This window comes from Microbispora sp. H10836 (genome assembly GCF_012999525.1).
Taxonomy (GTDB): Bacteria; Actinomycetota; Actinomycetes; order Streptosporangiales; family Streptosporangiaceae; genus Microbispora.
The window spans coordinates 113263-169957 of sequence record NZ_JABBWU010000017.1; the positions used below are offsets into that span (position 1 = coordinate 113263).

Annotated in this window: 54 protein-coding genes (1 of these 54 cut by a window edge); 32 read left to right on the top strand and 22 right to left on the bottom strand. The window is 71.8% G+C overall.

Features of this window, described 5'->3' with window-relative positions; all coding sequences use genetic code 11:
- The first annotated feature begins 222 nt into the window (after positions 1-222).
- The 4 genes from HHX30_RS28260 to HHX30_RS28275 all read left to right on the top strand — a co-directional run bounded on the left by HHX30_RS28260 (position 223) and on the right by HHX30_RS28275 (position 4207).
- Positions 223-1548, top strand: a complete 1326-nt coding sequence (locus HHX30_RS28260) for an ABC transporter substrate-binding protein (RefSeq protein WP_169985291.1) — start codon at positions 223-225, stop codon at positions 1546-1548.
- Positions 1549-1574: 26 nt separating this feature from the next.
- Positions 1575-2453 (top strand): carbohydrate ABC transporter permease, encoded by an 879-nt coding sequence (locus HHX30_RS28265; RefSeq protein ID WP_169985293.1) that lies wholly within the window; start codon positions 1575-1577, stop codon positions 2451-2453.
- Complete coding sequence (locus HHX30_RS28270) at positions 2450-3283, top strand: carbohydrate ABC transporter permease (protein ID WP_311922895.1); 834 nt, start codon at positions 2450-2452, stop codon at positions 3281-3283. The genes HHX30_RS28265 and HHX30_RS28270 overlap by 4 nt, the downstream gene beginning before the upstream one ends.
- An 84-nt stretch (positions 3284-3367) precedes the next feature.
- On the top strand, positions 3368-4207 hold the full coding sequence (locus tag HHX30_RS28275) for a sugar phosphate isomerase/epimerase (protein WP_169985297.1): 840 nt from the start codon (positions 3368-3370) through the stop codon (positions 4205-4207).
- Between the two features lie 36 nt (positions 4208-4243).
- On the opposite strand, the gene HHX30_RS28280 is transcribed toward HHX30_RS28275, so the two are convergent.
- From HHX30_RS28280 to HHX30_RS28300, 5 genes are all read right to left on the bottom strand, one after another.
- Complete coding sequence (locus HHX30_RS28280) at positions 4244-6877, bottom strand: FtsX-like permease family protein (RefSeq protein ID WP_169985299.1); 2634 nt, start codon at positions 6875-6877, stop codon at positions 4244-4246.
- Entirely contained in the window at positions 6874-7650 is a 777-nt protein-coding gene (locus tag HHX30_RS28285; protein WP_169985301.1) for an ABC transporter ATP-binding protein, read from the bottom strand. Before HHX30_RS28285 ends, HHX30_RS28280 begins: the two co-directional genes overlap by 4 nt.
- Complete coding sequence (locus tag HHX30_RS28290; protein ID WP_169985303.1) at positions 7647-8183, bottom strand: PadR family transcriptional regulator; 537 nt, start codon at positions 8181-8183, stop codon at positions 7647-7649. The genes HHX30_RS28285 and HHX30_RS28290 overlap by 4 nt, the downstream gene beginning before the upstream one ends.
- 108 nt (positions 8184-8291) lie before the next feature.
- Positions 8292-8498 (bottom strand): hypothetical protein, encoded by a 207-nt coding sequence (locus tag HHX30_RS28295; protein WP_169985145.1) that lies wholly within the window; start codon positions 8496-8498, stop codon positions 8292-8294.
- Positions 8488-10395, bottom strand: coding sequence for a PspC domain-containing protein (locus HHX30_RS28300; RefSeq protein ID WP_169985305.1), 1908 nt, complete (start codon positions 10393-10395; stop codon positions 8488-8490). The genes HHX30_RS28295 and HHX30_RS28300 overlap by 11 nt, the downstream gene beginning before the upstream one ends.
- Before the next feature lie 143 nt (positions 10396-10538).
- Here HHX30_RS28300 and HHX30_RS28305 point away from each other — a divergent pair, with 143 nt between their 5' ends.
- The 6 genes from HHX30_RS28305 to HHX30_RS28330 all read left to right on the top strand — a co-directional run bounded on the left by HHX30_RS28305 (position 10539) and on the right by HHX30_RS28330 (position 15724).
- Complete coding sequence (locus HHX30_RS28305) at positions 10539-11714, top strand: PspC domain-containing protein (RefSeq protein ID WP_396705638.1); 1176 nt, start codon at positions 10539-10541, stop codon at positions 11712-11714.
- Positions 11711-12349 carry a response regulator transcription factor gene (locus tag HHX30_RS28310; RefSeq protein WP_169985309.1) on the top strand — a complete coding sequence of 213 codons (639 nt, stop codon included), beginning with the start codon at positions 11711-11713 and terminating at the stop codon, positions 12347-12349. The genes HHX30_RS28305 and HHX30_RS28310 overlap by 4 nt, the downstream gene beginning before the upstream one ends.
- A 43-nt stretch (positions 12350-12392) precedes the next feature.
- Complete coding sequence (locus HHX30_RS28315) at positions 12393-13853, top strand: glutamate-cysteine ligase family protein (RefSeq protein WP_169985311.1); 1461 nt, start codon at positions 12393-12395, stop codon at positions 13851-13853.
- Positions 13854-13924: 71 nt separating this feature from the next.
- On the top strand, positions 13925-14614 hold the full coding sequence (locus HHX30_RS28320) for a neutral zinc metallopeptidase (protein ID WP_169985313.1): 690 nt from the start codon (positions 13925-13927) through the stop codon (positions 14612-14614).
- Positions 14615-14711: 97 nt separating this feature from the next.
- Positions 14712-15464 carry a type II CAAX prenyl endopeptidase Rce1 family protein gene (locus HHX30_RS28325; RefSeq protein ID WP_169985315.1) on the top strand — a complete coding sequence of 251 codons (753 nt, stop codon included), beginning with the start codon at positions 14712-14714 and terminating at the stop codon, positions 15462-15464.
- A 71-nt stretch (positions 15465-15535) separates the two neighbouring features.
- Positions 15536-15724, top strand: a complete 189-nt coding sequence (locus tag HHX30_RS28330; protein ID WP_169985318.1) for a hypothetical protein — start codon at positions 15536-15538, stop codon at positions 15722-15724.
- Between the two features lie 177 nt (positions 15725-15901).
- On the opposite strand, the gene HHX30_RS28335 is transcribed toward HHX30_RS28330, so the two are convergent.
- The 4 genes from HHX30_RS28335 to HHX30_RS28350 form a co-directional block, all read right to left on the bottom strand.
- Positions 15902-16723 carry a response regulator transcription factor gene (locus tag HHX30_RS28335; RefSeq protein WP_169985320.1) on the bottom strand — a complete coding sequence of 274 codons (822 nt, stop codon included), beginning with the start codon at positions 16721-16723 and terminating at the stop codon, positions 15902-15904.
- Positions 16720-17910, bottom strand: a complete 1191-nt coding sequence (locus tag HHX30_RS43455) for a sensor histidine kinase (RefSeq protein ID WP_169985322.1) — start codon at positions 17908-17910, stop codon at positions 16720-16722. Before HHX30_RS43455 ends, HHX30_RS28335 begins: the two co-directional genes overlap by 4 nt.
- A gap of 9 nt (positions 17911-17919) precedes the next feature.
- On the bottom strand, positions 17920-18414 hold the full coding sequence (locus tag HHX30_RS28345; RefSeq protein ID WP_169985323.1) for a DUF1453 domain-containing protein: 495 nt from the start codon (positions 18412-18414) through the stop codon (positions 17920-17922).
- Positions 18415-18681: 267 nt separating this feature from the next.
- The gene (locus HHX30_RS28350; protein WP_169985325.1) at positions 18682-19416 is read right to left on the bottom strand and encodes a PIG-L deacetylase family protein; all 735 of its coding nucleotides are present in this window, start codon (positions 19414-19416) and stop codon (positions 18682-18684) included.
- 49 nt (positions 19417-19465) lie between these two features.
- Between HHX30_RS28350 and pcrA the strand changes: the two genes are divergently transcribed.
- Positions 19466-21739 carry a DNA helicase PcrA gene (pcrA, locus tag HHX30_RS28355; RefSeq protein WP_169985327.1) on the top strand — a complete coding sequence of 758 codons (2274 nt, stop codon included), beginning with the start codon at positions 19466-19468 and terminating at the stop codon, positions 21737-21739.
- 232 nt (positions 21740-21971) lie between these two features.
- Here pcrA and HHX30_RS28360 read toward each other — a convergent pair whose 3' ends face one another.
- On the bottom strand, positions 21972-22877 hold the full coding sequence (locus tag HHX30_RS28360; protein ID WP_169985329.1) for a hypothetical protein: 906 nt from the start codon (positions 22875-22877) through the stop codon (positions 21972-21974).
- Positions 22878-23051: 174 nt separating this feature from the next.
- On the opposite strand from HHX30_RS28360, the gene HHX30_RS28365 reads away from it, so the two are divergent.
- The 5 genes from HHX30_RS28365 (at position 23052) to HHX30_RS28385 (ending at position 28167) form a co-directional block, all read left to right on the top strand.
- Positions 23052-23501, top strand: a complete 450-nt coding sequence (locus HHX30_RS28365) for a MarR family winged helix-turn-helix transcriptional regulator (protein WP_169985331.1) — start codon at positions 23052-23054, stop codon at positions 23499-23501.
- Positions 23502-23577: 76 nt separating this feature from the next.
- Positions 23578-23979 carry a cobalamin B12-binding domain-containing protein gene (locus HHX30_RS28370; RefSeq protein WP_169985333.1) on the top strand — a complete coding sequence of 134 codons (402 nt, stop codon included), beginning with the start codon at positions 23578-23580 and terminating at the stop codon, positions 23977-23979.
- Positions 23980-24136: 157 nt separating this feature from the next.
- Entirely contained in the window at positions 24137-25318 is a 1182-nt protein-coding gene (sucC, locus tag HHX30_RS28375) for an ADP-forming succinate--CoA ligase subunit beta (protein ID WP_169985335.1), read from the top strand.
- The gene (gene sucD / locus HHX30_RS28380; protein ID WP_169985337.1) at positions 25318-26190 is read left to right on the top strand and encodes a succinate--CoA ligase subunit alpha; all 873 of its coding nucleotides are present in this window, start codon (positions 25318-25320) and stop codon (positions 26188-26190) included. The genes sucC and sucD overlap by 1 nt, the downstream gene beginning before the upstream one ends.
- A 312-nt stretch (positions 26191-26502) precedes the next feature.
- Positions 26503-28167, top strand: coding sequence for a DUF6350 family protein (locus HHX30_RS28385; RefSeq protein WP_169985339.1), 1665 nt, complete (start codon positions 26503-26505; stop codon positions 28165-28167).
- Here the strand turns inward: HHX30_RS28385 and HHX30_RS28390 are convergent.
- The 4 genes from HHX30_RS28390 to HHX30_RS28405 all read right to left on the bottom strand — a co-directional run bounded on the left by HHX30_RS28390 (position 28146) and on the right by HHX30_RS28405 (position 32331).
- Positions 28146-28541, bottom strand: coding sequence for a MerR family transcriptional regulator (locus HHX30_RS28390; RefSeq protein ID WP_169985341.1), 396 nt, complete (start codon positions 28539-28541; stop codon positions 28146-28148). The two genes, HHX30_RS28385 and HHX30_RS28390, sit on opposite strands and share 22 nt — an antisense overlap.
- An 11-nt stretch (positions 28542-28552) precedes the next feature.
- Complete coding sequence (locus HHX30_RS28395) at positions 28553-29575, bottom strand: NADP-dependent oxidoreductase (protein WP_169985343.1); 1023 nt, start codon at positions 29573-29575, stop codon at positions 28553-28555.
- Positions 29576-29678: 103 nt separating this feature from the next.
- The gene (locus HHX30_RS28400) at positions 29679-31112 is read right to left on the bottom strand and encodes an APC family permease (RefSeq protein ID WP_211592642.1); all 1434 of its coding nucleotides are present in this window, start codon (positions 31110-31112) and stop codon (positions 29679-29681) included.
- Between the two features lie 121 nt (positions 31113-31233).
- On the bottom strand, positions 31234-32331 hold the full coding sequence (locus HHX30_RS28405) for an alcohol dehydrogenase catalytic domain-containing protein (RefSeq protein ID WP_169985345.1): 1098 nt from the start codon (positions 32329-32331) through the stop codon (positions 31234-31236).
- 229 nt (positions 32332-32560) lie between these two features.
- Here HHX30_RS28405 and HHX30_RS28410 point away from each other — a divergent pair, with 229 nt between their 5' ends.
- Entirely contained in the window at positions 32561-34039 is a 1479-nt protein-coding gene (locus HHX30_RS28410; RefSeq protein WP_169985347.1) for a PucR family transcriptional regulator, read from the top strand.
- Positions 34040-34097: 58 nt separating this feature from the next.
- Here HHX30_RS28410 and HHX30_RS28415 read toward each other — a convergent pair whose 3' ends face one another.
- Positions 34098-34502: a hypothetical protein gene (locus tag HHX30_RS28415; RefSeq protein ID WP_169985349.1), complete on the bottom strand. Its 405-nt coding sequence runs from the start codon at positions 34500-34502 to the stop codon at positions 34098-34100.
- 167 nt (positions 34503-34669) lie between these two features.
- Between HHX30_RS28415 and purN the strand changes: the two genes are divergently transcribed.
- The 4 genes from purN (at position 34670) to HHX30_RS28435 (ending at position 38027) form a co-directional block, all read left to right on the top strand.
- Entirely contained in the window at positions 34670-35326 is a 657-nt protein-coding gene (purN, locus tag HHX30_RS28420) for a phosphoribosylglycinamide formyltransferase (protein ID WP_169985461.1), read from the top strand.
- Entirely contained in the window at positions 35323-36864 is a 1542-nt protein-coding gene (purH, locus tag HHX30_RS28425; RefSeq protein ID WP_169985351.1) for a bifunctional phosphoribosylaminoimidazolecarboxamide formyltransferase/IMP cyclohydrolase, read from the top strand. Before purN ends, purH begins: the two co-directional genes overlap by 4 nt.
- Positions 36865-37005: 141 nt before the next feature.
- On the top strand, positions 37006-37155 hold the full coding sequence (locus HHX30_RS28430; protein ID WP_182908366.1) for a hypothetical protein: 150 nt from the start codon (positions 37006-37008) through the stop codon (positions 37153-37155).
- Between the two features lie 26 nt (positions 37156-37181).
- Complete coding sequence (locus tag HHX30_RS28435) at positions 37182-38027, top strand: bifunctional methylenetetrahydrofolate dehydrogenase/methenyltetrahydrofolate cyclohydrolase (protein WP_169985355.1); 846 nt, start codon at positions 37182-37184, stop codon at positions 38025-38027.
- Positions 38028-38125: 98 nt separating this feature from the next.
- Here HHX30_RS28435 and HHX30_RS28440 read toward each other — a convergent pair whose 3' ends face one another.
- Positions 38126-38368 (bottom strand): hypothetical protein, encoded by a 243-nt coding sequence (locus HHX30_RS28440; protein WP_169985357.1) that lies wholly within the window; start codon positions 38366-38368, stop codon positions 38126-38128.
- 258 nt (positions 38369-38626) lie between these two features.
- On the opposite strand from HHX30_RS28440, the gene HHX30_RS28445 reads away from it, so the two are divergent.
- On the top strand, positions 38627-40465 hold the full coding sequence (locus HHX30_RS28445; RefSeq protein WP_211592643.1) for a phosphatidylglycerol lysyltransferase domain-containing protein: 1839 nt from the start codon (positions 38627-38629) through the stop codon (positions 40463-40465).
- Positions 40466-40520: 55 nt separating this feature from the next.
- On the opposite strand, the gene HHX30_RS28450 is transcribed toward HHX30_RS28445, so the two are convergent.
- Positions 40521-41195 carry a hypothetical protein gene (locus tag HHX30_RS28450; RefSeq protein WP_169985361.1) on the bottom strand — a complete coding sequence of 225 codons (675 nt, stop codon included), beginning with the start codon at positions 41193-41195 and terminating at the stop codon, positions 40521-40523.
- A 213-nt stretch (positions 41196-41408) separates the two neighbouring features.
- The gene (locus tag HHX30_RS28455) at positions 41409-42071 is read right to left on the bottom strand and encodes an FHA domain-containing protein (RefSeq protein ID WP_169985363.1); all 663 of its coding nucleotides are present in this window, start codon (positions 42069-42071) and stop codon (positions 41409-41411) included.
- A gap of 181 nt (positions 42072-42252) precedes the next feature.
- Here HHX30_RS28455 and HHX30_RS28460 point away from each other — a divergent pair, with 181 nt between their 5' ends.
- From HHX30_RS28460 to HHX30_RS28475, 4 genes are all read left to right on the top strand, one after another.
- Entirely contained in the window at positions 42253-43374 is a 1122-nt protein-coding gene (locus tag HHX30_RS28460) for a citrate/2-methylcitrate synthase (RefSeq protein WP_169985365.1), read from the top strand.
- A 42-nt stretch (positions 43375-43416) separates the two neighbouring features.
- A complete protein-coding gene (locus HHX30_RS28465; RefSeq protein WP_169985367.1) occupies positions 43417-43701 on the top strand; it encodes a DUF3017 domain-containing protein in 285 nt (94 codons plus the stop codon).
- Positions 43702-43808: 107 nt separating this feature from the next.
- Positions 43809-45026, top strand: coding sequence for an NADP-dependent isocitrate dehydrogenase (locus HHX30_RS28470; protein ID WP_169985369.1), 1218 nt, complete (start codon positions 43809-43811; stop codon positions 45024-45026).
- A 189-nt stretch (positions 45027-45215) separates the two neighbouring features.
- Entirely contained in the window at positions 45216-47378 is a 2163-nt protein-coding gene (locus tag HHX30_RS28475) for a protein kinase domain-containing protein (RefSeq protein ID WP_169985371.1), read from the top strand.
- A 21-nt stretch (positions 47379-47399) separates the two neighbouring features.
- Here HHX30_RS28475 and HHX30_RS28480 read toward each other — a convergent pair whose 3' ends face one another.
- Positions 47400-47936, bottom strand: a complete 537-nt coding sequence (locus HHX30_RS28480; RefSeq protein WP_169985373.1) for a PadR family transcriptional regulator — start codon at positions 47934-47936, stop codon at positions 47400-47402.
- A gap of 55 nt (positions 47937-47991) precedes the next feature.
- On the opposite strand from HHX30_RS28480, the gene HHX30_RS28485 reads away from it, so the two are divergent.
- Complete coding sequence (locus tag HHX30_RS28485) at positions 47992-49419, top strand: MDR family MFS transporter (protein WP_249350531.1); 1428 nt, start codon at positions 47992-47994, stop codon at positions 49417-49419.
- A gap of 130 nt (positions 49420-49549) precedes the next feature.
- A complete protein-coding gene (locus HHX30_RS28490; protein ID WP_169985377.1) occupies positions 49550-50425 on the top strand; it encodes a CARDB domain-containing protein in 876 nt (291 codons plus the stop codon).
- A gap of 29 nt (positions 50426-50454) precedes the next feature.
- Here HHX30_RS28490 and galE read toward each other — a convergent pair whose 3' ends face one another.
- Positions 50455-51408: a UDP-glucose 4-epimerase GalE gene (gene galE, locus HHX30_RS28495; protein WP_169985379.1), complete on the bottom strand. Its 954-nt coding sequence runs from the start codon at positions 51406-51408 to the stop codon at positions 50455-50457.
- A gap of 157 nt (positions 51409-51565) precedes the next feature.
- On the opposite strand from galE, the gene HHX30_RS28500 reads away from it, so the two are divergent.
- From HHX30_RS28500 to HHX30_RS28510, 3 genes are all read left to right on the top strand, one after another.
- The gene (locus HHX30_RS28500) at positions 51566-52879 is read left to right on the top strand and encodes a hemolysin family protein (protein WP_249350532.1); all 1314 of its coding nucleotides are present in this window, start codon (positions 51566-51568) and stop codon (positions 52877-52879) included.
- Between the two features lie 53 nt (positions 52880-52932).
- Positions 52933-53946 carry a tryptophan--tRNA ligase gene (gene trpS / locus HHX30_RS28505; RefSeq protein ID WP_169985380.1) on the top strand — a complete coding sequence of 338 codons (1014 nt, stop codon included), beginning with the start codon at positions 52933-52935 and terminating at the stop codon, positions 53944-53946.
- A 101-nt stretch (positions 53947-54047) separates the two neighbouring features.
- Positions 54048-55010, top strand: a complete 963-nt coding sequence (locus HHX30_RS28510; protein ID WP_249350533.1) for a YihY/virulence factor BrkB family protein — start codon at positions 54048-54050, stop codon at positions 55008-55010.
- A gap of 85 nt (positions 55011-55095) precedes the next feature.
- On the opposite strand, the gene HHX30_RS28515 is transcribed toward HHX30_RS28510, so the two are convergent.
- Positions 55096-55701 (bottom strand): TetR/AcrR family transcriptional regulator, encoded by a 606-nt coding sequence (locus HHX30_RS28515; RefSeq protein ID WP_169985382.1) that lies wholly within the window; start codon positions 55699-55701, stop codon positions 55096-55098.
- Positions 55702-55824: 123 nt separating this feature from the next.
- On the opposite strand from HHX30_RS28515, the gene HHX30_RS28520 reads away from it, so the two are divergent.
- A complete protein-coding gene (locus tag HHX30_RS28520) occupies positions 55825-56688 on the top strand; it encodes an SDR family oxidoreductase (protein WP_169985384.1) in 864 nt (287 codons plus the stop codon).
- On the opposite strand, the gene HHX30_RS28525 is transcribed toward HHX30_RS28520, so the two are convergent.
- Positions 56685-56695: the end of a D-alanyl-D-alanine carboxypeptidase gene (locus HHX30_RS28525; RefSeq protein WP_169985386.1), read on the bottom strand. Its footprint extends 1261 nt past the window's final position; only the last 11 of its 1272 coding nucleotides appear in the window; the start codon falls outside the window, past its right edge — the gene reads right to left on this strand; the stop codon is at positions 56685-56687. The two genes, HHX30_RS28520 and HHX30_RS28525, sit on opposite strands and share 4 nt — an antisense overlap.

The window sequence follows — 56695 nt, forward strand, 5'->3', positions numbered from 1 at the left end:
GATTCCGGTCATCGATACGCCTGTGACATGCTGTTTTGTCGAGACAGGCGGTCTCGGGGAGCCGCTGGAGGAAAAATTCTTGTGAACAGGTCTGGTACCGGTATCACATGCTCTGTACAGTCACCCGTCATCAAGTGGGTCGTGCCGGCGGCGCGTCCCGGCGGATCCGAGGTGCTCTCGCACCGGCGGTCCCTCCTCCCCCCTGAGAGAGAAAGGAAGCCCATGCGCCCTCGCGCACTGACGACGTTCGCGGCACTCGCCGGAACGTCGGTGCTCGCCCTGGCCGGATGCACCGGCGGCGGCCAGGCGGACAAGGCTCCCGCGGCAGACGTCGCCGCCAGCCCCGACTACTCGGGCACGTTGAGCATCCTCACGAAGTTCGCCGGTGACCCCCTCGAGCCGTACTTCGAGGACCTGGCCGCGGAGTACGAGAAGCTCCATCCCGGGGTGAAGATCGAGCTCATCCAGGAGACCGACCAGAGCATCAAGGACAAGACCAAGACGCTGACGGCGTCGAACGCCCTGCCGGACGTCTACTTCACGTGGACCGGCACCTGGGCGGAGAACTTCGTCCGCGGCGGCCGCGCGGCGGACCTGACCCAGGTGATCGGTCCCGGCACGGAGTGGGGCAAGACCTTCAGCGAGGGGGCGCTGTCGGCCTTCGCCTACGACGGCAAGTACTACGGGATCCCGCTGTACGGCAACGGCAAGTTCATGGGCTACAACAAGGCCGCGTTCGCCAAGGCCGGGGTCGAGGTGCCGAAGACGCTCGAGGAGCTGATCGACAGCTGCACGGCGCTGCGCAAGGCCGGGTACGAGCCGATCTCCTTCGGCAACAAGGACGGCTGGCCGGCCCTCCACTACATGCAGCAGCTCTTCGCGTACGACGTGCCGACGGCCACCTTCGAGGCGGACCTCAAGCCCGCGACGGCCAAGCTCGACGACCCCGGCTACGTGAAGGCCCTCACGCGCTTCAAGACCCTCGTCGACACCTGCACCGACACCAAGACCGGCACCAACGGCGTGCTGTACTCCTCGGCGCAGGAGGCGTTCGCCGACGGCAAGTCCGCGATGTACTACCAGGAGATCCTGGAGTTCGACAACGAGACCGCCGAGGGCAAGCTCCCCGTCGACGACTTCGGCATCTTCCAGCTTCCGGCGCCGCAGGGCGCGGCCGGCGACGCGACGATCGTCGAGGGGTCTCCCGAGGGATATCTCATCAACGCCGCGTCCCCGCGTGTCCCGCTCGCCGTCGACTTCATGAAGTTCGTCACGAGCACCAAGAACGCCCAGACGCTTTCGGCGCCGCCGTACGGCCAGCCCAGCACGGTCATCGGCGCCGTCACCCCCGAGACCTCCAGCAAGGCGGTCTACGAGGGCATCGAGCTGGTCAACAAGGCGCCGAAGCTGGCCGCGTGGCTCGACACGGTCACCGTCCCCGAGGTCGCCGACGCGTGGCTGTCCGGCGGCGAGGCGCTGATCACCGGCAGCAAGACCCCCGAGCAGGTGCTCGAGAGCGTGCGCCAGGCCTCGGCTGCGGCGAAGTAGCCGGGGAGGGCAGGCCGGTGCGCGCCATGAGCAGACGGGCCGCCGGGCTCGCGTGGGTGGTCCCCGCCCTCGCGCTGGTCGGGGTGTTCGTGTACTTCCCGCTGGTGGAGAACTTCGGGTTCAGCACGCTCAAGTGGGACATCTTCAGCGGGAGCCAGGAGTACGTCGGGCTGGACAACTACGCCAAGCTCGTCGACGACCCGGTCTTCTGGACCTCGCTCGGCAACAACGTGCTGTTCGCGGTGGTGTCGATCGTCTTCCAGGTGTTCGGCTCGCTCGTGCTGGCCGCGCTCATCGAGGGCGTGCGCAGTGAGCGGTGGCAGCGCGCCCTGCGGGCGATCTACTTCATCCCCTGCGCGATCTCGCTGACCGTCGCCGGCCTGCTCTTCTACTTCATCTACGAGCCCAACCTCGGGCTGCTGAACCACCTGTTGCAGGCGGTGGGCCTCGACGGGCTCCGGCACGCGTGGCTGGGCGAGGAGGGCACGGCCATGCCGGCGGTCATGGTGATGAGCCAGTGGCAGGGCTTCGGCTACTCGACCCTGCTGTTCGCCGTCGCCATCCAGCGCATCCCCCGCGAGATCTACCAGGCGGCGGCGCTCGACGGCACCGGGCCGATCCGCCGCTTCTTCCACGTGACCGTCCCCCTGGTCCGCGAGATGACCGGCGTGATCATCATGCTCACGATCTCGGGGGCGTTCCAGGTGTTCAACGAGGTCATGGTGATGACCAGCGGCGGGCCGAACAACTCCACCCAGGTGCTGGGCACCTGGCTGTACCGCAGCGGCTTCGTCCGCAACGACTTCGGCTACGCGGCCGCGATCGCGACGGTCATCTTCGTGGTCACGCTCGCCATCGCCGTCGCGCAACTGTGGGTCGCGCGCAGGAGAAGGGTGGAGTGGTGACGCGTCTCGGCTTCCTCGGGGTGATCGCCCGGCTGCTCCTGTGGGCGTTCCTGCTCTGCCTCGCGGTGGTGGTGATCTACCCGCTGCTGTGGATGCTGCTCAACGGCTTCAAGACCAACGCGGAGATCTTCGGGAACCCCTTCGCGTTGCCCTCCCACTGGGGCTTCGACAGCTACCAGAAGGCATGGAACCGCGGGGTGAGCAACTACCTCACCACCAGTGTCCTGGTCACCGTGACGTCGACCGTCGCGACCGTGTTCGTCAGCGCGTGGGCCGCGTACGGCCTCGCCCGGGTGGACATCCCGTTCGGCAAGGTGGTCACCGGGGTGATCCTCGGCGGGCTGATGCTCGCCCCGAGCGTGGCGCTGGTGCCGCTGGTGAAGATGTTCCAGGCCATGGGGTTGTACAACAGCTTCTGGGCGCTGCTCATCCTCTACACGGCCTTCCGGGTGCCCTTCACGACGTTCCTCATCCGGGCGTACATGCTGGACCTGCCGCGCGAGGTGGACGAGGCGGCCGAGATGGACGGCTGCGGGCGCTGGACCGCGTTCTGGCGGATCACGCTCCCGATGTGCAAGCCGATCATCATCTCGACGGTCCTGCTGCACATCCTGTTCGCCTGGAACGAGTACCTGTTCGCCATGGTGTTCACGAGCGGCGCCGGCGTGCAGACTCTTCCCGTCGGCCTGATGAGCCTGATGAGCAAGCACGGCACCGAGTTCCCCGTCGTGTTCGCCGGCATGACGATCGCCGCCGTCCCGGTGGTGCTGCTGTTCTTCTTCGGCCAGCGGTACATCGTCAGGGGCCTCGCCGACGGAGTCGGGAAGTGAGCCCTGCCGACGGAGTCGGCGGATGAGCGCGGCCGACGACGTCGGCAAATGACAGCAGAGCCCTCGCGTACGACTGGAGCGCCGATGTCCTTCCCCCGGATCACCGGATCGAACTTCTCCTACCAGCACCTGCCGTTCGACCGGTTCCTGGACGACGCGGCCGGCCTCGGCCGCGAGGAAGTGGAGCTGTGGGGCGTCGCCCCCCACTTCCACGTGCCGCAGGTGAGCGACGCCGAGGCCCGCGCCGTACGCCGCCGGGTCGCCTCACGCGGCCTGCGGGTGCGCTGCCTCACCCCGGAGCAGGTGATGTACCCGGTCAACATCGCCTCGCCCGACAGCCGGCTGCGCGCCTCCAGCATCGCGATGTTCCGTCGTGCGGCCGAACTGTGCGCGGAGCTCGGGGCCGAGCTCCTGCTGCTGACGCCGGGCCGGGGCTACGAGAACGAGCCGCCGGAGGCGGGGTGGCGCCGCTCCGCCGACGCGCTCGGCGAGATCGCCGCGCACGCCGCGGCCCTCGGGGTGACGTGCGTGCTCGAACCCCTGCAGCGGGTGGAGTCGAACGTGCTCAACGACTCGCGGGCGCTCGCGCGGATGCTGGACGAGGTCGCCGCGCCGAACCTCGCCGCCGTGCTCGACACGGTCGGCATGGCGGTCGCGGGCGAGAGCGTGGACGACTACTTCGACGTGCTCGGCGACCGCGTCCGCCACGTGCACCTGATCGACGGCCGCCCGGCCGGGCACCTGGCGTGGGGCGACGGAGAGCTGCCGCTCGCCGAGTATCTCGCCGCCTTCTCCCGGCGCGGATACGACGGGTTCATGACCTTCGAGCTGTTCGGCGACGGCACCTACGCCTTCGCTCCCCGGCCCGTCGTGGAGCGCTGCCTGTCCGCCGTACGGGCCGCCTCCGGCCGGGCCGGCGGGTGAGCCCGGGGCACACGGCGGGCCGGTCCCGGCGCGGGGTCACGTCACCCTGCGCCGGGGGAGCGGCAGGCGCGACCCGGTGAACAGCGCGCCGCCGAGAGCGGCCAGCAGGGGGAGCGCCACGAGGAGCAGGCCGACGAGCGGCCACGGGACCACGAGCGTGGGCGTCTCCCCGGGCCGCACCAGAATAGGCACTCCGTCGGGCCGCACCAGCATCCAGGCCTCCCTCCGCGAGGGGACCAGAGCCGCGGCGATGCCGGGCGGCAGGCCGGCCAGCACGCCGGCGGTGGTGCCGAGCAGCGCGATCACCAGGGCCTGGCCCGCGACGACGGCCCGCCTCACCCGCGGGTCCGCTCCCACCGCGGCCATGGTCTCCAGGTCGGGCCGGGCCTCGACGGCGGCCAGCGCGGTCGCGACGAACGTCATCCCGAGGACGAGCACGGCGGCCGCCACGGCGAGCACGAGCAGAACCACCAGGTCGTCGGCGGGCCCGCGCCGCGACTCGAGCCGCACCGTCGCGTGGGACGTGACGGCCTCCACCGCCGCGGCGATCCGGTCCGCCGTAGCCCGCGGCGTCCGATAGTCCGCCGGGTTCACCGCGAGCACGGAGGTGACGGTGCCGTATCCCTCCTTCTCGATCACCTCCGGCGCGACCACCGCACGCGCCCAGCCCTGACCGGTGGGCGGCACTCCGACGGCCGGCAGGGAGAGGGAGACGATCCCGCTCAGGGCCGTCGCGTCCCGGCTTACCAGCTGTACCTCGATTCGGTCCCCGTGGACGGCCGCGGGATTGAGCACGACGGCCTTCCCGGCGCGCAGCGCCGCCACCGCCCGCGGATCCTCGCGTCCCAGCACGTAGCGCAGCAGGCTCTCGTCCCCGGCCAGCAGTCCTCCGCTCTCCCCGTCCAGCGTGCGGAACGGCAGATCCCCTCGGGTGAGCGGCGTCGGAAGGTTGACGCCGAGCGGCAGGCCGGCCTTCGTCGCGAGGGCCCGCCCTTCCACGAGTGGCACGTCCGCCGGCAGTTCCCGCCGTACGGCGGCGCGGACGCGGTCCCACAGCTCCGGTGTCAGATCGGATCCGGTGACCCGCAACGCGCCTGTCGGGCCCTGCGGCAGGTCACGATCGTTCATCGGCCTCTGCGCGAGCGCGGTCTGCGAGGTGATGCCCGCCGCGGTGAGCACCACGACCGTGGTCATCACCGCGGCGACGGCGGGCACCGTACGGCCCCTGTTGCGTACGGCGTCCCTTGCGGCGAAGCGGAGCGGCAGGGGGAACCGGACGGCGACCCGGCCGACCACCGCGACGAGGGCAGGCACCAGGGCCACCAGCCCCAGCTGGGTGAGCAGCGCCGAGGCGGCGACCCAGTGGACGCCGTACCGGGCGCTCACCGCCGTGGCCGCGACGCCCGCGACGACGAGCACCGCCCCCAGCAGCGGCCGGCCCGCGCGGTCCCGGCGCCGCTCGCGCCTGCCGGACAGCACCGCCACCGCGTCCGTACGGCCCGCGCCGATGGCCGGGGCGAGGGCGGCCAGCAGCCCGGCGACGACGCCGAGCACCGCGATCAGCGCCACCGGAGTCCACAGGACGGTGACCGGGCCCGCCAGCCTCTGCGTCCACAGTTCGAGACCGGGCATCGCGAGCGGCACCGCCGCGATGCCGATCGCGGCCCCGGCCACGGAGCCGGCGACGCCGAAGAACAGACCGTCGGCCAGCGCGATCATGCGGAGCTGCGCGGGGGAGCCGCCCTGCGCGGCGACGAGCGCGAACTCGCGGGCCCGGCGCCGCCGGCCGACGGCGAAGGCGGGCCCGGCCGCGAGGACGACCTGTAACAGCGCGATCCCGGTCCACGGGAGCACGGGCAGGGTGGAGGAGTCGAATCTCAGGTCGTAGCGCGGCTCGGCCGCCGAAGCGCGCTCGACCTCCGCCCGGCTGACGACCAGGAGGCCGCGCGCGTTGAGCCGCCGGACGTCGGCCCACGACAGCGGGCGCGGTGCGTCCACGAGCCAGCTGTGCGTCATCTGACCCGGATCGGCGAGTTCGAAGGCGGATTCGGGCAGGCTGCCGGGAAAGGCGACGACGTCGGGCCACATCCCCGTCGTCGCGAACAGGGCGACGCCGACGATCCGCAGCGGCCGCCGGTCCTCCCCGGCGAGGAGCGTCGCGCCCGGCCTCACCTGCGCGTCGAGCTTCGGGGCGGAGATGACGGCCTCGCCGGGAGCGGCGGGAAGCCTGCCCTCGACGAGCCGGAAGGTGCCCAGGGACATCGGGTCGCGCAGATCCACCTGCCGGATGGTGCCCGTCTCGTAGCCTCCGGGGGCGAGATAACGGACGAACTGCTGTGACACCGGAATCAGACGGCTGCCGGGGAGGAGCCCGGCGACTTCCGCCCGCGTGTACGGCGTGACGTCCGTGCGACGCGCCCCGTGGATCTCCCCTCCCCACACGTCCTGGCTGATCCCCTCCAGCCCGTGGGCGCCCTGCACCAGCGCGTCGGCCCGGCCGAGTGGGTAGTGCCCGTGCTGCTCGGCGAACATGGTGGCCAGGGCGGTCAGCGCGAAGGTGGCCACGGCGACGGGTAGCGCGAGCATCGCGAGGATCAGCGCGCTGCGTCCCTTGGAGCGCCAGGCGGTGCGGCGGGAGATTCGCAGCGCCGCGCGCAGGCCCCTCATCATGCGCTCACCGCGCCCAAGCCGCCCGTGCCCTCCGTGTCGTCCGTGTCGTCCGCGCCGGACGAGTCGGTGATCCGTCCGTCCCTGAGGAAGACGACGCGGTCGGCCCAGGCCGCGTAGCGGGGTTCGTGCGTGACCAGCAGCACGGCGGCCCCCGCGTCGGCGCGCTGCCGGAGCACCTGGATGATCTCGTCGCCGGTCCGGGTGTCGAGGGCGCCCGTCGGCTCGTCCGCGAGGAGCAGGCGGCGCTCGCCGACGAGCGCCCGGGCGATGGCGGCCCGCTGCCGCTGCCCGCCCGACAGGTCGTCGGGGAACCGGTCGCCCAGGTCCGCGAGGCCGATCTCCTCCAGCACCTCCAGGGCTTCCCGCCTGGCTGTACCGGCACGGACGCCGTCCAGCTCGCGCGGCAGCGCGACGTTCTCGGCGACCGTCAGCGACGGAATGAGGTTGAGGTCCTGGAAGACGTAGCCGGCGCTCCGGCGGCGCAACTCCGCCAGCTGCCTGGGTGACAGTGTGCGCAGCTCGCGGCCTTCGAGGAGCACGGACCCCTCCGACGGCCGATCGAGCCCGCCCGCGAGGTTGAGCAGGGTGGACTTCCCGGACCCCGATGGGCCCATCACCGCGACCAGCTCGCCGGCGTGGACGTCCAGGCTGACGCCCCGCAGCGCGTGGACGGCCCCGGTCCCCTCGCCGTGGACGCGTACGACACCGGTCAGGCGGACGACCGGGTGGCCGCCCGGTTCGGGTAACCGGCCCGGAGATCGGTTTTCGGTCACGGATTCTCCTCGGAGGGACGGGCGAGGACGGCTTCGCAGTGGTCGAGCCAGCGCTGCTCGGCCTCGGCATGGAAGATCATCGAGTCGACGACCAGGCGTTGTGCGGCCTCGGCGGAGGCGTCGAGGCTCCGCTTGGCGCGGGTGAGCTCCTGCAGGCCCCGCATCGTCGCGGACCGCTGGGCCCGGATGACCGCCGCCACGTCGACGCCGGGCGTGGTGACGGCCATCGCGAGCTTGATGACGAGCTCGTCGCGGGGCCGGTCGGCCCGGGCGACGGGTTTGGCGAACCACCGGCCGAGCTCGTCGCGGCCTTCGGCGGTGATGGCGTACCGGACCCGGCCCTGCTCGTCCTGGCCGCCCTGGTCGTCGCGGGCCACCAAGCCGTCGCGTTCGAGGCGGGACAGCGTCGTGTAGACCTGTCCGATGTTCAGCGGCCAGGTCGTCGCGGTGGACGCCTCGAATTCGGCCCTGAGCTGGTAGCCGTAGCGCGGGCCCCGGCTCAGCAGGGCGAGCAGGCCGTGTCGTACCGACATGAATACTCAGTATGCATACTGAGTATGCCGCTGTCAGCGGATCACCGGGAAATGGCGAACGGCCGGGACCGCGCGGACGCGGCACCGGCCGGAAGCGAGATCAGCGGATCAGCGGCGGATGACCTTGGCGAGGATGGCGACGAAGGCCGCGAAGCCCAGCCCTCCGACGAGGATGGGCGCCATGACGACCGCGTCGGGATCAGGGCCGGTCAGGTAGCGGATGCCCATGCCGATGAACAGCAGGCCGCACAGCAGGGACATCCAGTCCGTACGGTGCACCCGGCGCGGGCGCTCGGGCCGGGACTCACGCGGCACGGCGCACCTCCACGTCGCCGAGGCCGGCCTTGACGTGCAGCTCGATCGTGGGCGCGTCGCCCTCGACGGGCGCCTCCGGCTCCAGGATGCGGTCGAACCGCACGTCGGTGCCGTCCTCGACCTTGTGGTCGATCTTCACCTCGCCCAGCTTGGCCGAGCCGTGCACCTCGACGCGGGCGGTCACCGGGACGATCACCGTGAGCTGTCCCAGCGACACCGAGGCGTCGAACCTGACCCGGCCGCCCGGCTTGAGCGCGACGTCGCTGAGGTCGAGCTTGCCCTCGCCGATCCCCAGCTCGTACGTGCCGGGCGACTGGACGGAGCCGACGGGGTGCCAGACGAAGCTGCCGATCTTGCGGGGGATGCCGTTCATCGTCGAGCTCCCCACCAGTACGAGGGCCACGATCGTCCCGGCGGCGACCAGCCCCGCGCCCCGGCCGAACCACGTCGCCACCAGCAGGCCCGCCCCGATCGTGACGAGGACCGCCCCGCCGACGACCGGTAGGCCGACCGTGCCTGAGCCGGTCCGCTCCATGGTGACCAAGATCCCTCCAACGATCAGGGCGAGGCAGATGGTGAGGCCGCCGACGAACGACCGGGGACGCCTGGGCTTCGCCGGACGCGCGGGCGGCGGCGTCGGCGGCGTGTAGGGGTCCGGCGCGTAGGGCGAGCCGTAGGGCTGATGCGGCTCCCGCATCGTGTAGGGGCCGTGCGGGGCGAAGGGCTCACCCGATCCGTATCCGTGGCCCCCGGCTCCGTGCCTGCGCGCGCCGTGCCGGGCGTCCTGGGCGCCGCCGGGGCCGTACGCGCCCTCCCGCGCCTCGCGGGCCAGGTCGGACAGCCGCCGGTAGCCGCCGCCGGCCGGATGCGCGGAGACGGAGGGCCCCGGTGCTCCGGGCGCCCAGCCGTCCGGCGCCCCGTGGCGGTCCGGCCCCGGGGCGGCCTGGCCGGGAACGTTCGCGCCGGGGGCGTTCGCGCCGGGCGCGGGCTCCGCGGCCAGACGGGCGACGGATTCGAAGGGCCGGGTCGGCGGGTCGCCGTCGGCGCGCCCCGCCGCGTCCTCGGCGACGGCCTCCTGGACGAGCGTGTCGTCCGCGACCGCCTCCATCATGGTCGTGTCCTTCCCCGCGGGCTCCTTCACAGCGGGGGCCACCGGGTCCGGGACGATCGTGTCGTGGATCGCGGTGTCGTCCGCGGCCGCGCCGGGGCCGGCTGGGCCGGGCTCCGCGGCGTCCGTCACGGGCGCCTGCCCGGCGGCGCCGGGCGGCGTCGGCGCGGGCGTCTCCCGCAGCGGCGTCTCCCGCAGCGGTGTCTCCGGCATCGGCGCTCCCGCCCCGGGCACGCCGGCCCCGTACGGCTCCCGCGCGGGCGGCGGAGTGAAGGGCGCGAACGGCGCGAAGCCCGGGGCGGCGCGGGTCATGCCGCGCCGTCCGGTCGCCCGGTCGGGCATCGACTTGGCCATGGTCAGCAGGTCGACGCCGCGCGAGTGGGCGGCCATCAGCACGATGGCCAGCAGCGTGCCGACCACGATCGTGCCGCGGTTGATCCCCCCGGAGGCGACGTTGATGATCAGGCCGAACGCGAAGACCGCGGCGAGCAGCGCGAGCACGGTCTCGGCGTCGAACAGCCGCCGGGTCCACTGCTCCAGGTGGCCGGGCCCGCCGCCCGGCTGGCGCATCAGCAGGAACGCCGCGACGTACAGCAGGACGCCGGTGCCGGAGGCGAGGACCAGCACCGCGAAACCGACCCGGAAGAGCACGGGGTCCATGCCCGTGAACCTGCCGAGGCCCGCGCAGACGCCCGTGATCATGCGGCCGTCCCGGGAGCGGCTCAGCACCTTCTCGGGCTCGGGCGGGCCGGCGGGGTCGGGAGCGGGGGTCGATGGTGCCTCGGTCATGGTCCCATCCTGGCGTCGCCCGCCGTACCCCTGCCATCGGGGGAACCCCTGACTCGTCCCCGACCCCTCAGGGACGGCGTCAGGGCATGCCCTGATGCGCTCATGGCCGGTGACGTGTGACGATGCTTCCCGAGATGTCTGAGATGCCTAACGCCCCCGCGGCGTTCCCCCGGATGGTCCGGCCCGTGTCGGGCCGGGTGGTCGCGGGCGTCGCCCAGGGCGCCGCCGCCCAGTTGCGGCTCGACCCCGTCGTGCTGCGCCTCGCCTTCGTGCTGCTCACCGTCGTCGACGGGCTGGGCCTCGTGGCGTACGCCGCGCTGTGGATGTTCACCCCCAAGGAGGAGGTGAAGGGCCGCGAGCCGGCCCGCGAATGGGGCCAGCTCGCCGCGTACGGCGTGCTGTGGCTGGCCCTGGCGAGCTTCGCCTGGCTGACGGGCGCCTCCAGCGGCGGCTTCGGCATGTGGCCGATCGCGGTCGGCGGCATCGGCGCGCTGATCCTGTGGCAGCAGGCCGACCCGGGACGGCGGCAGCGGTGGATGTCCGGCGCGGTCAAGCAGGTCAGCACGACCTGGGTACGCACCGGCATCGGGGCGCTGCTCGTCGTCGTGGGCGCGATCGGCTTCCTGGCCGCGAGCGGCGAGCTCGCCAAGGCCAGGACCGGGCTCGTGTTCACCGCGGTCGTCGTCGGCGGCATGCTGATGATCGCCGCGCCCTGGCTGGCCTCGCTCGTCAAGGAGCTTCAGCGCGAGCGCACCGAGCGCATCAGGCAGGAGGAGCGGGCCGAGGTGGCCGCCCACGTCCACGACTCGGTGCTGCACACGCTCACCCTGATCCAGCGCAACGCCCACGACGCGCGGGAGGTCGCCCGGCTCGCCCGGTCGCAGGAGCGCGAGCTGCGCAACTGGCTGTACCAGCCCAAGCAGGACGCCGACGCCACTCTCGCCGCGGCCGTACGGCGGGTCGCGGCCGAGGAGGAGGACGCCCACGGCGTGCAGATCGAGGTGGTCTGCGTGGGCGACTGCGAGCTGAACGAGGGCCTGGTGGCCCTGCTGCACGCCGCCCGGCAGGCGATGGTCAACGCGTGCAAATACAGTGGGGCTCCGGTCGTCTCCGTCTACGCCGAGGTCGAGCCCGACGAGGTGACGGTGTTCGTCCGGGACCGGGGCAAGGGCTTCGTGCTCGACGACGTCCCCGGGGACCGGATGGGCATCCGCCAGTCGATCATCGGCAGGATGGAGCGCAACGGCGGAAGCGCCCGGGTCAGGACCGAGCCCGGCGACGGAACCGAGGTCATGCTGACGATGAAAAGAGAACCATGAAGACCGTACGCGTGCTGATCGTCGACGACCACCGGCTGTTCCGCTCCGGCGTACGGGCCGAGCTGGGGCCCTCGATCCAGGTGATCGGCGAGGCCGAGGACGTGGAGTCGGCCGTCAAGGCGATCGCCGAGCTGGAGCCCGACGTGGTGCTGCTCGACGTGCACATGCCGGGCGGCGGCGGCCAGGAGGTGCTGCGGCGCGTGCTCGGCTCGGGCTCCCAGGTGCGTTTCCTCGCCCTGTCGGTGTCGGACGCGGCCGAGGACGTGATCGGGGTCATCCGGGGCGGTGCCCGGGGCTATGTGACCAAGACGATCAGCGGCACCGAGCTGACCGACGCGATCATCCGCGTGTCGGAGGGCGACGCGGTGTTCTCGCCGCGGCTGGCCGGCTTCGTCCTCGACGCGTTCGCCTCGACGGAGGCCCCGCCGATCGACCCGGAGCTCGACTCGCTCACCCAGCGGGAGCGTGAGGTGCTGCGGCTGATCGCCCGGGGCTACGCCTACAAGGAGATCGCCAAGGAGCTGTTCATCTCGGTGAAGACCGTCGAGACGCACGTGTCGAGCGTGCTGCGCAAGCTGCAGCTGTCCAACCGCCACGAGCTGTCGCGCTGGGCCACCGCACGACGTCTGGTCTGAACCCGTCTGGTGCGATCGCCCTCCGGCGTGCGACGCTCGGTTAATGGGCCGTGACGTACCCTCCGTCTCCTTCACCCGGGAGGACCGCCGTCGCTACCGGGACAAGGTGAAGCTGTCGCTGGACGTCCTGGACGAGATGCTGCGGGAGTCGCGGTTCGGGTTCGACCGGCCCCAGATGGGCCTGGAGATCGAGCTGAACCTGGTCGACTCCCGGGGCGAGCCGGCGATGAAGAACGCCGAGGTCCTGGCCGCCATCGCGGAGCCCGACTGGGCGACGGAGCTGGGGCAGTTCAACGTCGAGATCAACATCCCGCCGCAGGTGCTGTCCGGCGAGGGCAGCCGCCTGCTGGAGGAGTCCGTACGGCTGCGCCTCAACCGGGCGCAGGAGCGGGCCGCGCGCGTCGGCGGGCAGCTCATGCTGGTCGGCATCCTGCCGACGCTGCGTGAGACCGACGTCAGCGAGGGGACGCTGTCGGCGAACCCCCGCTACAAGCTGCTGAACGAGCAGATCTTCGCCGCCCGGGGTGAGGACCTGCACCTCATGATCGAGGGGGTCGACCGGCTCGACACCTACGCCGACAGCATCACCCCCGAGGCGGCGTGCACGAGCGTGCAGCTCCACCTGCAGGTCAGCCCCGAAACGTTCGCCGACCACTGGAACGCGGCCCAGGTCATCGCCGGTCCGCAGGTCGCGGTCGCGGCCAACTCGCCGTACCTGTTCGGCAAGGAGCTGTGGCGCGAGACCAGGATCAGCCTGTTCGAGCAGGCCACCGACACCCGGCCGGAGGAGCTGAAGGCCCAGGGTGTGCGGCCGCGCGTGTGGTTCGGGGAACGGTGGATCACGTCGGTCTTCGACCTGTTCGAGGAGAACGTCCGCTACTTTCCCGCACTGCTGCCCCTGTGCGAGGAGGAGGACCCGAGGCAGGTGCTGGACGAGGGCGGGGTGCCCGAGCTGCACGAACTGCGGCTGCACAACGGCACCGTCTACCGCTGGAACCGGCCCGTCTACGACGTCTCGGACGGCGTCCCCCATCTGCGGGTGGAGAACCGGGTGCTGCCGGCCGGGCCGACGGTGGCCGACATCGCGGCCAACGCCGCCTTCTACTACGGGCTCATGCGCGTGCTTCCCTCGGCCGAGCGGCCCGTGTGGACGCGCATGTCCTTCGCCGCGGCCGAAGACAACCTCCGCAACGCCGCGAGGTACGGCCTCGACGCCCGCCTCTACTGGCCGGGCTTGGGGGAGGTGCCCGCCGCCGAGCTGATCCTGCGCAGGCTGCTGCCGATGGCCTATCACGGGCTCGACCTGTGGGAGGTCGACCCGGTGCAGCGCGACCGGCTGCTCGGCATCATCGAGCGGCGCTGCGTGACCGGCCGTACGGGGGCGGACTGGCAGGTCAGGACGGCCCGCGCGTTAGGTGGCGACCACGAGGCGCTGCGCCGCATGACCCTGCGCTACCTGCAGCACATGCACACCAACGAGCCCGTGCACACCTGGAGTATGTGAAGTTACCGGATCGGTGACGGGTATCGGCGGCGGCGCAAATTTTTGTCGCCTAAATGGGTATTCAGACGGAAATGACCCGTCGAGTACTCGCCGCCTTCCTGCTAGCAGTGACTCTGCTCGCCTCGTGTGGCACGCTCACCGGTTCCCCGCCCGATCGGGCGCAGCCGGGGAACGCGGCGTCCGGGGGGAGGACGCCCTGCGAGGGCGTCGGCGACGACTTCCCCGGCGACGTCAAGCTCGCCCGGTGCCTCACCGAGTGGTTCTGGTCGCGCCGCTTCCAGGAGAGCGGGGAGACGTACCGCCCGATCACCCGCTTCGTGGCCTACCGGGGGAGCGACGGTCCCGACTGCGGTGGTCAGCCGGCCGTGCCCGAGAACGCCTTCTACTGCCCGTACGGTCACTTCATCGCCTACGACGCGGCCTGGCTGGAGGCGATGTACGACCGGATGGGCGACGGGGCGGTCTACGTCGTGATCCCGCACGAACTGGGACACGCCGTGCAGGCGCAGCTCGTCGACGACTTCCGCTTCAACGTGGAGCGGGAGCTTCAGGCCGACTGCTACGCGGGCGCCTCACTGAGCGGCCTGATCCGCGTGGGGGTGCTGGGCACGGAGCAGGGCGACGAGGAGGAACTGCTCACCAACATCCGGGCGGCGGGCGACCCGACCGACGTCTGGTGGGCGCCGGACGCCCACGGATCGCCCGCGTTGCGCCAGCAGTACTTCGCCCACGGCTACAACGAGGGTGCGGGGACCTGCTGAGGCGGCATGTGGTCAGGCTGGACCGGAAGCAGAACGGGCGGCACCCTGGCAGCATGCCGACCGTCCGGGATCGTCACGGACGACGACTGGAGGACGGGTGAAGCCTGCGCTGGTGGGATGTCTCGGCGTGCTCGCCGCGGCGAACGTGTTGAACAACCGGGTCGCCAGGCGGTGGGCGCCGCTGACCTCGACGGTCGCGACGGGGGCCCTGCTGGCGCTCGCCCGGCGCGAGAGGCTGACCTTGCGGGAGCTGGGCTTCGACCGGGCGCGGCGGGGCGCGATCGCGGGCGCCGCGCTGGCAGGCGTTGTGGCGGCCGGATACGCGGTGGGCGTTGCCCATCCCCGGACCCGGGCGCTGTTCCACGACGAACGGGCGCTGGCGCTGTCGCGCCGCCGCGTGCTGGAGGAGGCCCTGGTCCAGGTGCCCTTCGGGACCGTGCTGCTGGAAGAGGTCGCCTTCCGCGGCGTGCTGCCCGCCCTGCTCGGCCGCTCACTCCCGGCGCGTACGGCCGTCGCCGCCTCGGCCGCGCTGTTCGGGCTGTGGCACGTGCTGCCCGCCATGGACATGGCCCGGGCGAATCCCGCACTCGGCCGCCTGACCTCGGGCGAGTCAGCGCAGGAGCCCGGCGCCCTCGCGGAGACGGCAAGGCTGGTGGCGGGGACGGTCCTGTCCACCGCCCTGGCCGGAGCCTTCTTCCACGAGCTGCGCCGCCGCGCCGGGCTGCTCGCCCCGTCGCTGCTCCACCTGGCGACCAACAGCCTCGGATACGTCGCCGCCCGGCTGGCCAGGCGGATCGGGAAGGCCGCGGAGACCTCCCGAACGGCAGGGGCCGCTGCGCTGCCGCGCTGAGCGGCCTCTGACCGATGCGTCTCGGTGAGCATCGATGGTGGACAAGTCATTGAATTTGTGGAGAGGCCCATATGAGGGGGTTTCAGACGGATCACCGCTGGGCCCGCCAGTTCAGGGCCTGGGGCCGGCCCTACCGGCCGATCCGGAGCTTCACGGCCTACATCGGCACCCGCGGACCGAGGTGCGACGGCGCGGCCTCCGACCCCGACAACGCGTTCTACTGCGTGCCGGGCCACTTCATCGCCTACGACGTGAGGTGAGCTCCAGGCCGACTGCCTGGCGGGCGGCACGTTGCGCGGCCTGGTCATGGCAGGTCAGCTCCGATGGGAGCCGGGTGATGTCCAGGCGATCCGCGACCTCTTCGAGGAGCTTGGGGACAAGGACATCCCCTGGACGGATCCGGACGCGCACGGCAGTCCCTGGCTCCGCGCGAGGTACTACTGGAAGCCGTCGTCCGGGTCGGCCAGGCCGGTTCGGTAGGCGTACGCGACCGCCTGGGCCCGGTCCCGGAGACGGGCCTTGGCGAAGAGGTTGTTGATGTGCGTCTTGACCGTGGCCTCGCTGATGAACAGAGCGGCGGCGATCTCGGCGTTCGACAGGCCACGGGCGATGAGCCGCAGGACCTCCGCCTCGCGTGGCGTCAGCCCGTCCGGCGGCGTCCCGCCACCCGGCGGCCTCCCGGCATTCGTCGGCCTCCCGGCATCCGGCGATCCCATGGCACCGCGTGGTTCCCCACCACCCGGCGTCCGGCCCGCTCGGGGCGCCTGCCGCCCGTGGCGCGGCGACAGACGCGACCGGGGAGCCGGCGCGGCGGCCGGGCCGGGCGGTTCCGGGGGCGGAGCGGTGACGGTGTTCAGGAGGCGGCGCTGCACGCCGGTGTCGAGCTGGGCATCGCCGTTCATCACCGTGGTCACGGCGCGGGCGATCTCCTCGGCGTCCGCGCTCTTGGTGAGGAAGCCGCGCGCCCCGGCCCGCAGCGCGGCGAAGACCGACTCGTCGTCGGTGTACGTCGTGAGCACCACGACCTGGGTGTCCGGGAAGCCGGCCCGGATTTCGCGGGTGGCCTCCACGCCGTCCATGCGGGGCATGCGCAGGTCCATGAGCACCACGTCGGGCCGTTCGTCCGCGACCAGGCGGAGCGCGGCCTCGCCGTCGGCCGCCGACCCCACCACCTCTATCTCCGGCAGCAGGCCGAGCAGCAGCACGAGCCCGTCGCGCACCACGGCCTGGTCGTCGACCACGAGCACGCGGGCGGTCACGCCGGCACCCGCAGCCTGACCCAGAAGCCGTCCTCCACCTCGCCGGCCTCCAGGGTGCCGCCGAGAAGCTCGGCCCGTTCGCGCATGCCCACGAGACCGTATCCTCCACCCGGCGTTCCCGGCGCGTCACTCGGGGGGTTGACGACCTCCAGCTCGCACTCTCCGCCGCGGAAGTCCAGCCGTACCGCGGCGGGGGAGCCGGGGGCGTGCCGCCGCACGTTGGTAACGGCCTCCTGCGCGGTACGGATCATCGCGAGCTCGATCTCGGGGGGAAGGCGGCGTCGCGGGCCACGGATGTCGAGCGTGCACTCCCTGCCCGTGGCCTCGCGGAACTCCTCGGCGAGCGCGTCCAGCGCGGCGGGGAGCGGCGGGGTGTCGTCCCGCAGCGCCGCGACGGCCCTGCGGGCCTCCTCCAGGCCGTTCTTGGCCAGCTCGCGGGCGCGTTCGACCCGGTCGAGCGCCTCCTGGGACCGGTCGGCGCGCAGCAGCAGCCGGGCGCCCTCCAGATGCACGATCTGCGCGGACAGGGAGTGCGCGAGGATGTCGTGGATCTCCCTGGCGATCCGGGCGCGTTCGGCCAGCACGGCCTCGCCCGCCTGCGCGGCGGTCGCGGCCCTGCGCTGCCTGATCGCGTAGGCGACCGTGAAGACCACGCAGAGCGAGACGCCCAGGCTGACGCCGCGATCGGCCGGTCCGGCGGGGGCCACGGGTGACATGAGGCCCATGGTGACCGCCCCGAGTCCCGTCAGGGCGAGCAGCAGGACCGGCAGCGATCGGCTGAGCGGATGCCGCACGGCCGCCGCTCCGATGGCGAACATGACCACGGCGACGGCCGGGCTGCCGCCCTTCGAGATCGCGTCGAGGACGAGGGCCGGCACGATGGCGAGGCCGAGAAGAACGGCCTGCACGCGCCCCGTGTCCCAGCGGCGCGGGAGCACGGCCGGCCGTAGCCGGAGCACGATCGTCATCGCCAGGACGACGGCGACGGCGGCGGTCAGCACGGTGACGGCGAGCCGCTCGCCCGCCAGGCCGAACCCCGGTGCGGAGGTCGCCTGCCCGCCGATCAGCATCGCGGTGACCGCCGCCAGCAGGCACACGCCGGCGATCGCGTTCCTGCGGTGGGCCTCAGAGCCTTCCCGGCTTCCGCCGGGGTGGCCGGGAGGATGCGAGGGGTCACGTCTGAGCACGTCCCGACGCTAGCGGGCCGTCTGGACACCGGGGACGGCGGTGCCGGGCAGGGCGCTCGCCCGGCGGGCGACCATGAGGAACTGCACGCCGAGGGTCACCCCGATGAACAGGAGCATGGAGCCCTGGGACGAGGTCACGCCGAGGAACGCGGTCAGGAAGATCATCGCGACCCGGACGGCGATGGAACCCACCCACGCGAGCAGCGTCGTGGCGGTGCCCTGCGACCACGCCACGCCGTGCTGGTCGAGCCAGACGCGCGTGGTCGCCGCCCGCAGCGCGCCGAGACCCGCGGCCACGAGGAGCCCCGCGGCGAGCAGGGCGACGGCGAGCACCGGGTGGAGGGGGTCGACGAGCTTGTCCCCGTCGGCGGCGAGTCCGGCCAGGACCATGGCCGCGGAGATGATCAGGCCGACGGGCCTGGCGGCGGGCCGCGGTGTCATCTGCCGGTAGATCACGAGGGCGACCGCGGCGAGGGCGATGACGATGATCTGCGCTGTCTGCATGCGTAAGACGGTAGGAAGAGCGGCCGCGGAGCGGATCGGCGCCAGGGTGGAAAGCGGGGGTGGAGAGCGGGGGTGGAGAGCAGGAGAGAAGCGGGGGTGGGGAGCGCCCATCTCCACCCCCGGGTGGACGTCCCACCCCTTCCCCGTGATCTCGAACTTTGCCGCACGGATGGCCTGTGTCCTGCGCCGGCCCTGTCCATGATCTTGCACTTTCTCCGGCACAGGCCCGCCCACCCGCGCGTTCGTCCCGCGTGATCGTGCGGTTCGTCAGGCGGTGGCGACCCGCTGGAACGCCTCCGCGTACGAGCCCTCGGGGAGGCCCGCGGCGGCGGCGTGGCCGGAGAGCCAGCCCTTGACCATGCCGTCCAGGTCGGGGATGTGCGCGGTCTGGCTCTCGTGCGCGCGCAGCGCCGCGATCTTGCGATCCACGGTGGAGGTGACGTCGACGTAGTGGTTGACGGTCATGCCGCCCGTGAGCCACACCTCGCGGACGGTCCAGGCCTCGAGCCCCTCGTCGGCCAGCAGCTCGGGGAAGGCGTACGGGTTGCGCGCGTCGGGGTAGACCGCGTCGAGGGTGGCGCCGCCTACCGCGCGGTGGTCGGGGTGGCTGGGGCCGAGCCGCTCGTAGTTCCGGTCGGGGCTCGAGGTGATGACCAGGTCGGGCCGCACCTGGCGGATCACCCGGGTGATGTCCCGCCGCAGGCCGAGCGTCTGCTCGACCACGCCGTCCTGGTAGCCCAGGAAGCGCAGGTCGCCGACGCCCACGCACTTGGCCGCGGCGGTCTGCTCGGCGCGGCGCAGCGCCGCCATGCCGCCGTTGTCCACCGCCCGGTCGAATCCGCCCGCGTCACCATCCGTGACCAGGCAGTACACGACCTCCGCGCCGGAGTCGGTCAGTGTGGCGACCGTTCCCGCGGCGCCGAAGTCGATGTCGTCGGGGTGCGCGACGACCACCAAAACCTTTTTGATTTCCGCCTCGTCCAGCAAGAGCAGCCTCCTCATGGTGTGGCACATCACCTTAAACGTGACTTGCCGGGCGAGTGGGCTCCGGATGTCGGTGCGCGGCCATAACCTAAGGAGAGTGTCCACCCGAGCCGCCACTCATCCATTGCTCGACGGCCTCAACCCGCAGCAGCGGGACGCCGTCACCCACCAGGGCAGTCCGCTGCTGATCGTCGCCGGGGCCGGCTCCGGGAAGACCAGGGTGCTGACGCACCGTGTCGCGTACCTGCTGGCGGAGCGCGGCGTCCAGCCGGGGGAGATCCTGGCGATCACCTTCACCAACAAGGCCGCCCGCGAGATGAAGGAGCGGGTCGACAGGCTCGTCGGGCCGCGGTCCAGGGCCATGTGGGTCATGACGTTCCACAGCGCCTGCGTGCGGATCCTGCGGCGCGAGGCGAAGCGCCTGGGCTTCACCTCCAGCTTCTCGATCTACGACCAGGCCGACTCCCAGCGGCTCATGGCGATGGTGTGCCGCGAGCTCGACCTCGACCCCAAGCGCTATCCGCCGCGGTCCTTCTCGGCGCAGGTCAGCAACTTCAAGAACGAGCTGATCGACTACGAGACGGCGGCCGACCGGGCCTCGACCCATCTGGAGCGCACGCTCGCGGAGGCGTACCGCACCTACCAGCGGCGGCTCACCGAGGCCGGCGCGATGGACTTCGACGACCTGATCATGCTGACGGTCACGCTGTTCCAGCTCTTCCCCGAGGTGGCCGAGCACTACCGGCGGCGGTTCCGGCACGTGATGGTCGACGAGTACCAGGACACCAACCACGCGCAGTACACGCTGATCCGCGAGCTGGTCGGGCGGCCCGAGGTGCGCACCGCCGACGGCGACGTGGTGCGGGAGGGCGTCGAGCCCTCGGAGCTGGTGGTCGTCGGCGACGCCGACCAGTCGATCTACGCCTTCCGCGGCGCGACGATCCGCAACATCCTGGAGTTCGAACGCGACTACCCGGACGCGCGGACGATCCTGCTGGAGCAGAACTACCGCTCCACGCAGACGATCCTGAACGCCGCCAACTCGGTCATCTCCCGCAACGAGGGCCGCAAGCCGAAGAACCTGTGGTCCGACCAGGGCGCGGGGCCGAAGATCATCGGTTACGTCGCCGACAACGAGCACGACGAGGCCATGTTCGTCGCGCAGGAGGTCGACCGGCTCAGCGACGACCACGGGGTCACCCCCGGCGACGTGGCGGTCTTCTACCGCACGAACGCCGCGTCCCGGGTGTTCGAGGAGATCTTCATCCGCACCGGCCTGCCGTACAAGGTCGTGGGCGGGGTGCGGTTCTACGAGCGCAAGGAGGTCAAGGACCTGCTCGCCTACCTGCGGGTCCTGGCCAACCCGAACGACACGGTCTCGCTGCGGCGCATCCTCAACGTGCCCAAGCGCGGCATCGGCGACCGCGCCGAGGCGATGGTCGAGGCGTTCGCCAACCGCGAGCGCATCGCCTTCTGGGAGGCGCTGCGCCGGGCCGACGAGGCGCCGGGAGTGGCCACCCGCTCGCTCAACGCGATCCGCGACTTCGTCACCATGCTGGACGAGCTGCGAGCCAAGGAGCTTCCGCTGTCGGACCTGGCGGAGGAGGTGCTGAGCGCCACCGGCTACCGGACGGAGCTGGAGACCTCGGGCGACCCGCAGGACGAGAGCCGGCTGGAGAACCTCAACGAGCTGATCTCGGTGGCCGCCGAGTTCGAGGAGGCCAACCCGGAGGGCACGCTCGTCGACTTCCTCGAGCAGGTCTCGCTGGTCGCCGACGCCGACCAGATCCCGGACGGCGACGACCACGGCGGGGTGGTCACGCTGATGACCCTGCACACCGCCAAGGGCCTGGAGTTCCCCGTGGTGTTCCTCACGGGCATGGAGGACGGCGTCTTCCCGCACATGCGCTCGCTGAACGACCCGAAGGAGCTGGAAGAGGAGCGCAGGCTGGCGTACGTCGGCATCACCCGGGCCAAGCAACGGCTCTACCTGTCCAGGTCGGCGGTTCGCTCGGCGTGGGGCGCGCCGTCGTTCAACCCCGCCTCGCGCTTCCTGTCGGAGGTTCCGGGCGACCTGGTCGACTGGCGCGGCGACCCCGGCAAGACCGCCTGGTCCGCCGCGACCTCCCGCCCGGCCGCCCGTACGGCTCCCGCGCAGAAGACCGGCGGCCGGCAGATTCCGAACCTGTCGCCGGGCGACCGGGTCACCCACGACACCTTCGGACTCGGCACGGTGGTGGCGGTGGACGGCCAGGCCGAGAAGACGCGCGTGAAGATCGACTTCGGTAGCGAGGGCGAGAAGACCCTGCTGCTCGCCTACGCCCCGATCGACAAGCTCTGATCGGCGAGCTCTGACCCGTTCCCGCTCGCCGCGGGCGCTGCCGGAGGTCTCGGTGGTCGCCGCCTGACCGGGAGACGCGTCCGGCGGGGTGGAGCGAAACGGCGGGATGGAGCGAAACGGCGGGATGGAGCGAAACGGCCGGTCCCGGGTGTGATCACCCGGGACCGGCCGCCTCTGGCCCTGCCGCGCGAGGGGCTCGGCCGCGCGGTTCAGTGCATGATCGTCCGCCGGTTCAGTCGTTGGGCAGGATGACCGGGCCCTGCGTGTCCGGCAGCTCGCTGTCGAGGTCGCTCAGGTTGGCGACCTGGCTCCTCGGCGGCGCCTTGACCGTGACCTTCCTGCCCCAGCCGGCGAACGTGGTGACGTCGGACAGGGTGAAGGTGACGGACTTGCCCTCGGCCTTCGTCTTCAGGTCGGCGGTGGCCGAGGCGCGGCGGACGAGCTGGTCGGAGCCGACCCACAGCTTCCAGGACACCACGGTCTTGCCGGGGTTGGACCCCAGGCTGGCGAGGCTGTACTTCAGGCCCGGGCTGATCTTCATGAGCTGCGCCAAGGTGATGGTGCCGCGGTAGAGCGTGGTCTTCGCGCCGTTGACGCTGCCGCCAGGCCCCTTGGCCTTGGTGGTCGTGAGGACCGTCTTGAGGGTGCGCCAGTCGGTGGCGTTGAAGAAGCCGCCCGTGGTCAGCGAAGAGTCGAACCGCTGGACGGGGACCCGCACCCAGGTCTTGCCCTCCGGGAGCAGATCCGCGTAGACGCCACCGGAGAAGTAGGCGGTCCTGCCGATGACGATCGTGCGGACGGGGTCCTCGGCGCCCTTCAGGTCCTCGTCCTTCTCCTTCAGCAGGTCGCTGTACTTGACCTTCTGTGTGCTGTCGGCGGCGACGATGCCGGACCGGCCGAAGGCGTAGCCGCCGTTCGAGGTGACTTTGATGGCGGGGATGCCGAGAATGTTCAGCGTGCTCGTGGAGACGTACCGCACACCGTGTCCGGCGACGAACTGCTTGCGCAGCGCCGCCGCCGGGTCGGCGGCGGGGGCCGGCGCCTGCGCCGAGGTCTGAGCCTGGGCGGGGGCGGCGACGGCGGGCGCCACGAGCGCGGCCGTCGCGGCGCACGCCAGCGCCATGATTGCTCGCTTCAAAGGTGATTCCTCCCGTAAGTGCCCTCATGATCGAAAGGGCAGCTCGGAAATCTTCGCGGCTCATGATCACAAGAAAGTCACGAAAATCCACATTTACTGTGAGTTTTCAGCTAGTGGGCCGGTATGCGGGCTGATTATTATTTCGCCGCGAAATGTTCGTAGCGAAAGGACATCATGGAGGAGAACGCGGCGGTCGAGGAGATATCCCGGCTCTACCCCGCCGTCCACCGGCGTCTGCGCACGTCCGGTCGCCTGCTTCCGGGCCGCGACCTCACCGCCCGAATGGTGTCGGTCCTGCGTCACCTGATGTCGTACGGACCGCTCACCGTGGGCGACCTGGCCGGGCGTCTGCGGCTGTCGCGGGCCGCGACCACCGAACTCCTCGACCGCGTCGAGAGCCGGGGTCTCGTCGCGCGGACGCGCGACCAGCGTGACCGGCGGCGCGTCTATGTCCGGATCACCGAGGCGGGGCGTGCCGCCGCCGCCGCTGGCGCGGGCCGCGACGACGCCGGGCGCGACGACGACCCGCTCACGGCGGCCGTGCGCACGATGACCCCGCAGGAGAGGCAGGGGCTCGTGGACGGCCTGCGCGCGCTGCTCCGGGAGCGTCCGGCGGGCGGCTGACGAGGGGCCGTTCCGCGGGGAGGCGGCGCGCGGCGGTTACGCTTCGGGCAGCGAGCACCATCTGCGGGAGGTCTTCATGGCAGGCAGGATTCGGGTCGTCGTCGCGAAGCCGGGGCTCGACGGGCACGACCGCGGGGTCAAGGTGGTGGCGCGGGCGCTGCGCGACGCGGGCATGGAAGTCATCTACACGGGGCTGCACCAGACCCCGGAGCAGATCGTCCGTACGGCGATCCAGGAGGACGCGGCGGCCATCGGGCTGTCCATCCTGTCCGGCGCCCACATGACGCTGTTCGCCCGGCTCTTCGAGGTGCTGCGCGAGGAGGAAGCCGAGGACATCGTGGTGTTCGGCGGCGGTATCATCCCCGATGCCGACATCCCCGAACTGCACAAAATGGGAGTCGCCAGGATCTTCACGCCCGGGTCCACGACTCAGGAGATCGTGGAATGGGTCCGTTCGGCGGTTCCAGCCACCGTTTAGGTATTTTGCCCAACCCTGCCGTACTTGAGGGTTGTTGGCAAGGCTCCAGTGGGACCCGCTGACGTGGTCACGCCGCCACGGGGACTAGGCTTCATGCGCGGAAACGCCGGGCGGGACGACGGCGCCCGGCCTCGGACATCAAAAGGGACGGACCCTCGTGGACCTGTTCGAACATCAGGCGAAGGAGCTCTTCGCGGAGTACGGCATCCCGGTGCCGCGCGGAATCGTCGCGCACACCGCGGAGGAGGCGCGGGCGGCTGCCGAGCAGCTCACCGGACGCGTTGTCGTCAAGGCCCAGGTCAAGACCGGCGGGCGCGGCAAGGCCGGCGGCGTGAAGGTGGCCGACGACGTCGCCGACGCGCACGCGAAGGCGGCGCAGATCCTCGGCATGGACATCAAGGGCCACACGGTCCACAAGGTCCTGATCGAGGAGGCCAGCCAGATCGCGGAGGAGTACTACTTCTCCTTCCTCCTCGACCGCGCCAACCGCACCTTCCTCGCCATCTGCTCCGCCTCGGGCGGTATGGACATCGAGGAGGTCGCGCACACCGCGCCGGAGAAGGTGGCGAAGGTGCCGGTCAGCCCGCTGACGGGCGTCGACCGGGCCAGGGCCCGCGAGATCGCGGTGGCCGGCGGCCTGCCGCAGCAGGCGCTGGACGGCGCCGCCGAGCTGATCGAGAAGCTCTGGGCCGTGTTCGTCGACGAGGACGCCTCGCTCGTCGAGGTCAACCCGATGATCCTGTCGGCCGACGGCCAGGTGAAGGCGCTCGACGGCAAGGTCACCCTCGACGACAACGCGAACTTCCGCCAGGCGGAGCACGTCGCGTACGTCGACAAGGCCGCGGAGGACCCGCTGGAGGCCCGGGCCAAGGAGAAGCACCTCAACTACGTCAAGCTGGACGGCAACGTCGGCATCATCGGCAACGGCGCGGGCCTGGTCATGTCCACGCTCGACGTCGTGGCGTACGCGGGTGAGGAGTTCCCCGGACAGCCCAAGCCGGCCAACTTCCTCGACATCGGTGGCGGCGCCTCGGCCGAGGTCATGGCGAACGGGCTGGAGATCATCCTGTCCGACCCGTCCGTGAAGTCGGTCTTCGTGAACGTCTTCGGCGGCATCACCGCCTGCGACGCGGTCGCCAACGGCATCGTCTCGGCCTTCCAGCTCCTGCAGAGCCGGGGCGAGGAAGTGACCCACCCGCTGGTCGTCCGCCTGGACGGCAACAACGCCGCCCTGGGGCGGCAGATCCTGGCCGACGCCGCGCTGCCGCGGGTCGAGCTGGTCGACACGATGGACGAAGCGGCCAAGCGCGCCGCACAGCTCGCCGCGGTAGGTGCGTAATGGCTATCTGGCTCACCGAGAACAGCAAGATCATCGTTCAGGGCATGACCGGCGGTGAGGGCACCAAGCACACCCGCCGCATGCTCGCCGCCGGCGTCAAGGTCGTGGGCGGCGTGAACGCCCGCAAGGCCGGCATCACGCACGAGGGCCTGCCGGTCTTCGGCACGGTCAAGGAGGCCATGGAGCAGACGGGCGCCGACGTGTCCGTCGTCTTCGTGCCCCCGGCCGCCACCAAGGCCGCCGTCCGCGAGGCCATCGACGCCGAGATCCCGCTGTGCGTGGTCATCACCGAGGGCGTGCCGGTCCACGACACGACCGAGTTCTGGGCGTACGCCGTCTCCAAGGGCAACAAGACCCGCATCATCGGCCCGAACTGCCCCGGCATCGCCTCGCCCGGCGCGTCCAACGCGGGCATCATCCCGGCCGACATCACCACCAAGGGCCGCGTCGGCCTGGTATCGAAGTCGGGCACGCTGACCTACCAGCTCATGTACGAGCTGCGCGACATCGGCTTCTCCACCTGTGTCGGCATCGGCGGCGACCCGGTCATCGGCACGACGCACATCGACGCCCTCCAGGCGTTCCAGGAGGACCCGGAGACCGACGCGATCGTGATGATCGGCGAGATCGGCGGCGACGCCGAGGAGCGCGCCGCGGCCTACATCGACGAGCACGTGACCAAGCCGGTCGTCGCCTATGTGGCCGGGTTCACCGCGCCCGAGGGCAAGACCATGGGCCACGCCGGCGCGATCGTGTCCGGCTCCGCCGGCACCGCCCAGGCCAAGAAGGAGGCCCTGGAGAAGGTCGGCGTCCGCGTCGGCCGTACCCCCAGCGAGACCGCCCGCCTGATGCGCGAGATCATGTCCTCGTGATCTTGTAGTTGGTCGCATGCGGGTCCACTGACCCGCACCACCACCGTTGGCGATCAGGCGGTCGCCGGGCGACCGGCGCTCCTGCCGGCGGTTCCGTCATTCGTGACCTTGCACTTCCCGATGAAGTGCAAGGTCACGATGCGTATACGCCCAGGTCGCAGGGGTGTCCGCAGGCTTTCTGCACGATCACGAAGGCTCCGTGCCCGGCTCGGGCGGCTGATGTGCGACAAACTGCAAGATCATGGCGAATTTGGATGGGTGGGCGGCGTGGCGGCGTGGAGGAAGGCGGCGGGGCTGGGATGATGCGGTAGCGTGACGGGCCTTCTCGATCAGTTCAGGACCGCTCCCCGCGCCGTGCTCGGCCGGGGCGGCGACGACGAGGAGACCCGCCGTCCGCTCCCCGTCTCCGGCATGCTGGCCGCGGTCGGGACGCTCGGCGTCGGCCTCGCCGTGCTCACCACGGTCACGCTCATCGGCTGGATGGCCGCGCCTCGCGGGCCGTTCGGAGAGGGTCTGCCCGGCGTCTTCCGTACGGCCTGCCAACTCTGGCTCGCCGCCCACCACGCCGGTTTCGCGATCCCCGGCGGCCGGGTGGGCCTGCTGCCCATCGGGCTGATGATCCTGCCCGGGGCGCTGCTCTACCGGGCCGGCCTGTGGATGGCGCGCGACGCCGACCTGCGGGTGCGGATGCCGGCCCGGCTGCCCAAGGGCACGCCCCGCGACGTCGAGAACGCCCGGCGCCGCGCCCAGCTTGTGCTCATCGCCCAGGCCGGCATCTCGCTGGCCGCGCCGTACGCGCTGCTCGCCGGGGTGATCGCCCTCGTCTCCGGCAACGAGGTCATGCGGCCGTTCCTGGGGGAGGCGCTGGTCAGCCACCTGCTGCTGGCCTTCGTCACGGGGTCGGTGGCCACCGCCCGCACGATCGGGCCGTGGCGGTCGATGCTGCGCCTGCTGCCCGAGCGGCCACGGTCGCTCGTCTCCGGTACGGCCGTCGCGATCTCGCTGATGCTCCTGGCCGGGGCCGTGCTGGTCCTCGGGGCCGTGGTGGTCAACTTCGCCAGGATCCAGCAGATGTCGGAGGTCCTCAGCCCCGGAGTGGTCGGCGGCCTGCTGCTCCTGCTCCTGGAGGTCCTCTACTTCTTCAACGCCGTGATCTGGGGCATGGCCTACATCTCGGGGCCGGGTTTCGCGGTGGGCGCCGGGACGCTGGTCGCGCCCACCGGGGTCAAGCTGAGCGCGGTGCCCATGCTGCCGCTGCTGGGCGCCCTGCCGTCGTCCGGCGCGGCGCCCGCCTGGGTCATGGGCGTGATCGCGGTGCCGTTCGCGGCCGGCGCCGTCGCCGGCGTGGTGACGGCCCGCGTCGCGCCGACCCCGTCGTTGGAGGCCGCGCCCCTGTGGGGGTTCGTCTGCGGCGTCACCACCGGCCTCGTCGCCGGGACGCTCGCCGCGCTGTCGGGCGGCCCGCTCGGCGGGGCGGGCCTGGCCGCCGTCGGGCCGTCTCCCTGGGAGGTGGCGCTGTCGGTCACGCTCGAGGTCGGCGTGGCCGCCGGCATCTCGGCCGGCATCGCCAACTGGTGGCTGATCTCCCGGAGGCCGGCCACCCCGCCCGAGCCGGTGCGGAGGGCCGGCGCCGTGATCGCCAAGGCGGCCGGCCGGGTGCGGCCCGCCCGCGGCGCCCATCTGCCGGGTCACTGGCTGGACGCCACCGAGGCGGAGACGCAGCCGATTCCCGTGATCAGGGACGACTGGACCGACGAGCACGCCGCCGCGGCCGCCGAGACGTTCGACGACATGAGCGCGCGGCGGGCCCGGGCCACCTCCCGTGATTCCGGCACTCCGCGCAAGCCCGCGGCCAATCCTCCGCGCAAGCCCGCGGCGATTCCTCCGCCGAAGCCGCGCAAGGACATCGTGGACGAATCCGACGATCGCGGGGGGCACGTCATCTACGTCGATCCCTACGCCTGGGATCGCGACTGATCCGTCCCAGAGCGCTCGGTGACGGCCGAGGCGAGGCGGTCCCGCAGGTCCGTCAGGCGGGCGATCTCGGCGTCCAGGGCGGCGATCCGGCGCTGCACGACGCCGCTGCCGCCGGAGCAGCCGGGGCTGCCGTACGGCGGCAGCGTGTCGCCCTCCAGCAGGTCCAGGCGGTCGGCGCAGCGGGCCACGTCCTCGATGGTCAGGCCGAGGGCGAGCAGCTGCCGCACCAGGCGGATGCGGGCGACCTCCCGCGGGCCGTACTCGCGTTGGCCCGTCCGCGTACGCCGGGGTGGCGGGAGCACCCCGCGCTGCTCGTACAGGCGCAACGCGCGTGGGGTGGTCCCGGCCGCCGCCGCCGCGTCGCCGATTCGCACAGGGCCTCCTGCTAGCTCCAGGTCTCCACGACGACCGTTCCCACGTGCCGTCCGTCGAACAACTCGCGCAACGCCAGCGGCGCCCGTTCGATGCCCGCGATTCGGGTGTGCGGGAAGGTGACGGCGCCCGAGCGGAGCCAGGCGCCGAAGCGCTCCGTCCACTCCGCGTCGGTCTCGGCGTCGACGCCGGTGAATCCGCGGACAGTGATGTTCCTGGCGATGAGCTGGAAGGCGTCCAGCTCCACCGGGGCCGTCGTGCCGCCGGCCGCGGCCGACAACTGGGTGGCCAGGGTGCCGACCACGACGACGCGGGCGCCCGGCCGCGCCGCGGCCACCGCGGCCCGGAGCTGCTCGCCTCCGACGGCGTCGACGACCACATCGACGCCGTCGGGCGCCGCCTCGGCCAGCTGTGCGCCGATCGGGCCGCCGTCGCGGAGCACGACCGCGTCGTAGCCGAGCTCGGCGGTCATGCGCCCGGCCTTCGCCGGTGAACCGGTGCTGCCGATCACGCGTGCCGCGCCCAGCCGCCGGGCGATCTGCCCGGCGAGCGACCCGACGGCTCCGGCGCCCCCGGTCACGAAAACCGTCTCACCGGCGCGGAGGCGGGCGATCCGGGTCAGGGCGGCGTACGCGGTGGCGCCCGGCGCCAGATGCGCGGCCGGGTCGGGCAGGGACTCGCCCAGCGGCGCGGACGCGGGGACCGCGGCGTACTCGCGCCAGCCCCGGAAGTGCGCGACCAGGTCGCCCGGACGCAGGCCGCCGTCTCCGCCAGCGGTGACGACCTCGCCGACGGCGGGACCGAACAACGCGTCCCCGGGACGCAGCGGAGGGAAGGGCGTGCCCGGAACGCCTCCGGCGATCAGCGTCCGCAGTGAGGGGAAGACCTGGAACCAGCGGTTGCGCACCAGGACCTCGCCGGCCCCGGGCACGGGAATCGGGACCTCGGCGACGGTCAGGTGCTCGGGGCCGGGGAGGCCGGACGGAACCTCGACGAGCCGGATCTCCCGTGAGACGCGGGGCAGGGTTTCTGGCATTGGGAACTCCCACGGTGTCGGAGAGGACGGCGGCGCGGCCGCACGGCCCCACGACGTTAACCCCTGACCCGCGCGTCAAAGGCAAGCGGGCACGGCGTGGTCGTCAGGCCATCTCGGCGAAGTCGGTTTCGGTCGTGCCGATGGTCTGGGCGACCGACGGCCGGGCCGCGCGGAGGTAGCCGTACCAGACGAGGGCCACGGCGACGGTGACGAGGAAGGCGAGGACCACGAAGTTCAGCGGCCAGGCCGGCCACGGCACGACGTTGACGTAGAAGACGTACGCCATGCCGACCACCGAGACGACCACGCACGGCCAGATGAGCCGCACCCGCGCGCGCTCCCGCCGCAGGAAGATCGGCGCGGCGAGCGCGACGACGGCGTAGGCCACCATGTAGCCGTACGTGCCGTAGGTGTCGACGTTGACGACGATCTCCATGCCGTCCACGCCGAGCGCGAAGAGCAGCGCGGTCAGTGCGACGGCGATCGGTGCGATCGCGAGGATCGCCCGATGCGGGGTCTGCTGGGTCCGGTGGGTCCGGCCGAGAGAGGCGGGCAGCACGCCCTCCTTGCCCATGACGAAGACGATGCGGCCGATCACGTTGATCGGGGCGACCACGACCGCGAAGAACGACGCCGTGACGCCGAGGCTGAGCACCGGGCGGAACCAGCCGGGCATGCCGACTGCCACCGCGAGCTCGTCCAGCGGGTTGCCGCTGGTGCCCAGGTCGCCCAGCGCGCGGTAGCCCGCGACCTGCGTGTAGGAGGCGAAGATGTACAGCAGGCCGACGCCCGCGGCGCTCCACATGATGGCCCGGGGAATCGCCTTGAACGGGTTGCGCGCCTCGCGGCCGAGGGCGTCGGAGCTGGAGAAGCCGACGAACCCGAGGATCGCCAGCACCATGCCGACCGCGATGCCGTGCGGCGTGGCGCCGTCGAGGGTGAGCTGGCTGCTGTCGAAGACCGGCCCGTCCCCGGCGAACAGCACGATTACCAGCATCACCGTGATGATCGCGATCGAGATGACCTCCAGGACGAGCGAGATGCGCGCCGACATCCGGATGCCCCACACGGTGAACAGCGTGGCGAGGCCGCCGATCACGACCGCGAGCACGACGTTCCACAGCGTGTTGTCGATCGTCAGACCGATCCCGGACAGGAAGGCGTTGAAGTGGTAGACGGCGCCCGCGAGGGAGCCGGACGCGATGCCGAAACACCCGATGATCAGCGTGATGCCGGTGACGTACGCGCCGAGCGGGCCGAGCCCCTGGGCGGCGTAGTTGTACAGCGAGCCGGCCGAGGCCCGGCGCTTGGCGAACTGGGAGATGCAGTAGCCGACGGCGAGGATGACCACGGTGGCGAGGGTGAACGACAGCCAGGACGCGTTGCCGGCACTGGCGAAGATTCCGGCCACGGAGAATGCGATGACCGCGCTCGGGGCGATGTTGGCGATGGCCTGGGCGACGACCTCGCCGCCCGACATCGCCCCGCGCCGCAGCCCGTGCCCGTGCTGGCGGTGGGAGGCGGTGGTCTGTGTCATGCGGGGGTTCCTTGTACGAACGGGGCCTCGGCGATCCGGGGCCGGCGGCGCGAACGGGCGGCAGGGCCCTGACCCGCTGCGACGGACCCGGGCGCAGGGCGGTGAGTGACGGGGGAGGGGGTCAGGGGACGAGCAGGGTGCGCAGCGCCTCGCCACTGGCCAGGGCGTCCAGGGCGTGGCCGGCCTCGTCGAGCGTCGTGCGCCTGCTGACGAGCTGGTCGAGCTGCAGGTGGCCGTCCATGTAGCGGTCGACCAGCGCCGGGATGTCGATGGCCGGGCGGACGCTCCCGTAGTTGGACCCGAGGATTCGCTGGTCGGCCTCGGCCAGGACGAGCGGGTCGAACCGGGCGAGCGTGCCCTTGGGCGGCAGGCCTACGGCCACCGCCGCACCACCCAGGCCGAGCATCTGGATCGCCGACTCCAAAGTGGCCTGGTGGCCGACCGCGTCGAAGGCGTAGTCGACGCCGTCCGGCAGGAGGTCGCGCAGCGCCTCGGGATCGGTCGCGCCGGCGCCGGAGAGCTGGTCGGTGGCCCCGAGCGTCATCGCGAGCGCTGTCTTCTCGGCACGGGTGTCGATCGCGACGATCCGCTCGGCTCCGGCCAGCTTGGCGCCCTGGACGACGGAGAGCCCGACCCCGCCGCAGCCGATGACGGCGACCGTGCTGCCGGGCAGGACGGCGGCCGTGTTGGTCACCGCGCCGACGCCGGTGGCCACCGCGCAGCCGACGAGGGCCACGGTGTCCAGCGGGGCGTCCTCGCGGATCTTGACGGCGCCGGACGCCGGTACCACGGCCTCCTCCGCGAAGGAGGACACCCCGAGATAGTGGTAGAGGGTCTCCCCGCTCCGGCTCAGCCTGCTGGTGCCGTCCTGGAGGACGCCTCCGGGCGCGACCACGGTCGCCGCGAGCTGGCAACGCGCCTCGTGCCCGGACCGGCAGTACCGGCATCGCCCGCACGGGGCGACCCAGGACAGGACGACGTGGTCGCCCTCCGCGAGGCTGGTCACCCCCGGGCCGAGCTCGGTCACCACGCCGGAGCCCTCGTGCCCCATCACCAGAGGGAGCGGCACGTCCCATTCGCCGCGGCGTACGTGCAGGTCCGAGCCGCAGACCCCGGCCGCGGCGATCTTCACGCGGACCTCGCCCGGACCCGGAGGGGCGAGCTCCACCTGCTCGACCCGGACGGGCCGGTCGGCGGATTCGAATACCGCGGCGCGCATGCTGCTCCCTTCCTCGGGGCCCGGGGAACAGCCCTGCCGTCACCCGGTGTTACTGAAACAAGGGTTCAGGCTAGGGACGCGGGCGTCGCCGCGGCAGCTGGCCAAATGTCCATCCACCTGCGATCAGTGCGCCGATCCGATACTTCGCGCCCGTCGCGGGCCGATGTCACGGTGACACTGCGTCAGTTCTGCGACGGATGTCGCGTGCTCCGGAGAGGGGAGATGCCGGGTGCTGGAGACGGCGGGCGACATCGCGCAGCGCTTCCGGCTGCGCGTGCCGACGGGGACGACGGGCCTGGACCGCCCCATCCGCTGGACGCACATATCCGAGCTGGCCGATCCGACGCCCTGGCTGCGCGGCGGCGAGATGATCCTCACCCTTGGCCTGGAGCTGGACAGGGCCGGCGACCTGGAGGCGTACGCGGCGAGGCTGGCCGGGGCGGGGGTGGCCGCGCTCGGCTTCGGCATCGGGGTGCGCCACCCGTCCGTCCCGCCGGCGCTGGTCGAAGGCGCCGGGAAGCACGGTATGGCCGTGCTGGAGATCCCCGGCGCCGTGGCGTTCCAGGACATCACCTACCACGTCAACGCCGACCTGCTGCGGACCGGAGCCGCGGAGGCGCGGCTGATCGCCGAGGGCGTCTCCAGCATGACGATGGTGGCGCGCAGCGCCGGGGCGCAGGGGGTCGTGGCGACGCTCGCCGCGCGCATCGAGAGCTGGGCCGTGCTGCTGGACCGGCACGGGAAGATCCACGCGGCCGTGGGCGCCGCACGGGTGCACATCGACGACGCCCGGGCCGCGGCGCTCGGCCAGCGCTCCCGCATCCGGCACCCCGCCCTGACCGTGTACGGCGTGGGCGACCCGGTCCGGCCCCGTGCCCACCTGGTGGTCGCGCCCCGCCCGGACCGGATCACGCTGACCCGGAAGCTGGCGCAGCATGCCGCGCTCCTGCTCGATCTCGCCCTCAACCCCTTGAGCGGTGGCGACACGTGGGGTCTGGCCCGGGCCGACGCGGTGGACGCGCTGATGTCGGGCGACCCCGCGCTCGTCGCACGGGTGTCGGCCCGCTGGAATCTCCTCGCCGGGAACGTCGCCGTCGCGCTGCTGCGCTCGCGGTCGCGTGCCGTCCCGCTGGAGGACAACGTGCTGGAGTGGTGCGCGGAGCTGGATCTGCCTCCGCTGGTCAGCTCGGAGTCGTCAGTGGTCACCGTGTTGCTGCCGGAGGACGAGCTGGGCCGGTGGACCGCGCGGGTGTCCGACGCGGTCGAGCGGGAGGGCGTCCCGGCGCGGTGCGGCATCGGCGCTCCTCAGCCGCAGGTCTCCGGCCTGCTCAGCCGGCGGCAGGCCGAGCAGGCGCTCGCGGTGGCCGTGGCGGACGCCCGGCCCGTGGTCGAGTTCGCCGGGCTGCCGACCCAGCGGCTGATCCTCCAGCACCTCGATGCGGCCGCGCGCGGGGCGCTCACCTCGCCACTCCTGCCGCTGCTGGAGAACGACTCCACCCTGGTCCTGCTCCGCTCGCTGCGGGTCTTCCTGAGCGAGAACAGCAGCTGGGAAGCGGCGTCCTCGCAGCTCGGCATCCACCGGCACACGCTGCGCCAGCGTATGGCGCGGGTGGAGGAGCTTACCGGGCTGTCCGTCTCCGTGACCGAGGACCGCGTCATAGCCTGGCTCGCGCTCCAGGCGCTCCAGCTCGGCGACGCACCGTCCTAGAGGGTGCGACCTACGGCGCCGGATCCGGGCCGGCGACGGCCCGGCAGGACCTGTCGCGTCAGGCGGGGGCGGGGACGCCGGCGGGCCAGGCCACCCCGAGCTTGCGCTCGAACGCCCGCATGAGCTGGTCGGAGCACTCCTGCTGGGCCGTCACCGTCCCCGCGCCCTTGCGGCACTCGGTGTAGGCGTTGAGCTCGTCGGAGAAGTAGAGCTGGAATCCCGTCGTCACCAGCCCGAGGACGAACGCGAGTGACGAGAGCACGACGGCTCCGGTCGCCATCCCGATCCCGCGTCGTGCCCGGTTCAGCAGGCGCAGGTCGCGGATCGCGATGACGATCGCGAAAATCGACAGCGCCAGCCCGGCGGCCGGCAGCATCAGCGTGAACACCAGCGCCATGAGGGCGAGGACCAGAGCCCTGCGCCCTCCGGTCGCAGGGGCCGGCGTCTCTAGGGGTGTAGTCACGGTCTCCTCGCCTCGCGTTCCGCATAGCCCGTCGTCAGTCGTGATGGCCGGCGCCCGATACGCTTTAGCTGCGTTGAGGGACGGCCCTCCACGCTCGACCACTCTCTAAGGAACCATCTCCCGGCAATCACCTGCAAAACGAAGGCAGCTCACGAAGGAGTTCCGTCCTGTCGTTCCGGCTCGTCGTCCTCGTCTCGGGTTCGGGGACCAACCTGCAAGCGTTGCTGGACGCGGCGGCAGACGACGCGTTCGGCGCGACCGTCGTGGCCGTCGGGGCCGACCGTACCGGCATCGAGGGCCTGATCCGGGCCGAGCGTGCCGGCGTCCCCACGTTCGTCGAGAGGGTGGGCGACCATCCCGACCGGGAGAGGTGGGACGAGAGTCTGGCCGAGCGCATCGCCGAGCACAAGCCCGACCTGGTGGTCTCCGCCGGGTTCATGAAGATCCTCGGCCCTCGCGTGCTGGGCGCGTTCCCGGTCGTCAACACCCACCCGGCGCTGCTGCCCGCCTTCCCCGGTGCGCACGCGGTGCGTGACGCCCTCGCGTACGGCGTCCGCGTCACCGGCTGCACGGTCCACCTCGTCGACGCGGGCGTGGACACCGGCCCGGTGATCGCCCAGGAGGCGGTGACCGTACGGGAGGGAGACGACGAGGAGTCGCTGCACGAACGCATCAAGGGCGTCGAGCGCGGCCTCCTCGTCGAGACGGTGGGCCGCATGGCCCGCGAGGGCTGGACCCTGACCGGGCGGACCGTCCGCCTTGGGCCGGGACGAGTCGCAGGAGAGGCCGGACACGGCCCGACACCAGGAAGGACGACGAAGTGACCCGCATCGCCATCCGCCGTGCGCTGATCACCGTTTACGACAAGACGGGTCTCGAAGACCTGGCGCGGGGGCTCGAGGCCGCGGGCGTGGAGATCGTGTCGACCGGCGGCACCGCCGCCGCGATCGCCTCCTACGGCGTGCCGGTCACGAAGGTGGAGTCGCTCACCGGATTCCCCGAGTGCCTGGACGGACGGGTCAAGACCCTCCACCCGCGGGTCCACGCCGGGCTGCTCGCCGACGGCGCCAACCCCTCCCACGTCAAGCAGCTGGAGGAGCTGGAGATCGAGGCGTTCCAGCTCGCGGTGGTGAACCTGTACCCCTTCGCCGCCACGGTCGCCTCCGGCGCCTCCGACGCCGAATGCGTCGAGCAGATCGACATCGGCGGTCCCGCGATGATCCGCGCCGCCGCCAAGAACCACGGCACGGTGGCCGTGGTCGTCGATCCCGCGGCGTACGGCGAGGTCCTGGCCGCGGTCGCCGAGGGCGGCTTCACGCTGACCGAGCGCAGGAGGCTGGCCGCCGCGGCGTACGCGCACACCGCCGCCTACGACGTCGCGGTCGCGTCCTGGTTCGCGAACGTGTACGCGTCCGAGGGCGACTGGCCGTCCTTCATGGGCGCGGCGTGGAAGCGCAAGGCCGCGCTGCGGTACGGCGAGAACCCGCACCAGGGAGCGGCCCTCTACACCGGCGGCGAGGACGGCCTGGCCAACGCCGAGCAGCTCCACGGCAAGGAGATGTCCTACAACAACTACGTCGACGCCGACGCGGCCTGGCGGGCCGCCTGGGACTTCGACGAGCCGTGCGTGGCCATCATCAAGCACGCCAACCCCTGCGGCATCGCGGTGGGCGCCGACGTGGCCGAGGCGCACCGCAAGGCGCACGAGTGCGACCCGGTCTCCGCGTACGGCGGAGTGATCGCGGTGAATCGCGAGGTGACCCGCGCGCTGGCCGAGCAGATCGCGCCGATCTTCACCGAGGTGGTGGTCGCGCCGTCGTTCGCGGCGGACGCGCTCGAGGCGCTCAGGGAGAAGAAGAACATCCGCCTGCTCGCCTGCCCGCAGGGGCCGTCGAACGCCGCCGAGTATCGCCGCGTCGACGGCGGCCTGCTCGTGCAGACGGTCGACCGGGTGGACGCGCCCGGCGACGACCCCTCCACATGGGAGCTCAGGGCCGGCGAGGCGGCCTCGCCCGAGGTGCTCGCCGACCTGGCCTTCGCCTGGCGGGCCTGCCGTTCGGTGAAGTCCAACGCCATCCTGCTGGCCTCCGGCGGCGCGACCGTCGGCGTCGGCATGGGCCAGGTCAACCGGGTCGACTCGGCCCGGCTGGCGGTGTCCCGGGCGGGTGAGCGCGCGACCGGGTCGGTCGGCGCCTCCGACGCGTACTTCCCGTTCCCGGACGGCCTGCAGGTGCTGGCCGAGGCCGGGGTGAAGGCGATCGTCGAGCCGGGCGGCTCGATCCGCGACGACGCGGTCATCGAGGCGGCCAAGGAGGCGGGCATCACGCTCTACTTCACCGGGACCCGGCACTTCTTCCACTGATAAGTCCGGACGTACCGCCAGGGAGGGGCGGCCACTGGGATGGATGGGGCGAAAACGGCACGATCACCCCTTTGGGGCGGTTAGCCTGAAGCGCTCACCCCACCCTCTCCACGGAGCCCCTCCATGCCCCTTGATATGATCATGAGCTCCTTCGCGACGATGAACGGCATGTGGAACAGCCCCATCGCGCTGCTGCCCATCGCCGCCCTGGCCGCCTACTTCGGCTGGCGGATCGTGGAGTTCATCCCCTTCACCCGGCGGATCATCGAGCGCCGCGAGGGGGGACAGTAACGCACCTGGAAGGGACGGGAAGTGCCATGACCGCGCTGGTTCTGGACGGCAAGGCGACCGCCGCCAAGATCAAGAGTGAACTGGCGGAGCGGGTGAAGGCCCTGGCGGCCCGGGGAATCACCCCCGGTCTGGGCACGATCCTGGTCGGCGACGACCCCGGCAGCCAAATCTACGTCGGGGGCAAGCACCGCGACTGCGCGGAGGTCGGCATCACCTCCATCCGCAAGGACCTGCCGGAAAGCGCCACCCAGGCGGACGTGGAGGCCGCGGTCGACGAGCTGAACGCCGATCCCGCCTGCACGGGCTACATCGTCCAGCTGCCGCTGCCGCGTCACCTGGACACCCAGGCGCTCATCGAGCGCATGGACCCGGCCAAGGACGCGGACGGTCTCCACCCCGTCAACCTGGGCAGGCTCGTGCACATGGTCGAGGCCCCGCTGCCGTGCACCCCGCGCGGCATCGTGGTCCTCCTCCAGGAGTACGGCGTGCCGCTCAAGGGCGCCGAGGTCGTCGTGGTCGGCCGGGGCATCACGGTGGGCCGGCCGCTGGGCCTGCTCCTCACCCGCCGGACGGAGAACGCCACCGTGACGCTCTGCCACACCGGCACCCAGGACCTGGCCTCCCACGTGCGCCGGGCGGACATCGTCGTCGCGGCGGCCGGGGTGCCCCACCTCGTGACCGCCGAGATGGTCAAGCCCGGCGCGGCCGTGCTCGACGTGGGCGTCTCCAGGGTCGACGGGAAGCTCACCGGCGACGTCGCCCCCGACGTACGCGAGGTCGCGGGCTTCGTCGCCCCCAACCCCGGCGGGGTGGGGCCGATGACCCGGGCCATGCTGCTGGCCAACGTCGTCGAGGCCGCCGAACAGCGCTGATTCACGGATTTTTCGGCGGAGCGTGATCCACCGGACCCGCCCGGCCGGTCCTTCCGCGGCTCCTCGCCGCGGGGCGACGGCCGGGCCGAGTCCGCCGATCACGGGACGTAGAGGTACCAGCGGCCGTTCCGCAGGAAGCAGTACGAGCCCGCGTACACCTTCGTCTGGGGCACGCAGTAGCGCAGGTCCGAATAGGGGCCGTAGACGGCCGACGCGGTGGTGGAAGCGGCGGAGGCCGGCGGTGTCGCCGCGTGCGCGGTGGTGGCGGGGACGGCGAGAGCGGACAGGACGAGAGCGGCACCCGCGGCCGCGCGGCGGAACGCGTTCGTAGTGGAAATCATGGATCGAACAGTAGGAACGGCGCCCCCGCACGGTCGTCAAAGCTGTCCTTGATCTCGGGTCCGCCGCCGGGAGGATTCCGCGGCGCCGGCACCTCCTCTCCTCGGCGCATCGGCCGTCGACCCGGAGAAGAGCCGACCCAGAGAAGAGCCGACCCGGAGAAGAACGCGCGGCGTATGCCGTCGGTCCGCGTCAAGCCCGGTCCAAGGATCGGAATCCCGGCTGCTGACCCGGCAAACTATGACATATCGTCACTGTGTGTGAGCTATCGGACGCGGAACGCGCATTCTCTGCGGTCTCGGGTCCCGGGGCTGGCGGCCTGGGCCGCGCTGCTGATCGGCATCCTGGACATCGTCAGGGGCCTGGCGCCGGGCCTGCGCGCGAGCAGGATCGGCGTGATCGCGAGCGTCCTGCCGGGCGCCGTCACGACGCTCGCCGAGACGGCGTCGCTGCTGGTCGGAATCCTGTTGATCATGCTCGCCCACGCACTCAGGCGGCGTAAGGCGCGGGCCTGGCGCGCCGTGGTGGTGCTGCTGCCGGTGGACGCCGCGATCGAGGGGCTACGCTGGCGGCATCCGGTCGCCGCGTCGGTGTCGCTGCTCCTGTTCGCGGTGCTGGTCGCCGGCAGAGGGGAGTTCTACGCCCTGTCCGATCCGCGCTCACGCTGGCGGGCGCTGTGGAACCTGCTGGCGCTCGGCGCGTTCGACGTCGCGATCGGGTGGATCCTCGTCGCGTCACATCACCGCACGGTCGTCGGCCGGCCGAGCTTCGGCGACCAGATCCGGCACGTCGTGCTCGGTCTGTTCGGCCTGGAGGGGCCGGTCGTGTTCACGTCCGAGCGCACCGGCGACCTCGTCTACTTCTCGCTCGCCGGGCTCGGCGCGCTCACCGCCGTCACCACGATCTACCTGGCCCTGCGGCCGGAACGGCCGGTCGCGGCGCTCAGCGAGGACGACGAACGGCGCCTGCGCGCCCTGCTCGACCGGTACGGCCGGCAGGACTCGCTCGGATACTTCGCGCTCCGCAGGGACAAGAGCGTGATCTTCTCGCCCAGCGGCAAGGCCGCCGTCGCCTACCGCGTCGTCGCGGGGGTGATGCTGGCCGGCGGCGACCCGATCGGCGACCCGGAGGCCTGGCCCGGCGCGATCAGGCGGTTTCTGGAGGAGGCCAGGCGGCACGCGTGGGTTCCCGCCGTCATCGGATGCGGCGAGGCGGGTGGCCAGGCGTGGACGAGGGAGGGCGACCTCGACGCGCTGGAGATCGGGGACGAGGCCGTCGTGGACGTGGCCGGCTTCACCCTGGAAGGCCGGGACCTGCGCAACGTGCGTCAGATGGTCAAGCGGGTGGAGCGCCTCGGCTACACCTGCCGAGTGCGGCGCGCCGGGGACCTGAGCGAGGCGGAGCGCGAGCACATCGGCGACGCGGCCGACCTCTGGCGCGGCACCGAGACCGAGCGGGGCTTCTCGATGGCGCTCGGCCGGTTCGGCGACCCCGCCGACGCCGGCTGCCTGGTGGTCACGGCCCACCGGGTGGCCACGCCGGAGGGCGAACAGACGCCGGACGGGGACATCCGGGCCGTCCTGCATTTCGTGCCCTGGGGAGCCGACGGCATCTCCCTCGACCTCATGCGGCGCGACCGCGAGGCGGACCCCGGGCTCAACGAACTGCTGATCGTGCGGGCCCTGCAGGCCGCACCGGATTTCGGCGTGACCAGGGTGTCGCTGAACTTCGCGATGTTCCGCTCCGCGCTGGCGCGGGGGGAGCGACTGGGGGCGGGACCGGTGCTGCGCGCCTGGCGCGGCGTCCTCGTCTTCCTGTCCCGCTGGTTCCAGATCGAGTCGTTGTACCGCTTCAACGCCAAGTTCCGGCCCGTGTGGGAGCCGCGGTTCCTGGTCTACCCGGCCGCCCGGGATCTGCCGCGCATCGGCGTCGCCGCGCTCCGGGCGGAGGCGTTCCTCACGTCGCCGGGCCTCCGGCGGGCGGGCGGCCTGCTCCGGCGCCGCCGGCGGCAGACTCCCGTTCCCCGCCCCCTCTCCGACGCTGTCGTCGGCGGGAACGGCGGCCCGGACGGCGCGCCGGAGAGCCGCAGAACGGCGTGACCCCACCCGCCGCGGCGGGAACCGCCGGCGCCCGTCCGGTGCACGGCCGCCGGGCCTACCGGCAGACGCCGGGAAGGTCGCAGAGCTTGGCGGCCATCGTACGGGCGTCCTTGATCAGTGGGCGGAACTGGGAGACCGGGAGGCTCTTGGTCACCAGGCCGGTCCTGACGTAGACCGCCACCGCGCTGCCCCTGCGGACGATGACCGAGCGGGACCGGTTCTCGAAGAAGAAGCCGCCGACCCGGAGGGCCTCGTCGCCGATGCCGGTGCTCTTCCAGCGGTAGGAGTAGCGGTCGTGGCCGCGGCCTCCCGTGCCGCACCTGGCCAGGTCGTCCCGTACGGATCGCATCGCCGCCTTCGCGGCCCGCTCCGACGGGTAGAGCACGACCTGCTCGCTCCGGTAGACGGTCTCCGCCAGGTAGGTGAACGTACGGCTCGCGCCGCGCCCGTCGTGGGCGGCCCGGTGGCCGCACGGGTTCACCTCGAGGGGCTTCGTCAGGCTGTCGGTGAGCTTCAGGTGCTCCCACGGCCTGCGCGGACCGTTCACCTTGGCCTCGTCCAGCAGGAACCCCTTGGGCAGCTTCGCCGGTGCCGCCGACGCCGCCTGGGCGGCGTCCATCCGCCCCGCACCGTTCCCGGTCACCGCCGCACTCGCCTGCCCCATACCTGTCACGGTGGCGGTCGCGGTCACCGCCGCGGCCGCCGCCAAGGACACCAGAACTTTGCGCATCGCGCGCCCCCTCGCCAATCGGTCGACGTTCCGTTCGACGGCGGTTTCGCGCTTTTTGTTCGGCACGTTATGCCGCCACGCTCATATGGGCCCGGGCGGCTGGACACGCGAGGCCGGACCCGCGGCCGTACGTCGGCGCGGGCCGTGGGAACGCTCCAGCCGCAGCCGGGGGTGGGACGGCTTCCACCCTCCGGCGGCGGGTGTGGCGCGGCTTCAGGACGCCCGGCGGCCCGCCGGGGTCCGCGGCTGCGGCTGTGGTTCCGGCTCGGCCGGTCCGCCGGCCCGCTGCGGCGGCACGACCGGCGTGGGCCGCACCAGGCCGAGGGCGACGACCTCGTTGGCGAGCCGGGTGCGCCGGTTGGTGCCCTCCGGGATGCGGAACTTCTGGTACAGCCGCAGCAGGTGCTGCTTGACCGCCGCCTCGGTCACCACGAGGTCGTCGGCGATCTCCCGGGCCGTCGCGGGCGCGACGAACGCCTCGTCGGACAGCGCGGGGCGGCACAGCGACGTGAGCACGTCGACCTCCCGGCGGGTGAGCTCCGGCGCGGCGGCGCGGCGCAGCTCGACCTCGGGGGCGAGGTCCTCCCGCGGGATCCCGCCGACCCGGGCCCGGGCGGCCCCGAAGGAGACGACGTCGCCGTCGTCCAGAACCCTTCTGGCGATCGGCCTGCCGTTCACCCGTGTGCCGTTGCGGGACAGGCCCAGGTCCACCACGTACAGGTAGGGCCCGCGACGGACGAATTCGGCGTGCAGCCGTGACACGCTCGGATCCGTCAGCCGGATGTCCACGCCCCGGCCGCGGCCGATCGTGGTGACGTCGGGGCGCAGCGGCACCACCTCGCCGCTGTCCTCGATCCGTATGAACGGCCCCTCCACGGCAGTTCCTCCCCAGGTAGCCCGCCGTTACTTTCCCTATAGCTGCGGCTTACCCACCCGTGGCGAGGGGGAATCGCCTTTGCCGCGAGCAGAATCAATCCCGAAATTGGTCTGGACCTTTGAGAGGTGGTTTACCTGCTCACGGGTAGACTTCGCACGGAGATAAGCGGAGGAAACACCTATGGCGGACAAGCCCACCAAAGGCCTCGCCGATGTCGTCGCCGCATCCACAGCGATCAGCGACATCGACGGCAAAGCCGGTCGTCTCTTCTACCGGGGATACGACATCCACGACCTGGCCGGCCGCGCGACGTTCGAAGAGGTGGCCCACCTGCTCCAGCGCGGCACTCTGCCGACCCGCGAGCAGCTCGCCGGTTACGGCGCGGAACTGGTCGCAGGCCGCACCCTGGGCGCGCTCGTCGAGAGCGACATCTCCGAAATCGCGGCGAAACAGGCGCCCATGGAGGCGCTGCGCACGCTGGTCTCGCTGGCCGGCGCCGACGACCCGGACAAGGATTCCAACGCCGCCGACGCCAACCGCCGCAAGGCCGCCAGGCTCACGGCCCAGCAGCCCGTCCTCGTCGCCCGCTACCACGCGGCCAGGACGGGAGCGGACAAGCCGGAGCCCGATCCCGAGCTGAGCACGGCCGCGAACTTCCTGCTGCAGATCACCGGCCGCCGCCCCGAGCGGCGCGAGGTCGAGATCTTCGACACCTGTCTGGTGCTGCACGCCGACCACACGATGAACGCCTCCACCTTCGCCGCCCGTGTCTGCGCCGCGACGCTGTCCGACATGCACTCGGCGATCGTCGCGGCCATCGGCACGCTCAAGGGCCCCCTCCACGGAGGTGCGAACGAGCAGGTCATGCGTACGCTGGAAGCGCTGGACCCACGCGGCGTCGCCCAGGCCGTGCGGGACAGGCTGGCGGCGGGCGAGAAGATCATGGGATTCGGGCACCGCGTCTACAAGACCGAGGACCCCCGGGCGACGCACCTGCGGCGGATGTCGCAGGAGCTGGCCGAGGCCTCGGGCGACGACACCTACTACCGGATGTCCCGGGAGATGGAGGAGGTCGTCTTCGCGGACAAGCACCTGTACCCGAACGTGGACTTCTACGCGGCGACCGTCTACCACTATCTCGGCATCCCGACGGACCTGTTCACGCCCGTGTTCTCGGTCAGCCGGATGTCCGGGTGGACCGCCCACGTGATCGAGCAGCACGCCGACAACCGGCTGATCCGGCCGGACAGCGAGTACATCGGCGAGCACGACCGGAAGTGGGCGCCCATCGACGAGCGGTGACAGGGAGGCGCCGAGGACCGCAGTGGCAGGCTTGGGAGAGACGTGAGAACGAGTGAGAGCACGGCCTGGGGGCCGTGGCTGCTGGTGGCGGCGGGAGCCGCCGCCGGGCTGGGCGCGATCGGCCTGGGTGCGCCGGCGCCCGCGGGTGGTGCGATCATGGGATTCGGCTTTCTCTTCGGATCCCTGATCCGGGTGACGGTCGCCGAACGCCGGGCGGGCGCGCTCGCGGTGCGCGGCAGGCGGGTGGACGCGCTCACACTGGCGGCGTTCGGCGCGGCGCTCGTCATCGGCTCGCTGCTCATGCTGCTGCGGCTGCACGACTCGTAGGGACACGACCTCGTCGCGGACTTACCACACCCGTCCGATAGCCTCAACGGCCAGTGAGCCTCAAAAAGGACGTGCTGGCCAGTTAATTCAGAAGGGGAACCCCACGCATGCCCAAGATCAAGGTAGCGGGCCCGGTCGTCGAGCTCGACGGCGACGAGATGACCCGGATCATCTGGCAGTTCATCAAGGACCAGCTGATCCTTCCCTACCTCGACGTCGACCTGAAGTACTACGACCTCGGCATTGAGCACCGCGACGCCACCGACGACCAGGTCACGATCGACGCCGCCAACGCCATCAAGCAGCACGGCGTGGGCGTGAAGTGCGCGACCATCACGCCGGACGAGGCCCGGGTCGAGGAGTTCGGCCTGAAGAAGATGTGGAAGTCCCCGAACGGGACCATCCGCAACATCCTCGGCGGTGTCATCTTCCGCGAGCCGATCATCATGTCGAACATCCCGCGGCTCGTGCCCGGCTGGACCAAGCCGATCGTCGTCGGCCGTCACGCCTTCGGCGACCAGTACCGCGCCACCGACCTGAAGATTCCCGGCGAGGGCACGCTGACGCTGACGTTCACGCCGAAGGACGGCAGCGAGCCGATCGAGCTCAACGTCTTCGACTTCCCCGGCTCCGGCGTCGCCCTGGCGATGTACAACCTGGACGAGTCGATCCGCGACTTCGCCCGCGCCTCGATGCGGTACGGCCTCAACCGCGGCTACCCGGTCTACCTGTCGACCAAGAACACGATCCTCAAGGCGTACGACGGCCGGTTCAAGGACATCTTCGCCGAGGTCTACGAGACCGAGTTCAAGGCCGACTTCGAGGCCGCCGGGATCATCTACGAGCACCGCCTGATCGACGACATGGTGGCCGCCTCCCTGAAGTGGGAGGGCGGGTACGTGTGGGCCTGCAAGAACTACGACGGCGACGTCCAGTCGGACACGGTGGCGCAGGGCTTCGGCTCGCTCGGCCTCATGACCAGCGTGCTCATGACCCCCGACGGCCGCACCGTCGAGGCCGAGGCGGCGCACGGCACGGTGACCCGGCACTACCGTCAGCACCAGCAGGGCAAGCCGACCTCCACCAACCCGATCGCCTCGATCTTCGCGTGGACCCGTGGCCTGCAGCACCGCGGCAAGCTCGACAACCAGCCCGAGGTCATCGACTTCGCCGAGAAGCTGGAGCAGGTCTGCGTCGAGACCGTCGAGGGCGGCCAGATGACCAAGGACCTCGCGCTCCTGGTCGGCGGCGACGCCGAGTGGCTGACCACGCAGGACTTCCTCGCGGCGCTCGACGAGAACCTCAAGAAGAAGATGGCGCAGTAACGCCGCTTCGTCGGCGGGGCCGTCCGGAGTCGTTCCGGGCGGCCCCTTTCCCGTTACCTTCGGGTACGGACCGCTCGCCGCTTTGTCACGACTTCCTGACGTCACGGCGCGGTATCAGGCCGCGGAACCGTCGCGCCGGGGCCGTAAAGTTCTGCTGGCCGGTAGTTTGCCGAATCGTGGGGAACGGGGATGCCGCAGATCGCGCCGCTACAACCGGGGGATCCGACCAGGCTCGGTCCCTTCGTGCTGTCCGGCCGTCTGGGCGAGGGCGGGCAGGGCGTGGTCTACCACGGCCAGGACCAGGCCGGCGGACGGGCGGCGGTCAAGCTGCTGCACGTCAAGTTCTCCGGTGACGCGACCGCCAGGTCCCGCTTCGCGCGGGAACTGCGCGCCGCCCAGCGGGTGGCGAGCTTCTGCACCGCCCGGGTGCTGGCGGCCGACCTGGAGGGCGACACGCCGTACATCGCGAGCGAGTTCATCGACGGGCGGTCGCTGCGCGAGACCGTCGAGGCGGACGGGCCGCTGACCGGCTCGGGCCTGGAGCGCCTGGCGGTCGGCACGGCCACCGCCCTCACCGCGATCCACCAGGCGGGCATCGTCCACCGCGACTTCAAACCGGACAACGTGCTGCTGGCCGTCGACGGCCCCCGGGTGGTGGACTTCGGCATCGCCCGCATCCTCGACTCGACCGCCACGATCACCAGCCGGGCGATCGGCACGCCGGCGTACATGGCGCCCGAACAGATCTCCGGCGGCAAGGTCGGGCCCCCGGCCGACGTGTTCTCCTGGGCCGCCACGATCGCGTACGCCGCGACCGGGGACGTCGTGTTCGGCGGGACCTCGATCGCGGTCGTGCTCAACCGCATCCTCAACCACGACATCGACACCCGCATGCTGCCCGAGCCTCTCGGCGGGGTGGTCCGGGCGTGCCTGCGCAAGTCGCCGGACGAGCGGCCGACGGCCGACCAGATCCTGCTGAGCCTGCTGGGCCGTGCGGCGTCGGGCGACGCGTCGGCGGTCGTGCTGTCGGAGGGGGCCGCGCACGCGGCCGACCCGGACGCCACACGGTTCGCGCGCACGGGTCCGGGCCGCGTCCCGGCGACCGGCGCGGGCCCGCTGCCGCCCGGCGGCGTACGAAGTGGGAGCGGCGCACCGGCCGGAACCGGCGCGGGCTCCCTGCCGCCCGGCGGCGTACGAACCGGCAGTGGCGCACCGGCCGGGAACGCCGCGTGGACCGGCGCCGGCGCGTGGACCGGGACAGCGGGACAGGCGGGCAGCACCGGGAACGACGTGCCGACCGGGGCGTCCCCGGCGTTCCGCCCGTCTCCCGGCCCCACCGACCCGAGGCCGGCCGGGCTCGGCATGGCGGGCAGCGCCCCAGTAGAAGCCGGGCCAGGAGAAGTCGGGCCAGCCGAAGCCGGGCCGGCGTGGCGCCGCCGGAAGGGCCCTCTCATCGGTGCGATCGCGGCCGCGCTCGCCGTCGTGGCCGCAGCGGGCGCGATCCTGGCCGCCAGGACCGGTTTCGCGTTCGGCGGCGCGCCCGCGGAGAGCGGCACCGGCGACGCCGCCGTCACGTCGCGATCCCCGCGCCCGAGCACGACGTACGCCTCGGTGTACGAGAAGGCGCTGAAGACCAGGCGGCTGACGATCGGCGTGCGGGGAGACGTGCCCGGGGTCGCCCTGCAGCAGTCGAACGGGTTCAGCGGGTTCGACGTGGACGTCGCCACGTCCATCGCCAGAAGCCTCAAGGTCCCCGCGAAGGGGATCACCTTCCGCAGGGTGGGCGTCGGGGACCGGGTGCGGGCGCTGGCCGACGGCACCGTGGACATGGTCATCGCGACCTACTCCTACGACGACAACCGCGGCGACGCCGTCACCTTCGCCGGGCCGTACTACACGGCCCACGCCGACCTGCTCGTGCTCGCCGGCTCGCGCATCAAGAAGCTGGAGGATCTGGCCGGACGCCGGATGTGCGCGCCCAACGGCAGCAGCATCGCCCGGCTCGTCGCGGACAAGGCGGAGGTCGAGCAGGTCCCGGTGGGCGACTACGCCGAGTGCATGAACCTGCTGACGCGAGGCGAGGTCGACGCGGTCCCCGGCGACGACCTGATCATCGCCGGCTTTGGCAACCGGGTGGCGAGCCTGAAGCTGTCGGTGCTCGGCCTGCGGCTGACCGACCAGCGCTACGCCGTCGGCCTGCCCAGGAAGGACGTGCGCACCTGTAAGGCCGTGGCGGACGCGATCAGCCGTATGTACGACGACGGCACGATGCGCGGCCTGCTGCGTAAGCACTTCGGCAACGTCGACTTCGACCCCGAGCGGGACGCGCCGCCCACGCTCGCCTGTCGCTGAGCCCTCCGCCCGGCGGGGGAGTCAGGCCCGGCGCCCGATCGCGGCGATGGCGTGGTTCGCCCACTCGAGGGTCGTGCGGGTCTGCCGGATGCCGAGGTCCAGGGCGAGGTTGCCGAACCTGACGCCGGTCGCCCCCTCGGGGACGGGCGACGCGCGCTTGACCGCCCAGAGGGCCTCCAGCTCGGCCAGCTTGTGCTCCACGTACGCCTTCAGCCGCTCCAGGACGGCCAGCGCCTCCCCGGGGTCGAGCAGCGGGAGCAGGAACGCCTGGAGCGCGACCTCGTTGCGGGCCGGACCCGTGGGGTCGTGCCCGACCAGCCAGGCACGCAGCTCCGCGCGGCCCTCCGGCGTGATCGCGTAGATCTTGCGTCCCCGTGCGCCCTCCGCCTCGACCGTCACCAGCCCGTCCGCGGTCATCTTCGCCAGCTCGGGATAGATCTGGCTGTGCCCGGCCTGCCAGACATGGGCCACCGACTTCTCGAACGCCTTGGTCAGGTCGTAGCCGCTCGCCGAGCCGTATGCCGTCAGAAGACCGAGTAGAGCGATGCGCAGGGACATGCCCCCACTATATATCTGAGTTGACATGTCTAGTCTTACATGTCACCTTCGACATATGCGATCCAGAAACGGACTCCTTCTGTTCGCCGTGCTCGGCGGCATGTTCCTGGCGATGCTCGATCAGACGATCGTCGGCACCGCGCTGCCGAGGATCACCGCCGAGCTGGGCGGCACCGGCCTGTACACCTGGGTCGTGACCGCCTATCTCCTCACCTCGACCGTCACGGTCCCGCTGTACGGCCGGCTGTCCGACGCGTACGGGCGTAAGCCGCTCCTGCTGATCGGGGTGGTCCTGTTCCTGCTCGGCTCGATCCTGTCCGGGGCGGCGCAGAGCATGGGGCAGCTCATCGCCTTCCGCGGCGTGCAGGGGCTCGGCGCGGGCGCGCTGCTGCCGCTGTCGCTGGCGCTGGTGATCGACCTGTTCCCGCCGGAGCGCAGCGGGCGGGTGCAGGGCGCGCTCGGCGGCGTGATGGCGCTGAGTTACATCGCCGGCCCGTTCCTCGGCGGGCTGTTCACCGACCACGCGAGCTGGCGCTGGGCCTTCTACGTGAACGTCCCGATCGGTGCCGTCCTGGTGGCCATCATCGTGTGGCGGCTGCCGTACCGGCCGGGGCACGGCGGGGCGCGGCCCGACTACCTGGGCATCGCCGTCTTCAGCGCCGCGATCAGCGCGCTGCTCGTCGGCCTGACCGAGAAGGGGGTCGACGGCCACACCTGGACGAGCGGGCCGGTCGCCGGGCCGATCGGCGCGTCGCTGGCGCTGCTCGTGGTGTTCGTCTTCGTCGAGCGGCGGGCCGCCGAGCCGATCGTGCCGCTCCACCTGTTCGCGAACGGCACGTACTCGCTGGTCAACGTCGCGTCGTTCTTCACGGCGTTCTGCATGTACGCCGGGGTGGTGTTCCTGCCGCGCTACTTCCAGGAGGCGCACGGCCTGAGCGCCACCTCCTCCGGGCTGCACATCTACCCGCTGATGCTGGCGATGGTCGTGGGCAGCGCGGTCACCGGCGCCCTGATCTCGCGTACGCGCCGCTACAAGCCGTGGCTGGTGATCGCGCCGTTCTTCCTGGTCGCGGGCACGGCGCTGTGCGCGAACCTCGCGGTCGGCACCTCGACCCCGATGCTCGTCGCCTGGATGGCACTGATCGGGCTCGGGATGGGGCCCATGCTGTCCGGACTCACCGTGGCGATCCAGTCGGCCGTGCCGCCCCGGTACATCGGCACGGCCAGTGCGAACCTGACCTTCTTCCGGCAGATCGGCGGCTCGGTCGCGCTGGCCCTCGCCGGCACGGCGTACACGTCGGTGGTGACGCGGGAGGCGCCGGCGCACGGACTTCCGGCGGCCCACGCCGCCGCGACCGCGACCGTCATCCCCTGGCTCGGGGTCGTGGGGGCGGTCGTCGCCCTCCTCGCGCTCGCGCTGCTGCCGCGGGGCGGTGTGCGCCTCGACAGGCCCGCACCCCAGCAGGACCTCGTCGCCGCGTGAGACGGGAAGTGAGACGGGCGTGACACGGGCGTGGGACTCCAGTTCAGCGGCGCCGTGAGCGGCGTGTCGGACGGTGCGCGGGGCACGTCCGGCACGGTTGAATTGATCTCAAGCGTTCGGGGGAGCGGCAGTGGGTCGTAGGGTCGTCACGGGTTTGGTCTGTGTGTTCGTCGCCGGAGCGCCGCAACCGGCGCTCGCCTTCTCCGGAGAGGCGCCCCGGCCGGCGCCGGTGAAGGAACCGTTGCAGAATCCGTGGGGCACGGCCGACCTCGAGGTCGGCATCACCGCCTCGCCGAAGGTGGCGCAGCCCGGGCAGCCGTTGACCTACCACGTCACCGTGCACAACAAGGGGCCGGGGGACGCCGTGCTGCCGACCCTGCGGGTGCGGCTGCCCAGGGACTTCCAGGTCGTCAACGTCGGCGTGGCCGAGTGCGAGCCCGGCGGGGCGCGCAACCGGGTCGTCTGCCGCTCGTCCGACGACGTCCTGCCCGGCGGCTCGGGCGACATGACGATCACAGGGGTGATCGCGCCGGGCGCGCACGGCCCGCTGCGGGCGCGGGCCGACCTGACCTCCGAGGTGATCGACCAGGACGAGACCGACAACACGGCCGAGGCCGTGACCAGGGTCGACGAGGGGGCCGACCTGGCGATGCGGTTCCGCTCCTCGACCCGGTTCGTCCGCCCGGGCCACTGGTTCTCCATACGGGCGGAGGTGCGCAACCGCGGGCCGCGCGTCGTGCGGGACGCGTACGTGTTCTTCCAGCCGCGCGAGGCCCGGCTGGAGTCCGCGAGGGGCGGGCGCTGCCGGGGGAACCGCCAGTTCGTGGGGTGCTCGCTGCCGCCGATCAGGTCGGGGTCGCGCGGGCTGCTCGAACTGGTCTTCCGGGTGCCGTCCCGGGCCTCCCACGCCGTGGCCACGATGGCCACCGTCTATTCACGCCGCTACGGCGACCGCCGCCCGGCGAACAACAAGGCGAGTGTACGGGTGGCCCTGCGCCGCGCCTGAACGCCGCCGGGGCAGGCCGCCATCGGGGCTCAGGCGGGTTTCGCGCAGGCGGTCCAGGCGTCGGCGACCATGTCCCGCAGCGTCGTGTGGACCGGCTTCCAGCCCAGCTCCCGCTGGATCTTCTCCGACGACGCCACCAGGACGGCCGGGTCGCCGGGACGGCGCGGCGCGACGGTCGTCGGGATGGGGTGCCCGGTCACCTGGCGGCAGACGTCCACGACCTCCTTGACCGAGAAGCCCGTGCCGCTGCCGAGGTTGTAGATCCGGTGCTCCCCGGGGGCGCAGGCGTCCAGGGCGAGCAGGTGCGCCCGGGCGAGGTCGACGACGTGGACGTAGTCGCGGACGCAGGTGCCGTCGGGCGTGGGGTAGTCGGTGCCGAAGACGCCGACCGACTCGCGCTCGCCGAGCGCCACCTTGAGGACGTTGGGGATCAGATGGGTCTCGACCGTGTGCCGCTCGCGGAACCCGCCGTACGCTCCCGCCACGTTGAAGTAACGCAGGCTGACCGCGCCCAGGCCGTACAGCCCGGCGAAGGCGGTGAGCGCGGTGTCCACGGCGAGCTTGGACGCGCCGTAGGGGTTGCCCGGGCGGGTCGGGTCGGTCTCCAGGATGGGCGTGCGCTCCGGCTCGCCGTAGGTGGCGGCGGTGGAGGAGAACACGATCCGGTTCACCCCGGTTTGCCGCATCGCGTCGAGCAGCGCCAGCGTGCCGCCGAGGTTGTGCGACCAGTACAGCCCCGGCTTCTCGACCGACTCGCCCACCAGCGACTTCGCCGCGAAGTGCAGCACGGCGTCGTACCCGTCGGCGAGCACGCCGCCGGCCTCGGTGATCGACGCCTGCACGAACGAGGCTCCGGACGGCACCGCGTCGGCGTGCCCGGTCGACAGGTCGTCGAGCACCGTCACCTGGTGCCCCTCCTCAAGGAGCTGCGCCGCCACGACGCTGCCGATGTATCCGGCTCCACCAGTAACCAGCAGCTTCACCGTTTGCTCCTGTTCGAGCTTGTTGGATTATGTACGTACAGGCCCTAGCTTACGCGCTTCCCATGAGGAGCGGGTTAAATGCCACCAGTACCGCAATCCCAGCAAGTCGCGGGGGTTGCGACGACCGGTCTGGCACGCCTGACATCCGAACGGACTGATGACGTTGAGCAACGTCGCGGTGACCATCGCCCTTGTCCTGATATTCATCCTGATCGGCGGATTCTTCGCCGCGGCCGAGATGGCGATGGTCTCACTGCGGGAGAGCCAGATCCGCCGCCTGAGCCGCGAGGGACGCCGAGGCGCGCGGGTGCAGAAGCTCGCCCGCGACCCCAACCGCTTCCTGTCCGCCATCCAGGTCGGGGTGACCGTGGCGACCGTGCTGTCGGCCGCGCTCGGCGCCGACGCGCTCGGCCCGCGGTTCGCCCCGGTCCTGGAGGCGTGGGGCCTGCGCAAGAGCGTGGCCGCGCCCGTCGCGTTCGTGGCCGTCACGATGTCCATCTCGTACGTGACGCTGGTGCTCGGCGAGCTGGCGCCCAAGCGGCTCGGCCGGCAGCGGGCGGAGAGCCTGTCGCTCATGACCGCCCCGCTGCTCGACCGGATCGCGACGCTGTCGAGGCCGGTGATCTGGCTGCTGTCCAAGTCGACCAACGGCATCGTGCGGCTGCTCGGCGGCAACCCGTCCGCCGACAGGGCGGCCATGACCACCGAGGAGCTGCGCGACATGGTGGTGGGCCACTCGGAGCTCACCCAGGACGAGCGCGACGTGATCGCCGAGGTGTTCGCGGCGGGCAAGCGGCAGCTCAGGGAGGTCATGCTGCCCCGCACGGAGGTCGAGTTCATGGCGGCGGACACCCCGCTCGCCGAGGCGGCCGTGCTCGCCGCCGCCATGCCGCACTCCCGGTTCCCCGTCTACCGCGACACCTACGACGACGTCATCGGGTTCGTCCACGTACGGGACCTGCTCGACCCGGTCCGCACCGGGCGCCTGGAGCCGATCAGCGAGGTCGTGCCGATCCGCCCGGTCAAGCTCGTGCCGGCGAGCAAACGGGTCCTCGCCACGCTCGCGGAGATGCGCGACGAGGGCCACCACCTCGCCATCGTGGTGGACGAGTACGGCGGCACCGACGGCATCGTGACGCTGGAGGACCTGGTCGAGGAGCTCGTGGGCGACATCCGCGACGAGTACGACGAGAGCGGCGACGCCGTACGGATGATCGCCGGGGACGTGGAGGTCGAGGGGCTGGTCAACCTCGACGAGTTCCACGCGCAGACGGGCGTGCGGCTGCCCAGCGGGCCGTACGAGACCCTGGGCGGTTACGTCATGGCCGCCCTCGGCCACCTGCCCCAGCGCGGCGAGGTCGCCGAGGCGCCGGGCGTCAGGCTGACCGTCACCGAGATGGACGGCCGCCGCGTCTCCCGCGTCCGCGTCACCCGCAATCCCCCCGAGGACGCGGCGGCGGCGGCCGGCTGAGCCCCGGGCCGCGTCTGTCGCGGGCAGCCCGCGACTGCTGACAGAATTGCCGTATGGCTCTTGCTCGCGTCCTGTCCGGTATCCAGCCCACCGCAGACTCGTTCCACCTGGGCAACTATCTCGGCGCCATCCGCCAGTACGTCGCGCTGCAGGACACCCATGAGGCCTTCTTCTTCATCGCCGACCTGCACGCGCTGACCGTCGCGCCCAAGCCCGAGGAGCTGCGCCGGCGCACCAGGATCGCCGCCGCCCAGCTGTTCGGCGCGGGGCTCGACCCGGAGCGCGCCGCGGTCTTCGCGCAGAGCCACGTGCGCGAGCACAGCGAGCTCGCCTGGTATCTGATCTGCCAGACCGGCATGGGCGAGGCCGGACGGATGACGCAGTTCAAGGACAAGTCCGCGCGGTACGGCGAGAGCTCGGCCAGCGTCGGCCTGTTCACCTATCCCATCCTCCAGGCGGCCGACATCCTGATCTACCAGGCCGACCAGGTGCCGGTCGGGGTGGACCAGAAGCAGCACCTGGAGCTCAGCCGCGACCTCGCGCAGCGCTTCAACAGCCGCTACGGCCAGACGTTCAAGGTGCCGAGCCCGTACATCCTCAAGGAGGTCGAGAAGATCACCGACCTCCAGGACCCGACCGCGAAGATGTCCAAGTCGTCGTCGAGCCCGCAGGGCATCCTCGACGTGCTCGAGGAGCCGGGCGCCCTGCGCAAGAAGGTCATGCGCGCGGTGACCGACACCGGCAGCGAGGTCGTCGCCGACGAGGAGAACAAGCCGGGCGTCACCAACCTGCTGCGGATCCTGTCCGCGCTGACCGGCACGCCGATCCCCGAGCTGGAGACGCGGTTCGCCGGGCAGGGATACGGCGCCTTCAAGAAGGAGGTCGCCGAGGCCGTCGTCGAGACGTTCTCCCCGATCCGGGAGCGTACGGAGAAGCTGCTGGCCGACGAGGCCGAGCTCGACCGGCTGCTGGTCGCCGGCGCCGCCCGTGCCCGCGCGGTGGCCCGCGAGACGATGGAGCAGGTCCGCGAGCGCCTCGGCCTTCTCCCCACACCGCACTTCGAGTAGACCGCGCCCGAGCCCGGCCACGGCACGGTCACGGCATGGTCACCGCCCCGGGCCGCGTCCGCCGCAGGCATCGGAACGCCCTCTACGGGTAGACAAAGCCGATGGGGATGGCGTTGGTCGACCAGGTCACGCGGCGCGTCGACGCGGTCCGCGCGTGGGGCCGGATGCGGATCGAGCATGACCGGATCCGCTTTTCCTGGCTCGACCACCTCATCCGGACGGTGCAGCGTTACCAGGTGCAGGCGGGGGACCGGCTGGCGGGCGCGATCACCTACTTCGCGTTCTTGTCGTTCTTCCCGGTGATCGCGCTGGCGTTCGCCCTGTTCGGATACGTCGTGACGATCCGCCCGGACGCGCTCGCCACGCTCACCGAGGCCATCAACAGCCAGCTTCCCGGGCTCGCGGACCAGCTCCACATTGACCAGCTCGCCGGGGCCCGGATCCGGGCCGGGGTCATCGGCCTGCTCGGCCTGCTGTACGCCGGGCTGGGCGCCATGGACGCCCTGCGCGGGGCCCTGCGCACCATCTGGATGACCTGCGAGCCGCCGCTCAACTACTTCCTGGGCAAGCTCCGCGACCTCGTCGCGCTCGTGCTCATGGGCCTCGCCATGCTGATCTCGGTGATCGTGAGCGGGTTCGCCACCGGGGCCACGAGCACGGTCGCCGGGTGGCTCGGCCTGGGCTCCTCGCCGCTGGCGGGCGCCGGGGTCTGGGTCGCCGGGATCGCCGGGAGCCTCGTCGCCGATCTGCTGCTCTTCCTGGTCATCCTCGGCTGGGTGGCCAAGCCGTCGCAGCCGTTCCTCGTCGTGCTCAAGGGCGCGCTGCTGGGCGCGGCCGGCTTCGGGGTGCTCAAGCAGCTCGCGGCGCTGATCCTGGCCGTCACCCTGCGCAACCCGGTGTACGGCACGTTCGCGGTCGTCGTGGGGCTGCTGCTGTGGATCAACCTGTCGGCCCGGGTCATCCTCTACGCCGCCGCGTGGACGGCGACGGCCACGCTCGGCCCGCCGCCCGAGCCCACCCCGCTCCCGTCACCGGCGACCACGCCCACGAGCGGCCCCGCCTGACCCCGGTCCTCAGCGTGTCCTCGCCGAGGCCGGCCGGGTCGATCAGCTCGGCCTCGCCGCGTCCTCACCGCGCCTCAGTGCGTCCTCACCGCGGGCGCAACCCGTTGAGCGCGGTCTCCACGACGCTGTCGGCGTACTCGGGGGTGAGCGGGCCGCTGCGCTGGAGCCACCGGTTGAGCAGCGGTCCCCACAGCATCTCGATGGCGACGTCCAGGTCCAGGTCGCCGGACAGCTGCCCGGCCCGCTGCGCGCTGCGCAGCCGCTGCTTCTTCAGCTCCTTCATCGGCCGGTCGAGCCGTTCCGCGTAGGTCGCGGCGAGCGCGGGGTCGTGCAGGATCTCCGTGTTGAGCGCGCGCATCGGCTCGTCGTAGCGCGGGTCGTTCAGCTCGGCCACGGTGGCGCGCAGGACCGTCTTCAGGTCGGCCTCCAGGTCGCCGGTGTCGGGCAGGGCCGCCGAGTCGTCCTCCCCCTCGGAGAGCATGAGGAACGCGTCGAAGAGCACCGCTCCCTTGGAGGGCCACCATCGGTAGATGGTCTGCTTGCCGACCCCGGCCCGGGCGGCGATCCCCTCGATGCTCAGCTTCGCGTAACCGACCTCGCCGACGAGTTCGAACGCCGCGGTGAGGATGGCCCGCCGCGAGGCCTCGCTGCGGCGTCTGGTGCCGGGGGCCGTGGCGTGCTGTGCCGTCATGGCCACGAACCTACCAGAAGCGAGACGAGACGATTCGTCTTGACAAATGCCGGCGGCGGCACGAGGATCAGCGAACAAGACGAGACGTATCGTCTAGCTATCGCAAAATCGATTGGAGCCGCCATGCGTACGCCGACGCCCACAGGCCAGGGACGGGTCTGGTTCATCACCGGAGCGGGACGGGGTCTCGGCCGCGCCTTCGCCCGGGCCGCCTTGGAGACCGGGGACCGGGTGGTCGCCGCGACCAGGACCGTGGCGCCGCTGGCGGACCTGGCCGCCGGCCACGAGGACAGGCTGCTCGTGCTCCCTCTGGACGTCACCGACCGCGCCGCGGTCTTCGCGGCGGTCGCCCGGGCGACCGAGCGCTTCGGCCGGCTCGACGTCGTGGTGAACAACGCCGGCGTCCTTTCCATGGGGATGGTCGAGGAGTTCACCGAGGCCGAGGCCCGAGCGCAGATGGAGACGAACTTCTTCGGCGCGCTGTGGGTCAGTCAGGCCGTCCTGCCCTGTCTGCGCGCCCAGAGGTCCGGGCACATCGTGCAGATCTCCAGTATCGGAGCGCTCGGCGGCTTCCCCACCACGGGGCTGTACAGCGCGAGCAAGTTCGCCCTGGAGGGCATGAGCGAGGCGCTGGCGATGGAGGCCGCGAGGTTCGGGGTCAAGCTCACCATCGTCGAGCCCGGCGGCTACTGGACCGGCCTGTACACCGGCATGACCACGGCCACGCCGCTGCCGGACTACGCCCCTCTGCGGGCCGAGCTGGAGAAACAGTGGGCCGAGGGGTCGGTGGACAGCGATCCACGGCTGGCCGCCGAGGCCGTGCTGAAGCTCGTCGGCAGCGACGACCCCCCGCTGCGGCTGCTGCTGGGCGGCACGGCCTACGACCTGGCCTTCGACGTCTCCCGGCAGCGCATGGAGACATGGGCCCGCTGGGAGGAGGTCAGCCGCGCGGCCGAGCACGCCATCCCCGCCCCTCCCGATCTCTAATCGGGCG

Excerpts from the sequence above, each read along its gene's own strand:
- HHX30_RS28260 (WP_169985291.1), top strand. The coding sequence starts at position 223 with ATGCGCCCTCGCGCACTGACGACGTTCGCGGCACTCGCCGGAACGTCG.
- HHX30_RS28265 (WP_169985293.1), top strand. The coding sequence starts at position 1,575 with ATGAGCAGACGGGCCGCCGGGCTCGCGTGGGTGGTCCCCGCCCTCGCG.
- HHX30_RS28275 (WP_169985297.1), top strand. The coding sequence starts at position 3,368 with ATGTCCTTCCCCCGGATCACCGGATCGAACTTCTCCTACCAGCACCTG.
- HHX30_RS28280 (WP_169985299.1), bottom strand. The coding sequence starts at position 6,877 with ATGATGAGGGGCCTGCGCGCGGCGCTGCGAATCTCCCGCCGCACCGCC.
- HHX30_RS28290 (WP_169985303.1), bottom strand. The coding sequence starts at position 8,183 with ATGTCGGTACGACACGGCCTGCTCGCCCTGCTGAGCCGGGGCCCGCGC.
- HHX30_RS28300 (WP_169985305.1), bottom strand. The coding sequence starts at position 10,395 with ATGACCGAGGCACCATCGACCCCCGCTCCCGACCCCGCCGGCCCGCCC.
- HHX30_RS28305 (WP_396705638.1), top strand. The coding sequence starts at position 10,539 with ATGCCTAACGCCCCCGCGGCGTTCCCCCGGATGGTCCGGCCCGTGTCG.
- HHX30_RS28310 (WP_169985309.1), top strand. The coding sequence starts at position 11,711 with ATGAAGACCGTACGCGTGCTGATCGTCGACGACCACCGGCTGTTCCGC.
- HHX30_RS28315 (WP_169985311.1), top strand. The coding sequence starts at position 12,393 with ATGGGCCGTGACGTACCCTCCGTCTCCTTCACCCGGGAGGACCGCCGT.
- HHX30_RS28320 (WP_169985313.1), top strand. The coding sequence starts at position 13,925 with ATGACCCGTCGAGTACTCGCCGCCTTCCTGCTAGCAGTGACTCTGCTC.
- HHX30_RS28330 (WP_169985318.1), top strand. The coding sequence starts at position 15,536 with ATGAGGGGGTTTCAGACGGATCACCGCTGGGCCCGCCAGTTCAGGGCC.
- HHX30_RS28345 (WP_169985323.1), bottom strand. The coding sequence starts at position 18,414 with ATGCAGACAGCGCAGATCATCGTCATCGCCCTCGCCGCGGTCGCCCTC.
- HHX30_RS28350 (WP_169985325.1), bottom strand. The coding sequence starts at position 19,416 with ATGAGGAGGCTGCTCTTGCTGGACGAGGCGGAAATCAAAAAGGTTTTG.
- pcrA (WP_169985327.1), top strand. The coding sequence starts at position 19,466 with ATGTCGGTGCGCGGCCATAACCTAAGGAGAGTGTCCACCCGAGCCGCC.
- HHX30_RS28365 (WP_169985331.1), top strand. The coding sequence starts at position 23,052 with ATGGAGGAGAACGCGGCGGTCGAGGAGATATCCCGGCTCTACCCCGCC.
- HHX30_RS28370 (WP_169985333.1), top strand. The coding sequence starts at position 23,578 with ATGGCAGGCAGGATTCGGGTCGTCGTCGCGAAGCCGGGGCTCGACGGG.
- sucD (WP_169985337.1), top strand. The coding sequence starts at position 25,318 with ATGGCTATCTGGCTCACCGAGAACAGCAAGATCATCGTTCAGGGCATG.
- HHX30_RS28395 (WP_169985343.1), bottom strand. The coding sequence starts at position 29,575 with ATGCCAGAAACCCTGCCCCGCGTCTCACGGGAGATCCGGCTCGTCGAG.
- HHX30_RS28400 (WP_211592642.1), bottom strand. The coding sequence starts at position 31,112 with ATGACACAGACCACCGCCTCCCACCGCCAGCACGGGCACGGGCTGCGG.
- HHX30_RS28405 (WP_169985345.1), bottom strand. The coding sequence starts at position 32,331 with ATGCGCGCCGCGGTATTCGAATCCGCCGACCGGCCCGTCCGGGTCGAG.
- HHX30_RS28430 (WP_182908366.1), top strand. The coding sequence starts at position 37,006 with ATGAGCTCCTTCGCGACGATGAACGGCATGTGGAACAGCCCCATCGCG.
- HHX30_RS28435 (WP_169985355.1), top strand. The coding sequence starts at position 37,182 with ATGACCGCGCTGGTTCTGGACGGCAAGGCGACCGCCGCCAAGATCAAG.
- HHX30_RS28440 (WP_169985357.1), bottom strand. The coding sequence starts at position 38,368 with ATGATTTCCACTACGAACGCGTTCCGCCGCGCGGCCGCGGGTGCCGCT.
- HHX30_RS28450 (WP_169985361.1), bottom strand. The coding sequence starts at position 41,195 with ATGCGCAAAGTTCTGGTGTCCTTGGCGGCGGCCGCGGCGGTGACCGCG.
- HHX30_RS28460 (WP_169985365.1), top strand. The coding sequence starts at position 42,253 with ATGGCGGACAAGCCCACCAAAGGCCTCGCCGATGTCGTCGCCGCATCC.
- HHX30_RS28470 (WP_169985369.1), top strand. The coding sequence starts at position 43,809 with ATGCCCAAGATCAAGGTAGCGGGCCCGGTCGTCGAGCTCGACGGCGAC.
- HHX30_RS28475 (WP_169985371.1), top strand. The coding sequence starts at position 45,216 with ATGCCGCAGATCGCGCCGCTACAACCGGGGGATCCGACCAGGCTCGGT.
- HHX30_RS28480 (WP_169985373.1), bottom strand. The coding sequence starts at position 47,936 with ATGTCCCTGCGCATCGCTCTACTCGGTCTTCTGACGGCATACGGCTCG.
- HHX30_RS28485 (WP_249350531.1), top strand. The coding sequence starts at position 47,992 with ATGCGATCCAGAAACGGACTCCTTCTGTTCGCCGTGCTCGGCGGCATG.
- HHX30_RS28500 (WP_249350532.1), top strand. The coding sequence starts at position 51,566 with ATGACGTTGAGCAACGTCGCGGTGACCATCGCCCTTGTCCTGATATTC.
- trpS (WP_169985380.1), top strand. The coding sequence starts at position 52,933 with ATGGCTCTTGCTCGCGTCCTGTCCGGTATCCAGCCCACCGCAGACTCG.
- HHX30_RS28510 (WP_249350533.1), top strand. The coding sequence starts at position 54,048 with ATGGGGATGGCGTTGGTCGACCAGGTCACGCGGCGCGTCGACGCGGTC.
- HHX30_RS28515 (WP_169985382.1), bottom strand. The coding sequence starts at position 55,701 with ATGACGGCACAGCACGCCACGGCCCCCGGCACCAGACGCCGCAGCGAG.
- HHX30_RS28520 (WP_169985384.1), top strand. The coding sequence starts at position 55,825 with ATGCGTACGCCGACGCCCACAGGCCAGGGACGGGTCTGGTTCATCACC.